Annotated in this window: 65 protein-coding genes, 1 other RNA gene and 2 pseudogenes (1 of these 68 running past the window's edge); 18 read left to right on the forward strand and 50 right to left on the reverse strand. The window is 62.8% G+C overall.

The features are described from left to right. From ACQZAB_RS00900 to ACQZAB_RS01050, 31 genes and pseudogenes are all read right to left on the reverse strand, one after another. Positions 1-177: the 5' portion of a DNA-directed RNA polymerase subunit alpha gene (locus ACQZAB_RS00900; protein WP_428390118.1), read on the reverse strand. The gene continues 849 nt to the left of window position 1, outside the view; only the first 177 of its 1,026 coding nucleotides appear in the window; it begins with the start codon at positions 175-177; its stop codon lies beyond the left edge, outside the window. A gap of 139 nt (positions 178-316) precedes the next feature. Next, the gene (gene rpsK / locus ACQZAB_RS00905; protein ID WP_428386301.1) at positions 317-691 is read right to left on the reverse strand and encodes a 30S ribosomal protein S11; all 375 of its coding nucleotides are present in this window, start codon (positions 689-691) and stop codon (positions 317-319) included. A 125-nt stretch (positions 692-816) separates the two neighbouring features. Beyond that, positions 817-1,200, reverse strand: a complete 384-nt coding sequence (rpsM, locus tag ACQZAB_RS00910; RefSeq protein ID WP_428386302.1) for a 30S ribosomal protein S13 — start codon at positions 1,198-1,200, stop codon at positions 817-819. 25 nt (positions 1,201-1,225) lie between these two features. Then, the gene (gene rpmJ / locus ACQZAB_RS00915) at positions 1,226-1,339 is read right to left on the reverse strand and encodes a 50S ribosomal protein L36 (protein ID WP_428386303.1); all 114 of its coding nucleotides are present in this window, start codon (positions 1,337-1,339) and stop codon (positions 1,226-1,228) included. A 33-nt stretch (positions 1,340-1,372) separates the two neighbouring features. After that, positions 1,373-1,588, reverse strand: coding sequence for a translation initiation factor IF-1 (gene infA / locus ACQZAB_RS00920; RefSeq protein ID WP_428386304.1), 216 nt, complete (start codon positions 1,586-1,588; stop codon positions 1,373-1,375). A 119-nt stretch (positions 1,589-1,707) separates the two neighbouring features. Beyond that, a complete protein-coding gene (gene map / locus ACQZAB_RS00925; RefSeq protein WP_428386305.1) occupies positions 1,708-2,478 on the reverse strand; it encodes a type I methionyl aminopeptidase in 771 nt (256 codons plus the stop codon). A gap of 74 nt (positions 2,479-2,552) precedes the next feature. Then, the gene (secY, locus tag ACQZAB_RS00930) at positions 2,553-4,013 is read right to left on the reverse strand and encodes a preprotein translocase subunit SecY (protein ID WP_428386306.1); all 1,461 of its coding nucleotides are present in this window, start codon (positions 4,011-4,013) and stop codon (positions 2,553-2,555) included. Between the two features lie 167 nt (positions 4,014-4,180). Beyond that, positions 4,181-4,621 (reverse strand): annotated as a pseudogene (gene rplO / locus ACQZAB_RS00935) (50S ribosomal protein L15); the annotation flags it as partial. 294 nt (positions 4,622-4,915) lie between these two features. Further along, positions 4,916-5,407 (reverse strand): annotated as a pseudogene (rpsE, locus tag ACQZAB_RS00940) (30S ribosomal protein S5); the annotation flags it as partial. Between the two features lie 44 nt (positions 5,408-5,451). After that, positions 5,452-5,814: a 50S ribosomal protein L18 gene (rplR, locus tag ACQZAB_RS00945; protein ID WP_428386307.1), complete on the reverse strand. Its 363-nt coding sequence runs from the start codon at positions 5,812-5,814 to the stop codon at positions 5,452-5,454. A 41-nt stretch (positions 5,815-5,855) separates the two neighbouring features. Further along, positions 5,856-6,398 (reverse strand): 50S ribosomal protein L6, encoded by a 543-nt coding sequence (gene rplF / locus ACQZAB_RS00950; protein ID WP_428386308.1) that lies wholly within the window; start codon positions 6,396-6,398, stop codon positions 5,856-5,858. A gap of 43 nt (positions 6,399-6,441) precedes the next feature. Further along, the gene (rpsH, locus tag ACQZAB_RS00955; protein WP_428386309.1) at positions 6,442-6,840 is read right to left on the reverse strand and encodes a 30S ribosomal protein S8; all 399 of its coding nucleotides are present in this window, start codon (positions 6,838-6,840) and stop codon (positions 6,442-6,444) included. Between the two features lie 57 nt (positions 6,841-6,897). Continuing rightward, positions 6,898-7,167 (reverse strand): 30S ribosomal protein S14, encoded by a 270-nt coding sequence (rpsN, locus tag ACQZAB_RS00960; protein WP_428386310.1) that lies wholly within the window; start codon positions 7,165-7,167, stop codon positions 6,898-6,900. 56 nt (positions 7,168-7,223) lie between these two features. Then, positions 7,224-7,814 (reverse strand): 50S ribosomal protein L5, encoded by a 591-nt coding sequence (gene rplE / locus ACQZAB_RS00965; RefSeq protein WP_428390119.1) that lies wholly within the window; start codon positions 7,812-7,814, stop codon positions 7,224-7,226. A gap of 69 nt (positions 7,815-7,883) precedes the next feature. Then, positions 7,884-8,270 (reverse strand): 50S ribosomal protein L24, encoded by a 387-nt coding sequence (rplX, locus tag ACQZAB_RS00970; RefSeq protein WP_428386311.1) that lies wholly within the window; start codon positions 8,268-8,270, stop codon positions 7,884-7,886. A 66-nt stretch (positions 8,271-8,336) separates the two neighbouring features. Then, entirely contained in the window at positions 8,337-8,723 is a 387-nt protein-coding gene (rplN, locus tag ACQZAB_RS00975) for a 50S ribosomal protein L14 (RefSeq protein WP_428386312.1), read from the reverse strand. Positions 8,724-8,771: 48 nt separating this feature from the next. Next, the gene (gene rpsQ, locus ACQZAB_RS00980; protein ID WP_428386313.1) at positions 8,772-9,056 is read right to left on the reverse strand and encodes a 30S ribosomal protein S17; all 285 of its coding nucleotides are present in this window, start codon (positions 9,054-9,056) and stop codon (positions 8,772-8,774) included. A gap of 11 nt (positions 9,057-9,067) precedes the next feature. Next, a complete protein-coding gene (rpmC, locus tag ACQZAB_RS00985; RefSeq protein WP_428386314.1) occupies positions 9,068-9,280 on the reverse strand; it encodes a 50S ribosomal protein L29 in 213 nt (70 codons plus the stop codon). Positions 9,281-9,308: 28 nt separating this feature from the next. After that, positions 9,309-9,728 (reverse strand): 50S ribosomal protein L16, encoded by a 420-nt coding sequence (rplP, locus tag ACQZAB_RS00990; protein WP_428386315.1) that lies wholly within the window; start codon positions 9,726-9,728, stop codon positions 9,309-9,311. Between the two features lie 26 nt (positions 9,729-9,754). Next, positions 9,755-10,465: a 30S ribosomal protein S3 gene (gene rpsC / locus ACQZAB_RS00995; protein ID WP_428386316.1), complete on the reverse strand. Its 711-nt coding sequence runs from the start codon at positions 10,463-10,465 to the stop codon at positions 9,755-9,757. A 25-nt stretch (positions 10,466-10,490) separates the two neighbouring features. Then, positions 10,491-10,829 carry a 50S ribosomal protein L22 gene (rplV, locus tag ACQZAB_RS01000; RefSeq protein WP_428386317.1) on the reverse strand — a complete coding sequence of 113 codons (339 nt, stop codon included), beginning with the start codon at positions 10,827-10,829 and terminating at the stop codon, positions 10,491-10,493. A 36-nt stretch (positions 10,830-10,865) separates the two neighbouring features. Continuing rightward, positions 10,866-11,156, reverse strand: coding sequence for a 30S ribosomal protein S19 (gene rpsS, locus ACQZAB_RS01005; protein WP_428386318.1), 291 nt, complete (start codon positions 11,154-11,156; stop codon positions 10,866-10,868). Positions 11,157-11,184: 28 nt separating this feature from the next. Then, positions 11,185-12,045: a 50S ribosomal protein L2 gene (gene rplB, locus ACQZAB_RS01010; protein ID WP_428386319.1), complete on the reverse strand. Its 861-nt coding sequence runs from the start codon at positions 12,043-12,045 to the stop codon at positions 11,185-11,187. Positions 12,046-12,099: 54 nt separating this feature from the next. Beyond that, positions 12,100-12,381, reverse strand: a complete 282-nt coding sequence (gene rplW, locus ACQZAB_RS01015; protein ID WP_428386320.1) for a 50S ribosomal protein L23 — start codon at positions 12,379-12,381, stop codon at positions 12,100-12,102. After that, entirely contained in the window at positions 12,374-13,039 is a 666-nt protein-coding gene (rplD, locus tag ACQZAB_RS01020; RefSeq protein ID WP_428386321.1) for a 50S ribosomal protein L4, read from the reverse strand. The genes rplW and rplD overlap by 8 nt, the downstream gene beginning before the upstream one ends. A 137-nt stretch (positions 13,040-13,176) precedes the next feature. Next, a complete protein-coding gene (rplC, locus tag ACQZAB_RS01025; RefSeq protein WP_428386322.1) occupies positions 13,177-13,848 on the reverse strand; it encodes a 50S ribosomal protein L3 in 672 nt (223 codons plus the stop codon). A 105-nt stretch (positions 13,849-13,953) separates the two neighbouring features. Beyond that, complete coding sequence (rpsJ, locus tag ACQZAB_RS01030) at positions 13,954-14,262, reverse strand: 30S ribosomal protein S10 (protein ID WP_428386323.1); 309 nt, start codon at positions 14,260-14,262, stop codon at positions 13,954-13,956. A 175-nt stretch (positions 14,263-14,437) separates the two neighbouring features. Continuing rightward, on the reverse strand, positions 14,438-14,839 hold the full coding sequence (locus tag ACQZAB_RS01035; RefSeq protein WP_428386324.1) for a bifunctional nuclease family protein: 402 nt from the start codon (positions 14,837-14,839) through the stop codon (positions 14,438-14,440). Between the two features lie 115 nt (positions 14,840-14,954). Then, the gene (locus tag ACQZAB_RS01040) at positions 14,955-16,328 is read right to left on the reverse strand and encodes a transcription antitermination factor NusB (protein WP_428386326.1); all 1,374 of its coding nucleotides are present in this window, start codon (positions 16,326-16,328) and stop codon (positions 14,955-14,957) included. Further along, positions 16,300-18,018, reverse strand: coding sequence for a response regulator (locus ACQZAB_RS01045; protein ID WP_428386328.1), 1,719 nt, complete (start codon positions 18,016-18,018; stop codon positions 16,300-16,302). The genes ACQZAB_RS01040 and ACQZAB_RS01045 overlap by 29 nt, the downstream gene beginning before the upstream one ends. A 96-nt stretch (positions 18,019-18,114) precedes the next feature. Then, the gene (locus tag ACQZAB_RS01050; protein ID WP_428386330.1) at positions 18,115-19,152 is read right to left on the reverse strand and encodes a polyprenyl synthetase family protein; all 1,038 of its coding nucleotides are present in this window, start codon (positions 19,150-19,152) and stop codon (positions 18,115-18,117) included. Between the two features lie 148 nt (positions 19,153-19,300). Here ACQZAB_RS01050 and ACQZAB_RS01055 point away from each other — a divergent pair, with 148 nt between their 5' ends. The 5 genes from ACQZAB_RS01055 to ACQZAB_RS01075 all read left to right on the forward strand — a co-directional run bounded on the left by ACQZAB_RS01055 (position 19,301) and on the right by ACQZAB_RS01075 (position 24,112). Continuing rightward, positions 19,301-20,542, forward strand: coding sequence for a protein kinase domain-containing protein (locus tag ACQZAB_RS01055; protein WP_428386332.1), 1,242 nt, complete (start codon positions 19,301-19,303; stop codon positions 20,540-20,542). Positions 20,543-20,660: 118 nt separating this feature from the next. Continuing rightward, positions 20,661-21,140 carry a thioredoxin family protein gene (locus ACQZAB_RS01060; RefSeq protein ID WP_428386334.1) on the forward strand — a complete coding sequence of 160 codons (480 nt, stop codon included), beginning with the start codon at positions 20,661-20,663 and terminating at the stop codon, positions 21,138-21,140. A gap of 54 nt (positions 21,141-21,194) precedes the next feature. Then, a complete protein-coding gene (locus tag ACQZAB_RS01065; RefSeq protein ID WP_428386335.1) occupies positions 21,195-22,253 on the forward strand; it encodes a transaldolase family protein in 1,059 nt (352 codons plus the stop codon). Between the two features lie 120 nt (positions 22,254-22,373). Beyond that, complete coding sequence (locus ACQZAB_RS01070; protein ID WP_428386337.1) at positions 22,374-23,483, forward strand: PQQ-binding-like beta-propeller repeat protein; 1,110 nt, start codon at positions 22,374-22,376, stop codon at positions 23,481-23,483. A gap of 32 nt (positions 23,484-23,515) precedes the next feature. Continuing rightward, positions 23,516-24,112 (forward strand): IMP cyclohydrolase, encoded by a 597-nt coding sequence (locus ACQZAB_RS01075; RefSeq protein WP_428386338.1) that lies wholly within the window; start codon positions 23,516-23,518, stop codon positions 24,110-24,112. An 11-nt stretch (positions 24,113-24,123) separates the two neighbouring features. Here ACQZAB_RS01075 and pyrF read toward each other — a convergent pair whose 3' ends face one another. The 8 genes from pyrF to argB all read right to left on the reverse strand — a co-directional run bounded on the left by pyrF (position 24,124) and on the right by argB (position 30,890). Next, positions 24,124-24,981, reverse strand: coding sequence for an orotidine-5'-phosphate decarboxylase (pyrF, locus tag ACQZAB_RS01080; protein WP_428386340.1), 858 nt, complete (start codon positions 24,979-24,981; stop codon positions 24,124-24,126). After that, on the reverse strand, positions 24,978-25,982 hold the full coding sequence (locus ACQZAB_RS01085; protein ID WP_428386342.1) for a FecCD family ABC transporter permease: 1,005 nt from the start codon (positions 25,980-25,982) through the stop codon (positions 24,978-24,980). Before ACQZAB_RS01085 ends, pyrF begins: the two co-directional genes overlap by 4 nt. Further along, positions 25,975-26,922, reverse strand: coding sequence for an ABC transporter substrate-binding protein (locus ACQZAB_RS01090; RefSeq protein WP_428386344.1), 948 nt, complete (start codon positions 26,920-26,922; stop codon positions 25,975-25,977). The genes ACQZAB_RS01085 and ACQZAB_RS01090 overlap by 8 nt, the downstream gene beginning before the upstream one ends. Then, positions 26,888-27,910, reverse strand: coding sequence for a hypothetical protein (locus ACQZAB_RS01095; protein WP_428386346.1), 1,023 nt, complete (start codon positions 27,908-27,910; stop codon positions 26,888-26,890). The genes ACQZAB_RS01090 and ACQZAB_RS01095 overlap by 35 nt, the downstream gene beginning before the upstream one ends. A gap of 96 nt (positions 27,911-28,006) precedes the next feature. Beyond that, positions 28,007-28,492: a low molecular weight protein arginine phosphatase gene (locus ACQZAB_RS01100; RefSeq protein ID WP_428386348.1), complete on the reverse strand. Its 486-nt coding sequence runs from the start codon at positions 28,490-28,492 to the stop codon at positions 28,007-28,009. A gap of 30 nt (positions 28,493-28,522) precedes the next feature. Beyond that, complete coding sequence (locus tag ACQZAB_RS01105) at positions 28,523-29,044, reverse strand: hypothetical protein (RefSeq protein ID WP_428386349.1); 522 nt, start codon at positions 29,042-29,044, stop codon at positions 28,523-28,525. Positions 29,045-29,091: 47 nt separating this feature from the next. Then, positions 29,092-29,997, reverse strand: a complete 906-nt coding sequence (gene argF, locus ACQZAB_RS01110; RefSeq protein WP_428386350.1) for an ornithine carbamoyltransferase — start codon at positions 29,995-29,997, stop codon at positions 29,092-29,094. Continuing rightward, positions 29,994-30,890, reverse strand: coding sequence for an acetylglutamate kinase (gene argB / locus ACQZAB_RS01115; RefSeq protein WP_428386351.1), 897 nt, complete (start codon positions 30,888-30,890; stop codon positions 29,994-29,996). Before argB ends, argF begins: the two co-directional genes overlap by 4 nt. A 154-nt stretch (positions 30,891-31,044) precedes the next feature. On the opposite strand from argB, the gene ACQZAB_RS01120 reads away from it, so the two are divergent. After that, a complete protein-coding gene (locus tag ACQZAB_RS01120) occupies positions 31,045-31,488 on the forward strand; it encodes a hypothetical protein (RefSeq protein ID WP_428386352.1) in 444 nt (147 codons plus the stop codon). Between the two features lie 6 nt (positions 31,489-31,494). Here the strand turns inward: ACQZAB_RS01120 and ACQZAB_RS01125 are convergent, their stop codons facing one another. Both ACQZAB_RS01125 and ACQZAB_RS01130 read right to left on the reverse strand, forming a co-directional pair. Then, positions 31,495-33,030, reverse strand: a complete 1,536-nt coding sequence (locus ACQZAB_RS01125; RefSeq protein WP_428386354.1) for an efflux RND transporter periplasmic adaptor subunit — start codon at positions 33,028-33,030, stop codon at positions 31,495-31,497. Positions 33,031-33,034: 4 nt separating this feature from the next. After that, entirely contained in the window at positions 33,035-34,870 is a 1,836-nt protein-coding gene (locus ACQZAB_RS01130) for a TolC family protein (protein WP_428386356.1), read from the reverse strand. Positions 34,871-34,957: 87 nt separating this feature from the next. Here ACQZAB_RS01130 and ACQZAB_RS01135 point away from each other — a divergent pair, with 87 nt between their 5' ends. From ACQZAB_RS01135 to ACQZAB_RS01150, 4 genes are all read left to right on the forward strand, one after another. Then, the gene (locus ACQZAB_RS01135; protein ID WP_428386358.1) at positions 34,958-35,284 is read left to right on the forward strand and encodes a co-chaperone GroES; all 327 of its coding nucleotides are present in this window, start codon (positions 34,958-34,960) and stop codon (positions 35,282-35,284) included. Positions 35,285-35,359: 75 nt separating this feature from the next. After that, positions 35,360-36,697, forward strand: coding sequence for a 3-phosphoshikimate 1-carboxyvinyltransferase (aroA, locus tag ACQZAB_RS01140; RefSeq protein ID WP_428386359.1), 1,338 nt, complete (start codon positions 35,360-35,362; stop codon positions 36,695-36,697). An 8-nt stretch (positions 36,698-36,705) separates the two neighbouring features. Further along, the gene (locus ACQZAB_RS01145) at positions 36,706-38,577 is read left to right on the forward strand and encodes an ABC transporter ATP-binding protein (protein WP_428386361.1); all 1,872 of its coding nucleotides are present in this window, start codon (positions 36,706-36,708) and stop codon (positions 38,575-38,577) included. 139 nt (positions 38,578-38,716) lie between these two features. Next, the gene (locus ACQZAB_RS01150) at positions 38,717-39,364 is read left to right on the forward strand and encodes a redoxin domain-containing protein (protein ID WP_428386362.1); all 648 of its coding nucleotides are present in this window, start codon (positions 38,717-38,719) and stop codon (positions 39,362-39,364) included. A 70-nt stretch (positions 39,365-39,434) separates the two neighbouring features. Here ACQZAB_RS01150 and hpnE read toward each other — a convergent pair whose 3' ends face one another. From hpnE to ACQZAB_RS01165, 3 genes are read right to left on the reverse strand one after another with little or no spacing between them, the layout of a single operon-like run. Next, positions 39,435-40,880 (reverse strand): hydroxysqualene dehydroxylase HpnE, encoded by a 1,446-nt coding sequence (hpnE, locus tag ACQZAB_RS01155; RefSeq protein WP_428386364.1) that lies wholly within the window; start codon positions 40,878-40,880, stop codon positions 39,435-39,437. A 50-nt stretch (positions 40,881-40,930) separates the two neighbouring features. Beyond that, complete coding sequence (locus ACQZAB_RS01160) at positions 40,931-41,851, reverse strand: phytoene/squalene synthase family protein (RefSeq protein ID WP_428386365.1); 921 nt, start codon at positions 41,849-41,851, stop codon at positions 40,931-40,933. A gap of 33 nt (positions 41,852-41,884) precedes the next feature. Then, a complete protein-coding gene (locus tag ACQZAB_RS01165) occupies positions 41,885-42,958 on the reverse strand; it encodes a squalene/phytoene synthase family protein (RefSeq protein ID WP_428386367.1) in 1,074 nt (357 codons plus the stop codon). A gap of 112 nt (positions 42,959-43,070) precedes the next feature. Here ACQZAB_RS01165 and ACQZAB_RS01170 point away from each other — a divergent pair, with 112 nt between their 5' ends. From ACQZAB_RS01170 to ACQZAB_RS01180, 3 genes are all read left to right on the forward strand, one after another. Continuing rightward, positions 43,071-44,255: a glycosyltransferase family 4 protein gene (locus tag ACQZAB_RS01170; RefSeq protein ID WP_428386369.1), complete on the forward strand. Its 1,185-nt coding sequence runs from the start codon at positions 43,071-43,073 to the stop codon at positions 44,253-44,255. An 11-nt stretch (positions 44,256-44,266) separates the two neighbouring features. Further along, positions 44,267-45,523: a glycosyltransferase family 4 protein gene (locus ACQZAB_RS01175; RefSeq protein WP_428386370.1), complete on the forward strand. Its 1,257-nt coding sequence runs from the start codon at positions 44,267-44,269 to the stop codon at positions 45,521-45,523. 127 nt (positions 45,524-45,650) lie between these two features. Further along, positions 45,651-46,190, forward strand: coding sequence for a hypothetical protein (locus tag ACQZAB_RS01180; RefSeq protein WP_428386372.1), 540 nt, complete (start codon positions 45,651-45,653; stop codon positions 46,188-46,190). Between the two features lies 1 nt (position 46,191). Here the strand turns inward: ACQZAB_RS01180 and ACQZAB_RS01185 are convergent, their stop codons facing one another. The 4 genes from ACQZAB_RS01185 to ffs all read right to left on the reverse strand — a co-directional run bounded on the left by ACQZAB_RS01185 (position 46,192) and on the right by ffs (position 48,429). Further along, positions 46,192-46,548: a YbaB/EbfC family nucleoid-associated protein gene (locus ACQZAB_RS01185; protein WP_428386374.1), complete on the reverse strand. Its 357-nt coding sequence runs from the start codon at positions 46,546-46,548 to the stop codon at positions 46,192-46,194. After that, positions 46,548-47,045: a hypothetical protein gene (locus tag ACQZAB_RS01190; RefSeq protein ID WP_428386375.1), complete on the reverse strand. Its 498-nt coding sequence runs from the start codon at positions 47,043-47,045 to the stop codon at positions 46,548-46,550. The genes ACQZAB_RS01185 and ACQZAB_RS01190 overlap by 1 nt, the downstream gene beginning before the upstream one ends. A gap of 17 nt (positions 47,046-47,062) precedes the next feature. Beyond that, positions 47,063-48,262, reverse strand: a complete 1,200-nt coding sequence (gene dnaX / locus ACQZAB_RS01195) for a DNA polymerase III subunit gamma/tau (protein ID WP_428386377.1) — start codon at positions 48,260-48,262, stop codon at positions 47,063-47,065. 67 nt (positions 48,263-48,329) lie between these two features. Further along, positions 48,330-48,429: signal recognition particle sRNA small type (gene ffs, locus ACQZAB_RS01200), an RNA gene on the reverse strand. Positions 48,430-48,574: 145 nt separating this feature from the next. On the opposite strand from ffs, the gene ACQZAB_RS01205 reads away from it, so the two are divergent. Then, positions 48,575-49,738: a PIN/TRAM domain-containing protein gene (locus ACQZAB_RS01205; RefSeq protein ID WP_428386379.1), complete on the forward strand. Its 1,164-nt coding sequence runs from the start codon at positions 48,575-48,577 to the stop codon at positions 49,736-49,738. A 74-nt stretch (positions 49,739-49,812) separates the two neighbouring features. On the opposite strand, the gene sucD is transcribed toward ACQZAB_RS01205, so the two are convergent. Beyond that, positions 49,813-50,718: a succinate--CoA ligase subunit alpha gene (gene sucD / locus ACQZAB_RS01210; RefSeq protein WP_428386381.1), complete on the reverse strand. Its 906-nt coding sequence runs from the start codon at positions 50,716-50,718 to the stop codon at positions 49,813-49,815. Positions 50,719-50,773: 55 nt separating this feature from the next. On the opposite strand from sucD, the gene ACQZAB_RS01215 reads away from it, so the two are divergent. Beyond that, positions 50,774-51,343: a DNA-3-methyladenine glycosylase I gene (locus tag ACQZAB_RS01215; RefSeq protein ID WP_428386382.1), complete on the forward strand. Its 570-nt coding sequence runs from the start codon at positions 50,774-50,776 to the stop codon at positions 51,341-51,343. A 42-nt stretch (positions 51,344-51,385) separates the two neighbouring features. Here ACQZAB_RS01215 and queF read toward each other — a convergent pair whose 3' ends face one another. Beyond that, positions 51,386-51,814 carry a preQ(1) synthase gene (queF, locus tag ACQZAB_RS01220; protein WP_428386384.1) on the reverse strand — a complete coding sequence of 143 codons (429 nt, stop codon included), beginning with the start codon at positions 51,812-51,814 and terminating at the stop codon, positions 51,386-51,388. Positions 51,815-51,867: 53 nt separating this feature from the next. Between queF and gatC the strand changes: the two genes are divergently transcribed. The 3 genes from gatC (at position 51,868) to ACQZAB_RS01235 (ending at position 54,809) form a co-directional block, all read left to right on the forward strand. Next, complete coding sequence (gene gatC, locus ACQZAB_RS01225; RefSeq protein WP_428386385.1) at positions 51,868-52,254, forward strand: Asp-tRNA(Asn)/Glu-tRNA(Gln) amidotransferase subunit GatC; 387 nt, start codon at positions 51,868-51,870, stop codon at positions 52,252-52,254. Positions 52,255-52,343: 89 nt separating this feature from the next. After that, positions 52,344-53,810: an Asp-tRNA(Asn)/Glu-tRNA(Gln) amidotransferase subunit GatA gene (gene gatA, locus ACQZAB_RS01230; protein ID WP_428386387.1), complete on the forward strand. Its 1,467-nt coding sequence runs from the start codon at positions 52,344-52,346 to the stop codon at positions 53,808-53,810. Positions 53,811-53,852: 42 nt separating this feature from the next. Then, complete coding sequence (locus tag ACQZAB_RS01235; RefSeq protein ID WP_428386388.1) at positions 53,853-54,809, forward strand: ROK family protein; 957 nt, start codon at positions 53,853-53,855, stop codon at positions 54,807-54,809. The last annotated feature ends 2 nt before the right edge of the window (positions 54,810-54,811 follow it).

The raw sequence follows: 54,811 nt of genomic DNA on the forward strand, positions 1-54,811 counted from the left end.
GGTGACCGCAGATCCTTCAAGGGTCGAAAGCAGGATACGCCGGAGGCTGTTGCCAAGGGTCGTACCAAAACCACGTTCAAACGGCTCGATGGTGAACCGGCCGTAGCGATCGGTGTTGACTTCGTGGTCGGCGACCACACGGTGGGGAAGTTCGAGTCCACGCCAGCGAATACGCATCTGAGGCTCCATGCATGCAGCAGACCAGGGTATGGCAGGGTTTCGGGTTCACGCTGCGATCGCGGCTGCTGGGCCCGTCGATCTCGCTTCTTTCCCGATCCCGATGATCAATTCCAGTTCGAAAAAGCGGCGTCGAAAATCAGACGCGACGCTTCTTGCGGGGGCGACAGCCGTTGTGCGGAACCGCCGTGTGGTCCTCGACAGCGGTGATCTTCAGACCACCCGACTGGAGCGCCGTGATGGCCGACTCACGGCCGGAACCTGCCCCACGAACACGGACTTCCACCTCAACCATCCCGAACTTCCGGGCGGTGGCGGCGGCTTCCTCAGCCGCGCGGGTTGCAGCGAAAGGCGTGCTCTTACGAGAACCCTTGAAACCGACCGTCCCGGCTGAACCCCAGCAGAGGGTCTCGCCGTTGACATCGGTGATGGTCACCAGGGTGTTGTTGAAGGTTGCCTTGATATGGGCAATGCCACGGGTGACATTGCGACGGATCTTCTTGCTCTTGGCCATGCTTGTTCCTCGAAGCTGGTAGCGTCGCCACTCTCCGGAATGGGACCGGCGGGCGACTCACTCGCGAGTGTGTTGGAAATCGGCCGAACTCACGCGAGCCGGCCATGAAAGGGCAGCCGTTCGGCTTACTTCATGCCCTTAACGCCCTTCTTGCCGGCAACCGTACGCTTGCGACCCTTGCGGGTACGGGCGTTGGTCTGCGTCCGCTGACCGCGAACCGGCAGGCCGCGTCGGTGACGCTCGCCACGGTAAGCGCGTATGTCACGGAGGCGGCCGATGTTCTGAGCCACCTGTCGCCTCAGGGCACCCTCGACGACGTAGCTATTTTCGATGATGCCGGCGAGCTGTGCCAACTGGTCCTCGGTGAGGGTGTTGGCCTTGACAGTGCCGTCGATGCCAGATTCCTTGAGAATCAGCTCGGCGTAGTGTGGGCCAATGCCGTAAATGTATCGCAGGGCGATACGGATCTGTTTGTTATCAGGGATATCGGTGCCGGCCAGTCGTGGCATCGCGGGCTCCTAGAAATCGTCGGGCTTAGCCCTGACGCTGCTTGTGCTTGGGGTTGATGCAGATCACACGGATGACGCCTTTGCGCCGGATGATCTTGCAGTTTTCACAGATGCGGCGGATGCTGGAACGAACCTTCATCTCAGTGTCCTTGCGAGCGTGTGTAGCCGGCGATTAGTGCCGGTAGGTGATGCGACCCTTGGTCAGGTCGTAGGGGCTGATGTCAACGGTTACCCGGTCGCCGGGAAGAATACGAATGTAAAACTTTCGCATTTTTCCGGAGATATGGGCGATGATCTCGTGGTCATTCTCCAGCTTCACGCGAAACATCGCGTTGGGCATCGCGTCAAGCACTTCGCCTTCGAGCTGGATAGTTTCTTCCTTGGGCACAAACCCGCCTAACAGCAAAACTCAGGTTACCAGCAGCCGAACGCCGGCTCGCTGTCGACATCCCCTGAGAGAAGTCGAGCCTCATACTGTAGCAAAAATAACGTGCAAGTCGAACCGCCCTACCGGCCATCCGTGAGCACGTCCGCCCCCTGCTCCGTCACCGCGATGGTGTGCTCGTAATGGGCCGCCGGCTTGCGATCAGCGGTCACGACGGTCCAGCCATCGGCCAGGGTCGCGACATCGGCCACGCCAAGGTTGCACATCGGCTCGACGGCGAGCACCATGCCGACTTCCAGCTTGAAGTCGTTACGCAGCAACTGGTTATTGACAAAATTAGGCACCTTGGGGTCTTCGTGGAGCTTCCGGCCGATGCCGTGCCCCACGAAATCCCGAACCACGCCGTACCCCTTCGATTCGGCGTAGCCCTGCATCAACCCCGCCACCTTGCTCCAGCTCTGGCCCGGGCCGATGTTCTCGATGGCGATCTGCAGCACGTGCCGGGTCGCCTCACAGAGCGCCTTGACCTCTGGCTTGACGTTTCCCACCAGAATCGTCGTCGCCGAATCCCCGCACCAGCCGTCCAGATTGACGCCACAATCAACGCCGACGATGTCGCCATCTTCGATCACCCGGTCGCCGGCGATGCCGTGGACCACTTCCTCATTCACGCTGATGCAAAGCGTCGCCGGGAAAGGCGTCGGCCCCGGATAACCCCGGAACAACCCCTTGGCACCGGCCTCGTCGATGATCTTCTGGGCTTCATCGTCAATCGTCTGGGTGGTGACGCCAGGCTGGCAGACCTCCTGACAGCGATCGAGCACCCGGCGCACCACGCGTCCCGCCGCACGCATGCGTTCGATCTGATCGGGTGTTTTGAGGCTGATGCCCATGAACCATCACACCTTAGCCGGGTCAATCAGGCTCTGCCGGCGAGAACAATCAATACCTGCTGGATGACTTCGCCTCAGCGAGCCGTATGGCGTGTCCCGCGGATCCTGGGACCACTCTTACGGCTGCCCGGACCGCCGCCCGAACCCGGCTGCGAAAGGAAGCCCTCGTAGTTACGCATGAGGAGCGTCGCCTCGATGCGCTGGACGAAGTCGAGCATCACACTCACTACGATCAGCAGCCCGGTGCCGCCCAGGTACTGCGTCACGATGAAGGGGATATCAAACAAACCCGCAACCACCGTCGGAATCACCGCGATCACCGCGAGGAAACCGGCACCGACATAAGTGATCCGTTCCATCACGGTCTCGAGGTATTCAGCGGTCCGGGGCCCGGGTCGCAAGCCGGGGATGAAGCTCCCACCATCACGCAGCTGCGTGGCCATCTCTTTCGGCTGGAACTGCACCGTCGTCCAGAAGTAGGCGAAGAAGAAGATCAGCCCGATGAAGGACAGCGTGTAGAGGTAACCCGTGTGCGAGATGAAGTCGCTGGACAGATGGAACCAGACCTGGTTGATCACGTTGCCGATCGTCTGCCAGGTAGTGAGTGTCTGCCCGGGGGCTGCCGCCGTCTGTGCCGGGATGAGATAATTCTCGATCGGTGGCAGCAGAATGGTCGGGAAGATCATCAGCGAACTGGCGAAGATGATCGGCATCACGCCACCGTGATTTACACGAAGCGGCAGGTAACTCCGCTGACCGCCGTAGACCTTCCGGCCGCGGGTGTGCTTGGCCTGCTGGACCGGGATCCGCCGCTGAGCCTGCGTGATCACGATCGCCCCGGCCACCACGACGACGAACGAGACGAGCAGGAAGACGATCGTATCGAACCCGTAGCCGTCGCCGGTCGTCGAGAAGTTGCTCGCGATCAGACCGACCGCACCCGGGATACCCGCGATGATGCCCGCCGTGATGATCAACGAAATACCGTTGCCGATGCCGTACTTGTCGATCTGCTCGCCAAGCCACATCAGAAACATCGTCCCCGAAGTCAGACCGACGACACCGCAAGCCCAGAACAAGAAGGTGCCCGAGTACTCGGCGTAAACCAGCCCGCTGCCTTCGAGGAACCGCAGCCAAGCGAAGGACTGGATCAGACACAGGCAGACCGCGGCGTAACGGGTGTATTCCTGGATCTTCTGCCGGCCGGTCACGCCCTGCTTCTGGAGCTCCTTGAACGACTCCACGCTGGCCGTCAGCAGCTGAAAAATAATCGCCGCCGAAATGTACGGCATGATCCCGAGACCAAAGATAGTCGACTGACCCAGCGCCCCGCCGGTAAAGATCCCAACAAAGCTGATCAGGTTGCCAACAGCGTTGCCCTGAGCGTTGTCGGCCCAGGCCTTGAGTGCTTCCTGATTCACACCCGGCAGCGGGATGAAGAAGCCGATCCGGTAGATTGCGAGCATCCCGAGGGTGAAGGCAATCTTCCAGCGGAGTTCAGGAATCTTCCAGATGTTGGCGAGGGTTCGGAGCATCCGTTCCTGGACGACCTTCCTGGAAACTCGAACCCGGATCAGCGGGCCGAGGTTGGTGAAAAAGCCTCGGCGAGCCCCTCAGGGCTCCGAGTGGCTCAGTCCTGTGCGTTGGCCTCGGTCACTTCCGGCACCGAGTCGCTGACCTTGCCCCGGCTGCGGTGTTCCTGCACCGTCGCCGATCCCCCGGCCTTCGAGATCTTCTCCGAAGCCGATGCGGTGAACTTCGCAGCGGTGACCTGGAGCTTCTTGGTGATCTCGCCATCACCGAGCACCTTGACCGGCAGCTTGGTGCTGCGGATCAGGCCGGCCTTGACGAGGGTTTCAGGGGTGACGGTCTCGCCATCCTCAAAACGCTTCTCAATCGCACTGAGATTCACGATGGTGTAACGCGTCTTGAACGGCGCGTTCGTGAAGCCACGCTTGGCCATACGCCGGAAGAAAGGCATCTGACCGCCTTCGCGGTACGCAGGACTCGAAGCCCCGCTCCGGCTGCCAGCGCCGTTGTGACCACGGCCGCAGGTCTTGCCGCTGCCAGAGCCGATGCCACGGCCCACACGCTTACGATTGCGGTAGGCACCGGCTTTCTCAGTTATGTCGTGAATCATCATGGCTGTCTATCCGTCTCTCTGGCCATCAGCCAGCATTGCTTACTCGCCGTCTTTGGGCTTCTCTTCGGTCGGGGTCTCGCTCTGAGCTTCGGCTGAAGACTCGGCTTCGGGAGCAGCCGCTTCGGCCTTGGGCTCTTCAGCCGGCTTGGCCTCTTCTTTAGGCTCCTCAGCCTTGACCGGCTCGGGAGCCTTCGCCGGCATGGTCGCCGCGATCTTCGCAGCTGCCGCCTGAGCCTTGGCTTCGGCCTTGGCCATCGCCTTCTCGCCGGCTTCGAGCATCTCATCGACGGTGCTCTTCTCGATGGTCACCCCGCGCATGTCCGCGATCTCATCACGCAGTCGCAGCTCACGCAGACCCTCAACAACCGCCTTGCTGAGGTTCTTCTTGTTGGTCGAGCCGAAGCTCTTGGTCAGGCAGTCCTGCACGCCGGCCATCTCCAGCACCGCACGAACCGTGCCACCGGCAATAACACCGGTACCGGGTGCGGCCGGGATCAGACGAACCTTCGACGACAGGAACTTGCCCGTCACCGGGTGCGGGATCGTCCCACCCTTGAGATGCACGCTGAAGAGACTCTTGCGGGCATCCTTCTGGGCCTTCTCGATGGCCGCGGGCACGCCGGGAGCCTTGCCGTAGCCGATGCCGACCGAGCCTCGTCGGTCGCCCACCACCACCAGGGCGGCAAAGCTAAAGCGACGCCCGCCCTTCACCACCGTAGCGGTTCGGAAGATGCCGACGGTCGTCGACTCGAGCGTCTGTCCTGCTTGTTCGATCACTTCAGCCATCGCTGATCATTCCCTGCCGCGCCGAGGCGCTTGACTGTGAAGGTTTAGAACTTCAGGCCCGCCTCGCGAGCACTGTCGGCCAGAGCTTTCACCCTGCCATGGTAACGAAAGCCGTTGCGGTCAAACTGGACCGCGGCCACGCCGGCCGCTTTCGCCTTGTCTGCAATCTCTTTGCCGACGGCCTGAGCCGCGGCGGTGTTCCCGCCATTCTCCGATCGCTGAGCCACCGTACTGGCCGCCGCCAGCGTCTTGCCGGCCATGTCGTCGATGAGCTGGGCGTAGATGTGCTTGCTGCTGCGAAACACACTCAACCGCGGAAACTCCGCCGTGCCTTGGACACGCTTGCGGATGCCAGCCTTTCGCCGTGCCTGCCGCTGCCGCTTGATCTTGATCTGTCGCGAGTTCATCGTTCATGCTCCTGCCGTCACCGGCATGGTCAAAAGCTGTCTTAGTTACCGAACGCCTTGCCGGCCTTGCGGATCACGTGCTCGTCGCTGTACCGAACGCCCTTGCCGTTGTAAGGCTCGGGCTTGCGGTGGTCGCGGATCGCCGCAGCGGTCTGCCCCACCAGCATCTTGTCCGGGCCGCTGACCTTGATCTTCTGCCCATCGACGGCCACTTCGACGCCATCGGGAATCTTGACGACCCGGGTATCCGCATAACCCAGCTTCAGATTGACCTGGCGGCCCTGCACCTGCGCGTTCCAACCCACACCGACGATCTCAAGCTGCTTGCTGAAGCCCTTGGTCACACCCTCGATCATGTTGGCGATCAGGGCACGGGTCAGACCGTGCATCGACTTGGCCGTCCGGCTGTCGTTCTCACGCTCGACGACGACCTGCTTGTTTTCTTCGTCAACCCGCACCGACACCTCGGGGCGATGCGTGAAGGCAAGACGCTTGCCGCTGGACTCCACCACGACCTCGCGGCCGTTTACCGAGACCTTGGCTCCGCCTTCGATGGCGACCGGCTTCTTTCCAATGCGTGACATCGTCGTCTCTCCAAACAGCCCGGCGTCGCCGGGGTGTCGTCATTTACTCAACCGTACAAAGCAACTCGCCGCCAACGTTCTCGGTTCTCGCCTCACGATCCGACAGCACACCCTTCGGCGTGGTCAGGATCGCGATGCCCAGACCGGCCAGCGGGCGGGGAAGATCATCAACCTTGCGGTACACACGGCAGCCGGGCTTGCTCTCACGCTTGAGCAGTTGGATCAGCTGCTCGCCGCGGTCGCCATACTTCAGCTCGATGCGAAGGATGCCTTGACGGCCATCCTCGATCACATCAAAACCAGTGATGTAACCCTCATCACGAAGCACACGGGCAATGCCACGACAGACGTTGCTGTTGCGGCAATCCACCTTGGTGTGACGCGCGCGGGTCGCGTTACGCACTCGGGTCAACATGTCAGCGATCGGGTCGCTCAAGGCCATCGTCGTTCTCCAGGGCTCCAAACCGATGCAATCCGGTCGGCCCGTTGGTTCGTTCGTTTACCAGGAAGCCTTACGCATGCCGGGAATCTTCCCCTCAAGCGCCAACTCGCGGAGCTTGATGCGGGAGATGCGGAACTTGCGATACACCGCGCGACTGCGGCCCGTCAGGGCACAGAGGTTGCGGTGACGTGTTGCACTCGAAGCGCGAGGAAGGGTCTGGAGGGTGGCGTAGTCACCCTCGGCCTTGAGCTGCTTACGCCGCTCGGCATACTTGGCGACCAAAGCCGCCACCTTCTTGTTTCGCTCGATCGTCGATTTCGACGCCATGCCTGCTGCCTTCCACCCGGCACTCTGCCGGGAATCGTTTGCTCTACCTGCTCTGCTTAGTCCTTGGCTGGCTTCTTGAACGGCCAGCCCATCTGCTCCATCAGGAACTTGGATTTCTCGTCGTCGCTCTGCTCAAACACCAGCGTGATGTGCATCCCATGCGTGAATTGGGCACTGGTCATGTCCACCTCGGGGAAGATGCCCTGCTCGTTGATGCCGAAGGAGTAATTCCCACGTCCATCAAAGCTCTTGGGGCTCAAACCACGGAAGTCCTTGATCCGGGGAATGGCCAGCGTCACCAGACGGTCGAGAAACTCCCACATCCGGTCGCCACGCATCGTGACCATCGCTCCCACCTCGTAACCGGCACGCAGCTTGAAGTTCGAAACCGACTTCTTCGCCTTACGCATGACCGGCTTCTGACCGGAAATCACCGTCAGGTCAGAGATCACCTGATCCTTGGCCTTCGCGTTGATCTTGGTGCCTTCGAGCTGCTTACCCAGACCGACGTTGAGCACGATCTTCTGCAGCTTCGGGGTCGCCATCACGTTCTTGATCGCAAACTGCTCGCGGGTCTTCGCCGCGATCTCCTTGGCGTAACGCTCCTTGAGCCGGGGCGTCATGCCTTCGGGAGCCGATGCCTTCATCACCGAGGGGTCGGCAGCCTGCTTGTCTTTGTTCTTCGCCATCGCGATCGTCCTTATCCCTGGGTCCTGTTAGGACCGGGCCTTTCGCAATTCGGGGCCGAGCTGCTCGCCCGTCCGGGCCGCCACTCGGATCTTGCTGCCGTCATCCTTCGTCTCAAAACGCACGCGGGTCGGCTTACCATCCGCCACCGGCGAGACATTCGAGATGTGGATCGGCATCTCTTTCGACACCACCCCGCCACGCGGGTTGGCCTGCGTCGGACGCAGGTGCTTCTTCCGCACATTCACGCCCTCAACCACCACCTGGTCGGCGTCGGGAATCACCCGCAGAACCTTCTTCGGGCGAAGATCACGGGTCTTGCTCACCACGCGCCCGCTGGCGTCGCGGTTGCGGATCCAGGCGCTGTCGCCTGCCGTCACGATCACCATGTCTCCTGAGCGGATGTGCCTGGCCATGGATGGTTCCTTACTTACTGTCAGCCGCCACGCTTACGACGCTGGCGGGTTGTTAACTCAAACGTCTCAGACAACCTCGGAGGCGAGGGAGACGATCTTCATGTACTGCTTCTCACGGAGCTCACGAGCAACGGCACCGAAAATACGCGTGCCCCTCGGCTCACCCTTCTCGTCGATCAGCACGATCGCGTTCTTGTCGAAGCGGATGTAACTGCCGTCGCTCCTGCGAACCGGATAGTTGGTGCGGACAACGACGCCACGCACAATCGTGCCGTCCTTCATGTCGCTGCCGGGAAGGCTCTTCTTCACCGAGCAGACTACCTTGTCGCCAAGCGAAGCCGTCTTCAGGGTCTTACGACCCCGGGCCGTCGAGCCGCCGAGCACTCGGATCACATAAGCGATCTTCGCTCCGGTGTTGTCCGCCACGTCGACGCGTGATTCGGCCTGGATCATGATCAGTACTCCCGAGCCCACGCGGGCTCGCTTTCAAAAAAGTCTTGCTTACTCGGCGTCCGGTGCCGATTCCAGAATTCGCAGCAAACGCCAGCTCTTGGTCTTGCTGTAAGGACGACACGGCGCAATCTCCACGCGGTCACCCGTCTTCGAGGCGTTCTCCTCATCGTGGATGTGGAAACGCAGCTGACGGTGGATGTACTTGCCGTACTTCGGATGGCGGAACTGAAAGTCCACCTCCACGGTGCGCGTCTTGTCCCGCTTATCGCTGGTCACGACACCGATCTTGGTGCCGGTCAACTCACGTTTGGTTGTTTTACTGGCGGTGGTCAAGGCAACCATCCTTACGCTTCAGTGGCCGAGGCGGCCTGTTGCTGGCGTGCTGTCTGTTCGGTCAAAAGCCTGGCGATGTCCTTACGGATCACACCAAACCTACGGGGATTTTCGAGCTTCTCGGTCACCGCCTGGGTGCGGAGCGTAAACAGCTCACGCCGCAGACGCTTCACCTCGTGGGTGATCTCCTCGTTGCTCAATTCGCGGATATCGCTGGCTTTCATGGTCATTCTTTCTGCTTCAACCCGATCATCAGACCGAGGGGCGGCGCTCCACAAAGCGGCAGCGGAACGGCATCTTGTGGGCCACGCGGGTAAACGCCGAGCGGGCCAGGTCCTTGGGCACACCGGTGATCTCGTAGAGGATCGTGCCAGGCTTCACGCAGGCCGCCCAATACTCGGGCTCGGCCTTGCCCTTACCCATTCGTGTTTCCAGAGGCTTCTTGCTGATCGGCTTGTCCGGGAAGACCCGCACGAACAGCTTGCCTTCACGGCTCACGTACTGACGAGCCGCGATGCGGCCGGCCTCGATCTGCCGGGCCGTCAGCCAGCCGCCTTCGGTCACCTGCAGGCCGTAGTCGCCGAAGGCCACGTGGTTGCCACGGGAGGCATTGCCACGCAGCTTGCCGCGCTGCTGCTTGCGAAACTTCACTCTTTTGGGCATCAAGGGCATAGCGTGTCCCTAATTCCTGTTCTGGCTTAGTGCCGGCCTCGGGCACGAGGACGAGCCCCGGCCGCCTTCGACTCGATCTGGTCTTCCGACACTTCGCTGTACTGTCCGTTGTAGATCCACACCTTGACGCCAAGAATGCCGTACGTCGTCCGGCTCTCGGCAAAGCCGTAGTCGATGTTCGACTGCAGCGTCGACAGCGGGATCGCTCCCAACCGGATCTCTTCGGTCCGGCTCATCTCGTGGCCACCCAGGCGACCGCCGAGCTTGATCTTCACGCCCTTGGCACCCGCCGCGATCGCCGCCTCACCCTTCATCTTGATCAGACGACGGAAGCCGGCACGCTTGGCCAGCTGCTCGGCGATGCTCAGCGAAACCAGTTGAGCGTCCTTGTCCGGGTTGTTGACCTCGATGCAGTTGATCGAAACATTACGTCCGGTCAGAGCCTGAAGCTCGCCGGTGAGACGCTCGATCTCGCTGCCCTTCGGGCCGATGACCAGACCCGGCCGAGCCGTCTTAATGACGATCTTCAGCTCTTCACGGGTGCGCTCGATGTGAATGTCGCTGACCGCCGCAAAAGGCGGGGTCTGGTTCAGGGCTTTGTCGCAGAACTGACGGATCTTCTGATCCTCGACCAGCAACTCGCCATACAACGCCTTAGGGGCGTACCAGCGGCTGCGGTGAGGCTCGGTGATCCCGACACGAAACCCAAATGGATGAACTTTCTGTCCCATAGTCATGCTGCCCTGCTTCGGCGGGCGCTCCTTAGGCTTCGGCCTTCTCGTCAACAGTCACGGTGATGTGGCTCGTACGCTTCATGATCGGGTGAGCCCGGCCACGGTCCTTCGGTCGGAACCGCTTGATCGTCGGACCACCATCCACCTTGGCCACCTTGACAAACAAGCGGCGGGTATCAGCCTCGGCCGCATCGGCATTCGCAATCGCCGCGTTCAGGGCCGACTTGACCATCACCGAACCCCGCTTAGGCGACATGGAAAGAATGGTCAGGGCCTCGTCGACCGGGCGACCCTTGATCAGATCAGTGACCAGCTTCGCCTTCTTGGGGCTGATCCGAGCACCGCGATGTACGTTCGTGTAGGGCATCTGTCTTCGCCTTGCTTGCCTTGCTCGTTTCCTGGATTACACACGACCCGCAGCGCGCTGCGCCTTGGTGCCCGCCACGTGTGCCCGGAACGTCCGGGTCGGGCTGAACTCGCCGAGCTTGTGCCCGACCATGTCCTCGGTCACGAAGACGCTGTTGAAGACCTTGCCGTTGTGCACCTGGAAGGTGTGGCCCACAAACTCGGGAACGATCGTGCAGGCACGCGCCCAGGTCTTGATCGGCTCGTGCTTGCCCATCTGGTTCTGCTGCTCGACCTTCCGGTAGAGCTTGAAGTCCACGTGAGGACCTTTTTTCAGTGATCGTGCCATCGTTGAGGCTCCGTATCGCTATCGCTTCTCAGCGAAGCTTCAGCTGTCCGTAACGCTTCGACACCCGGCGGCGAAGAATGCGCTTGTTCGAGTTCTTGCCACGCTGACGGGTCCCGCCACCCTTCGCCAGCACACCTGTCTTTGACGCCGGAGGACGGTTGCCCTTCGACTTGCCGTCACCACCACCCATCGGGTGATCGTGGTGGTTCCGAGCCACACCACGCGTCTTGGGACGCTTGCCCATGTGACGGGCACGACCGGCCTTGCCCAGCACCACACGGTTGTGGTCGGTATTGCCGACCTGGCCGATGGTGGCACGAGCCTCAACCGGAACCTGCCGGACTTCGCCCGAAGGCAGCACCAGCGTCGCCCAACTCCCCTCACGGTTTGAAAGCCGAGCGTAAGACCCCGCCGAACGGCAGATCTGAGCACCCTTGCCCCGGACAATTTCAACATTGTGGATCAGCAGACCCGTTGGAATCTTGCTGATGGGCATGTTGTTGCCAACCTTCGGCTCCACACCCTCTTCGGAGGAAATGATCTTGTCGCCATCCTTCAGCCCGATCGGAGCCAGAATGTAACGCTTCTCCCCATCCGCATACTCGAGCAGGGCGATGTTCGACGAGCGGTTCGGGTCATACTCGATCCCGATGACGGTCGCCTCAATGCCATCCATGCCGCTGCGCTTGAAGTCGATCCGGCGGTAACGCTGCTTGTGACCGCCGCCACGACACTGGGTCGTGATCTTGCCGTGATGGTTACGGCCGCCCTTCTTGGGCTTCGGCGAAAGCAGACTCTTCTCGGGGGTCTTCTTGGTGACTTCCGAGAGCAGGTTGACCGACGCGTTGCGTCGGCCGTTGGTCGTCGGTTTGTAAATGCGAATGGCCATGGTCGTGTCTCAGCAAAGCTGACTGGCTCAGATCCCCATTCAGGGATCGTGAACTCAGAACAACTCGATACGCTGCCCTTCCTCGAGTTGAACGGTTGCACGCTTCCAGTCCGGACGCCGGGCGGAACCAAAACGCGTCCGCCGGATCTCGCCCTTGCGGATCTGGGTCGCCACCCGGACCACCTTGACGTCGTAAAGCTCTTCGATCGCCTTCTTGATCTCAGGCTTGCGAGCCTCGCGAGCCACCTCAAAGCTGTACCGGTTCCGCTCGTTGCTTTCCCAGCTCGACTTCTCAGTGATCAGCGGCTTCTTGATGATGTGGATCGCATCACGCATCGTTCTGACCCTCCGCTTTCTGTCCCGCCAGCTGCGTCTTGACCCGCTCGAGATAAGCCTCGAACGCAGCCTTCTCGGCCACCAGGTAACGATTCGTCAGCAGATCAAACACATTCAGCCGATCGATGTGCGTCAGCTGGACATCGTTGAGGTTCTTTGCCGAACGGGCGGCGTTGCCCACGGTCGATTCCATCGCAACCAGACAGGAACGATCAATCTTGAGGGCTTCGAGCATCCCGGCGAACGCCTTGGTGCTGGGCTTCTCGAAATCGATCTTGTCGACGAGCTTGATCTCCCCATCCACCGCCTTGGCAAGAATCGCATTCCGATTGGCCAGGCGACGCATCTTCACCGGCATCCCCTGACGCCAGCTCTTGGGACGCTTAGCCTTGGCATGACCACCGCCGCGAAGGATGTTGGCCCGAATCGAGCCACGCCGCGCGTTGCCCGTGCCCTTCTGCTTGTAAAGCTTGCGGGTCGAACCCTCGACCTCACCGCGGGCCTTGGTCTTGGACGTCCCCTGGCGCTTGTTCGCATGAATCCGGACATAGGCCTGCTTGAGCAGGGCCGGGCGAACCTCACCCCCAAGCAACGCCTCGTCCACCTGCACGGTGCCGAGCGAGTCGCCGGTCTGGGAATGGACTGGAAGTTCAATCATGGCTTTCACCTATGACCCGCATCACGGTCGCGGGTCGTACCTGTTCCGCCGGCTGACCCTCAGGTCACCATCCGGCACGGCTCAATCACTCGGCATGTCGCCAGGACGCAGTATCCATAAAGGACTGACGCCCCCTGCTAGCTTGCCTTCTGCTTGTACAGCCGCTTGGCCTCACGAACCATCACCAGACCCGACTTGGGTCCGGGCACAGGCCCTTTGACCAGCAGCAGACGCCGCTCCTTATCAATGCCAACAACAGCCAGACTCCTGACCGTCACACGTTCGTTGCCCAGTCGCCCCGCCATCCGGATGCCCTTCTTGGGCTTACCGGTACCGAGGTTACTCGATCGGCCGCCCACCGAACCTGGCGACCGGTGCTTACGCTCGACGCCGTGGCTGGCTTCCTGACCACGGAAGTTGTGACGCTTCATCACACCCGCCGTGCCCTTGCCTTTGCTGGTGCCGGTCACATCGACGTACTTAACCGACTCAAACGCCTCGACGCTGATTTCCTGTCCCAGTTCGTAGCCGTCAACGGCCTCATCGAACCGGATCTCCCGACGCGTCCGCTTGGGGCTCAGCCCCGCCTTCGCATCGTGACCGATCTCAGGCATCGTCGAACGCCGAGGACGAAGGTCCTCATAGGCGATCTGTACGGCGTGGTAGCCATCACCCTCTTCAGTCTTGATCTGACTGACAAAGCAGGGACCAGCCTCTATGACCGTCACGGGAATGTTGTTCCCGTCGCCATCAAAATACCGGGTCATGCCGACTTTTTTGCCAAGGATCGCGGTAGGCATCTGCCTCAAACCTCTCAGGGGGCTCGCCGAGCGGGTCGTGGCCGAAGCCAGAGGACCATGCCCTGTTTGATGAACGCCGGCCCTAGCCAGCGGGAAAGTACCAGTCAGATCGGCCTAGGCCTTGATCTTCACGAACACACCAGCCGGAACCACCAAACGGTTCAGAGCCTCCACCGTACGTGCATTCGGCTCGCTGATGTCAATGATCCGCTTATGCGTCCGAATCTCGAACTGCTCGCGGCTCTTCTTATCGATGTGCGGACCACGCAGAACGGTGTAACGCTCGATGCGGGTCGGCAGGGGAACCGGGCCGGCGACGCGTGCGTTCGTCCGCTTGGCATGATCCACGATCTCACGCGCCGAAGCATCGAGAGCCTGGTGGTCATACGCTTCCATGCGGATTCGGATCTTGCCAGCGGTCATACGTCACTCCGGTCTCGGGAACTGCCTCCCAAATGAGGCGAGCCGCACAGTGTAACCCGACCAAAACCCCTGTCAACCAGATACGCTCCACCCACACCCGGACCCAATCGCCCTCATGTACCCACCGGCTAGCTCGATCTAGGCAGTACTAAACCTGGTTCCCCCCAACAACGGCTCAGGCCGGCCGCGTGGCCTCGTCCAGCACGTGTTCTTCGACGTAAATCGGCACATCGCCAGCCACCCCGATCGCCAACGCGTCACTCGGTCGCGAGTCCACCTCCACCAGCTCATCACCCTTGCGAAGCTGCAGTCGAGCGAAATAAGTCCCTTCTTTTAAATCATTAAGAATCACAGCCTCCACCGTGTACCCCACCGAATCGATGACAGAAGCCAGCAACTCGTGGGTCTGAGGCCGAGGCGGAACCACATCCATCAACCGCCGCTCAATCGCCCGGGCCTCGGCCAGACCGATCAGAATCGCGAAAACCCGCTCCCCCTCCACCTCACGGAGTTCGACGATGTGCGTGTCCGCCGTCTCCCGAATCAGAATCTTCGACAATTCCATACGAACAGCCATGATGCCTGTCAGCCTCCAATTGCTTCAAGACCCAACGGCCGTTGAATCCACCGTTTATCCCCCCCACCCTCAGCTCAGTATAGCCGCGCTGGCCGTCCAGCCAGCTAAGGAAAGGTCAGGATACCCGCTCGATTCGCGCTATGAAGCCTCCATCGTGGTACGACACGCCACGGCCGCCGGGAAGGGTCAGCCTCTGGTCGAGCAGCCGAGCCGGTTTTTTCCGGATCAGTCGCTGGACCTGCTGCTCATTCTCTTCCGGCTCAAGACTGCAGGTGCTGTAAAGCACACACCCACCCGGCGTCACAAGCTCAAAAGCACGACCAAGAATCCGCTTCTGCAGCCCCCTCACATCATCGAGCGATCGGTGACCGAACCGATACCTCGCCTCGAGTCGCCGCGCGAGTACACCCGCATTCGTACACGGCACATCCGCCAGAACCAGATCGAAAGACCCTGCGTCTAGTTCTTCGTCCCGAACGACCTTCAGCCTGGGCTCAACGCCCGCCAACTCCTGCAAAGACGCCGCCCGCTCGGCATGAGGCTCGTAGGCAAAGAGTTCCGCCTCAGGGTGCAATGCCAATGCCTGCACGCTCTTGGTGCCACGCCCCGCACAGAGATCAAGAATCCGCCCCGGCCTCAAATCCGCCGTCGAGGCAACCGCCTCCGCCGCTGTTGGATCCTGAACACGCGGCCCCATACCTCTAGCCAGCAAGCCGGCCAGCTCCGACATCGCTCCGCGATACACCCAGAAACCCTCGCGATCATGCGGAACGACCTCTGCCACCGAAGCCGCCTCAGACCCGAGCCCCGACACGATCAGGGCCGGCTGCTCCAGACTCTGCGCCATCAGCGACCAGGCATCCTCCTTGAACCGCCCGAACCAGCGCTTGACCAACGCACGGCTCAGACTGAAAGCCGCCGAACCATAGCCCACCCGATCGACTGCCGGATCAGGCAGAACCGGCCCCGGAAACACCAGCGACCGTCCACCAGCCAATGGGACGATCGCCGGCCCTACCTCCTGGGTCTCAACAAGCCGCGCATCCTCTCGCCACCCCGCGAGCTTGCGTAACGACGCATTGGCAAGCCCACCGGCACCCGGACGCACCAACTTCTTCGCCAGATCGACATACGCCGTGACCACCGCCGGTCCAGGCGTCCCGTCCTGAAAAACCAGCTCAAACGCGCCCGCCAACAACAAGCCGTGCATCACTGGCTCCAGCCGACGCACAGGCTTGCCATAAGCCCGCTCAACCAGCGACTCAAGCGTCAACCATCGCCGAAGCACACCCTGTCGCAGCGCATACGCCGTCGCATCCCCTCCGACACCCCCATCCGTCACATCTCCAGCCGCACCCGGGTCCAGATCCGGAAACCGCTCGCATAACCCCGCCAGAGCCTGGATCACACCCGCCCGCGAACGATCCCTCTGGTCCCGACGAGCCGCCTTCTCCGCGCTATCAGGCACCCTGCGACTCACTCGTGCCATTCGTCGCTGGCTCCGGCGTCACCACACCCCAGGCCTTGCGCACCTCATCCAAAAGCTGCTCAACCTTGAACGGCTTGAACATCACGCTCGACAAGCCTTCCTGACTCGCCCGCACGATCGAATGATGAGGGTCATACCCAAAGCCCGTCATCAACACCACCGGGGTGCCTTCCCGACTCCGCTGAGCCGCTGCAAAAATCTCGTAGCCGTTGCGATACGGCATCCGAATGTCGGAGATCACCAGATCGTAAAAGCCTTGCTCGAGTCGACAACAAGCCTCATACCCATCCTTGCAGATCTCAACCTCACACCCCTGACGCTTAAGAATGTCCCTGATCGTCTCCCGGATGTTGCGCTCGTCATCAGCAATCAACACCTTCCGACCAGCGAAGTTCGGATCGACATCAACCTCTCGACCTCCCGAGCCCCCAAGCACCACACCCGGCCCCGCCGCCGCCTGCTTGATCGAGTCTCGCATCACCTGGACCTGATCGATGATCCTGCCAAGCCGCTGACGCATCGTGTCGTCGCCGATGTACTCCTCCATCAACGACTGAGCCTCGGAGACCACATCATTCAACGGGGCCGCCAGACCCTGCACCACCGAATCCGCCACCTGACCCGACGTCGCACACCGCTCGGTCAACAGCAGGTCAAGCAGGTGCAGCGCCTGCGCCACCGGCCGGGCAAAGATCTCGGCAAACTGACGATCGTCCTCGGTGAAGGCACCGACCGTTTCCGACTCAACGTTGTACACCCCGATCACCCGGTCATCGAGCATCAGCGGGACCGTCAGCGAACTCTTGCAATGCTCGAGCCCGACGACATACCGCGGGTCCTTCTCGGTGTCGTGACAGATATAACTCCGCCCCGTCGCCGCCACGTAACCGCTGATGCCGTTGCCCTCGGGCTGGGCATAGAGATCAATCTCCAGCGCATCGGTGGGCAGCCCCTCGGAGATCACCACTTCCAGCTTGTTCGCACGCCGATCCAACAGACGGATCGCAAAATGATCGAAGTGCATCAAGTCCTTCGAATACTTGATGATCTTGTCCTGCAGCAGCTTCAGCCGCTCAGGCGGCGACAGCTTCGTCACCGCTTCCCGGTCAATTCGCGACAACTCACGCCCCGACGCATCGATCGCATCGATCTTCCCCTGGATCCGCCGGCCGCTGGTCGCGTCCCACACCACCCCGACGATCTGCCGAACATGCCCCTCTTCATCAGGAACCCCGGAACAGATCATCTCGAAGTACTGCTCGCCCACCTGGAAGGTGAACTTCTTGGACCTCGGGCCCGTGTGTTCCGCCACAGGCGACGCCTGCGAAGAAAAAATCGTCAACGCCTGCAACCCAATCCGCTTGGCCTGCTCGAAGACGTCGGGCTTGAACGTCCGCATCTTCTTGTTGCACCACGAACTCCGCCCCTGACGATCGACCAGCAGCACACCCTCGCCAATCGTGTTCAGTACCAGCGAAGCCCGGTCTTCAACCAGCGCCCGCTCAAGCGGAAGAAAATCACCCACGGCCGCAAACACCGCGTCGTACGGCTCGCTCTTGAGCGATTCGATCGCCTGACTCACATCATCAATCCGGGATAACTCAAAAGCCCGATCGAGTTCACGCAGCGCCGTCTCCTCGATCGGAAGACCGCTGCCAAGAACCATGATGCGTGGACGAGGCTCATTCATACACAAAGACTCGCAGGCTTATCTCAACCATAAGTCTAGTCCATCAACGCCCACAGGGAAGCGCCTGATTCCATCACACGCAGACAAGTATCGGTTTTACGCCTGGCGATCGATCACACGTTCGGCCATCGCACGCAGGGTTTGCGTCGCCGGCCCGTCCGATAAACCGCGTAATCCCTCCGAAACACCCTGTTTGAGCAGTGTCTCTGCTTCAACCTTGGCCGCCGACAACGCACCCGACGCAACCACCCCCTCGCGAATCCGCTCGGTAAGCCCGGCCGATTCCTCAGCGTCCACCGACGACAAACGCTCAATCAGCCCCAACGTCTCCGCAAGCTCACCCTCATCCAGCGACGCCAGGTAGATGATCACAGGCAGCGTCAACTTGCCCTTCCTCAAGTCAACACCCAGCGTCTTGCCCACACGTTCCTGATCGCCCGTGAGATCGAGCACGTCATCAGCGACCTGAAACGCCACCCCAAGACTTTCTCCAAACCGCCAGAGTGCCCCAGCTTCACCCTCGTCGTCACGACCCGGCACACCCGGCTCATCACGCCAGAGCGCCGCACCCAGCCAGCAGCACAGCCCGCACAGGCTCCCTGTCTTCCGCCGAATAATCTCCAGATACGTCCGCCGATCCAGCGACCAGTCCTGCCGATGCTCAAGCTGCAGCAACTCCCCCTCGCACACCGTGTTCGTCACACGACCCACCGCCCGACTCACCCAGGTGTGCTCCAGCGACGAGCACAGGTGATAAGCATGGCTGATCAGATAATCACCAAGCATAACAGCCGCTTCATTCCCTCGAAGCCGATTGATCGTCGCCCCCCGACGCCTCAGATCCGCCTCGTCAAGAATGTCGTCATGCACCAGGGTCGCCATGTGCACCATCTCCACCACCGTCGCAGCCACCCGGTGCGCATCCCTTACACCCTCCTCCTCCGGCCCGGTCGCGTGACCGCTCAGCAGCACCAGCGTCGGGCGAAGCATCTTGCCCCGATAGCGCTGGACATACTCAGACAGCCAGTTCACACACGACAGCTCGCTCGCCAACTCGGCCTCAAACCGGCTCACGACACCCGCCAGCTCGTCCTCGAGCCAGACACGCAGTTCAGATTCGTCCGCCGTGATCACAAAGCGCTCACTTGCACAGAACCCTGTCAAAGGTCCAGCCGAAGAACAGAGATAGCAGGAAGCTCGGCTTCCCACGCAAGAATAGGTACCTTATGGGCGACGGGTGGCCCGCGTCTCATCCATCCTTAGATTCCCGAGAACTCAGAAGATGGCCGAAAGCAAGCGAGCAAACATCGACTCCATGGTCGGACGACTCGTGGTCGAACGGGGTCTCGCAACGTCCAGCGAAGTCCAGAGGTGCCTGGAGAAGCAGCGGGCCGCCAACGACGGCTCCGACCCACGCCACGCCAGCCTTGCCCATTTTCTCGTCGCCGAGGGCATCGTCACACGCAAGCAGGTCGAACGCCTCATCCCCGAAATCGAGGCCAGCAAGGGCGATCAGCAGATCCCCGGCTACGAACTCATGGGCCGACTCGGCGCCGGTGCCATGGCCACCGTCCACAAAGCCCGCCAGCTCAGCCTCGACCGCCTCGTCGCCATCAAAGTCCTCCCCCGCAAGCACACCAACAACCCCCAGTTCGTCGAGCGCTTCTACGCCGAAGGACGCGCCGCCGCCAAACTCAACCACCCCAACATCGTCCAGGCCATCGACGTCGGCAAGGCCGGCGAGTACCACTACTTCGTCATGGAGTACGTCGAGGGACACACCGTCTACGACGAGCTCTCCGAAAAAGGCCACCTCTCCGAAGAAGACGCCCTCGAAATCGCCATCCCCGTCGCCAAAGCCCTCGAACACGCCCACGAGGCAGGGTTCATCCACCGCGACGTCAAGCCCAAGAACATCATGCTCACCAACGATGGCAAGGTGAAACTCGCCGACATGGGCCTGGCTCGGGCCATCTCCGACCGCGAAGCCGCCGAAGCCGAGGCCGGCAAAGCCTACGGAACCCCCTACTACATCTCACCCGAACAGATCCGGGGCGAACGTAACGTCGATTTCCGGGCCGATATCTACGGGCTCGGAGCCACCCTCTACCACGCCGTCACCGGACAGGTGCCCTTCGACGGCCCCAACCCCTCCGCCGTCATGCACCAGCACCTCAAGGCCGAACTCGTCCCGCCCGACCACCTCAACCCACGCATCTCCACCGGCCTGGGCGAGATCATCGAAGTCTGCATGGCCAAGGACCGCAACAAACGCTATGAGTCCACTCAGGACCTCCTCGAAGACCTCACCGCCGTCAGCAAGGGAGAAGCCCCCGTCCACGCACGCAAGCTCTTCGACATGTCCTCGCTCTCCGTCCTCGCCGGCGACACCGTCGAAGACTCACCCCTCGTCGAACTCAAAGACGCGTCCGGCAACAACATCAACGCCATCCTCATCCTCGCCGCCGTCGGCTGGGCCGTCGCAGGCGGACTGCTCCTGGCCCTGCTCATCTCCCAGGCCTGATTCCGCCCGACAGACGGGTTAGCCAATTCATCAACAAGCCGGCCTTGGAAGAAACCAGCACCTCTCCAGCGTTGTTTAGGGGATCAAATGACCGATCCAACACCCGGAGCCCGAAGACATGTCTCAAGACACCAAAAACCGATCATGGAGCCCCACCACCTTCGGCCTGCTCGCAGCCGCCCTGCTGGTCTCCGGCCTGCTCCTCGCCCTCCCGCCCAACACCACTACCAAACTCGACCCCACGGTCTGGTCCACCCCGGCCGCAGCAGCGACAACCGACAAACCCCAGGTCCTCTTCTTCACCGCCGACTGGTGCGGGCCCTGCCAGAACTTCAAGCAGAACGTCCTCAGCCGGGATGAAGTCTCACAAACGCTCACAGCCAAGGCCACACCCGTCCTGGTCGATCTCACCGCCTCAGGCAGCGAAGGGCAAACCGCCGAGAAACTCGCCAACCAGTACCGGGTCAACGCCATCCCCACCACCATCCTGGTCAGCGCACAAGGCGAACCCATCTCCCGATTCACCGGCGGACACACGACCACACAATTCATCAACTGGTTCAACAAGTCCATGGAAGCCAGCAGCTCAAACGAGTAGGCTCAAACCAACGAAGTCCCGAACACACAGAGCACACACCAGGAAAGAGCCCAAATGACCTCACCGCTCCGCTCCATCGTCGATCAGGGAACCCGACTCTGGCTCGATTCCATCGACCCCGAAGAAATCAAACGCAACAAAGCCCTTGGAGCATCGGGAGCCACCTCCAACCCCATCATCATCGCCGACCTCATCAAGACCGGCCGCTTCGACGACGACCTCGGCAGCTACTTCGACAAAGACCTCTCCGACGAAGACATCGCCTGGGCCATCACCGACAAGCTCGTCAGCAACGCTCAGGCCAGCTTCCACGACACCTGGAAACAGACCGAATGCAACGACGGCTGGGTCAGCTTCGAACTTGACCCCTTGCTCGAAGACCACGAGCTCGCCCCCGCCCTCCCCGAACGCATCAGCCGCTACATCGAACTCGGCAAAAAGTGGGCCGCCGGCCACGACAACCGCATGATCAAGGTCCCCGCCACCGAAGCCGGTCTCGGCGCCCTCGAGGAAATCGCCGCCGCAGGCATCGCCCTCAACGTCACCCTCATCTTCTCCCAGCGACAGTACGAAGCCGCCCGTGAGGCCGTCTGGCGCGGTGCTCAACGACGCCCCGGCGGGCTCGATACCTTCAAAAGCGTCTACTCCATCTTCATCTCACGCGTCGATGTCTACACCGAAAAGCACCTCCCCGATCTCTCCGCCGAAGCGCAGGGACAGGTCGGCATCGTCAACGCCAAACGCCTCTGGCAGGACAACCAGGCCTTCTGGGCCGACAAAAACCTCAAGCTCGACCAGGAAATCATCTTCGCCTCGACCGGCACCAAAAAACCCGAAGACCCCGCCGACAAATACGTCGGCGCCCTCGTCGGCTCCGACATCCAGACCAATCCCCCCGCCACCAACGCCGCCGTCAAAGACATGGGTAAAACCTACACCCGCACCATCGAGGACATGCCCCCTAAGGCCGTGCTCGACCAGATCGACGCCCTCGTCGATCCCGATCACCTCGAAACCACCCTCCTCAACGAGGGAACCGCCAAGTTCGCGGACCCTCACAAAAACCTGATCGAACTCATCGGCAAGAAACGCGCGGCCATCGCCAACACCTGAGCTCAGCCACGCGCGAGCATCACCACAAGCCACAAACCCGGCTTGACCGGGTTCCGGCACCCCTTGATACTGCTCCGAGCCGTGCTTAGATCCCAAAACGGCTGCGGAGACCCCCGAGTGATGCGTATCTCTACGTTTGGATGCCTGTGCCTCATCGCCCTGATCAGCCTCACCGGCCTCGCCGGCTGCGTCTCTAACGATCAAAGCTTCGAGCCCCCTCGCCGCATCGGCCTCATCATCGACCCCTCCGAAGCCGCCACCGTCGGCTACAGCGTCGGCTGGGCCCAGAATCTGGCCACGCCCGATGGCAACCAGATCATCGACGCCGCCCTCCTCGACGACCTCATCCTCATCCTCGAACACCCCGGCAACGTCGTCTCCGCCCTCGACGCCAGCACCGGTGCTGTCCGCTGGCGTAGCGTCATCGGCCTCGGCGAAGGCCGGCTCTTCAAACCCCTCCGCTACGAAGACCGCATCCTCATCAACACCGTCAAAAGCCTCTACACCATCTCCACCGACAGCGGCTTCGTCGTCGATCGCATCGACCTCCCACACGTCGTCCAGAGCGAACCCACGCTCTACGGCGATCTCGCGCTCTTCGGAGCCGTCAACGGACGCATCTACGCTCACCAGATCCGCGCCGGTTTCCCAGCCTGGGAATACGGCATGAGTGCCTCCATCTCAGCACCCATCGCAGTCACCGACAACCGCGTCGCCGTCGCCGATGACAAGGGAACCTCCGCCCTGCTCAACGCCGACACCGGTGAGGTGCTCTGGCGACGGATCTCCTACGACCGCGTCTCCTCGAGACCCATCATCGCCAACGACTTCGTCGCCTTCGCCTCCCACGATCGCTCGCTCTACGCCCTTGATCGCCATACCGGCGAAGACGTCTGGATCTTCCGGGGAACCCGCCAACTCACGCGACCCGCCGAACTGCTCGACGGCAACCTCTACCTCCCCGTCAATGAGATCGGCCTCTTCAGCATCGACCCGGCGACCGGCGACACCCTCTGGCAGATCGACACACCCGCCACGCCCATCGCCGTCCAGAACAACCGCCTCCTCGCCTACACCGAGACCTCCATCCTGATACTCGATACCGAAGACGGCGACACCGTCGCAAAGGCACCCACCAGACGCCTCGCGCAGGTCCTGATGCTCAACGACCAGGACCTCGTCCTGATCTCCCCCTCAGGACGTGTCCTCCGCATCAACGAACACAACTGACACCAGCCCCCAAAGAACCAGAAAGACCACCGATGAACGACCTCATCAAGGTCCGCAGCGCGCTCCTGTCCGTCTCAGACAAGACCGACCTCGTGCCCTTCGCCAATCAGCTCATCAACCACAACGTCAAGCTGATCTCAACCGGCGGCACCGCCAAAGCCCTCAAAGCAGCCGGCCTCGAAGTCATGCTCGTCGAAGAACTCACAGGCTTCCCCGAGATGATGGACGGCCGCGTCAAAACCCTCCACCCCAAGGTCCATGGCGGCCTGCTCGCCCTCAGAGACAACCCCGACCACGCCGCCGCCCTCGAAACACACCAGATCACGCCCATCGACATGGTCGTCATCAACCTCTACCCCTTCGAACAGACCATCGAACAACCCGGCTGCACCCGACCCGAAGCCGTCGAGCAGATCGACATCGGCGGGCCATCCATGATCCGAAGCGCCGCCAAGAACCACCCCTTCGTCGCCTGCCTCTGCAACCCCTCACAGTACGACGCCGTCAGCAACCAGCTCGACGAGCACGACGGCGGCACCACCCTGGCACTCAGGCAGGAACTCGCCGCAGCCGCCTTCGACCGCACCGCCCGCTACGACCGCACCATCGCCGACTGGCTCAAACGCTGACAAGACAGCGCTCAACCAAGAGCAGCCGCCACTTCGTCACGCATCCGCTCCGCCGCCAACCGAATCGCCCCCCGCCAATCCGATCCCGTCCCACCCGGATAGATCACCGAACGGCTCGCCGTCACCAGCAGCCCTCTACCCTCAGCCGTCGCAAAACGCCTCAGCCCCTTCGCATCCCCGCCCTGCGCCCCAAACCCCGGCAGCAGAAAAATCTGCTCCGGCATCACCGCACGCAGCCGCTCGGCTTCGTCCGCCTTGGTCGCACCCACCACCGCACCCACGCAACTCAGCCCCGTCTGGTCGCCTAACAAGCCCGCCCCGCACGCACGCACAATCTCCGCCAGACACGAGGCCACCGTGCCACCACCGGCCAGCGTTGTCGCCTGCAGCGCATCGCCGCCCGGGTTGCTCGTCCGAACCAGCACGAACAAACCAGCCCCCTCACGCTTCGCGACCTCCACAAACGGCTCAATCGAATCCTGCCCCAGGTATCCGTTAATCGTCAACGCGTCGGCAGAATCCGCTTGCCCCAGCAGCGCCTCCGCATAATGCGAAGCGCTGATCGCAATATCACCGCGCTTCGCATCATTGATCGAAAGCACGCCCCGCTCACGACCCCGCACCAGCAGCGATTCCAGCAAGCGCACACCCCGCCAGCCGTATCGCTCAAAGCAGGCCGACTGAAACTTTACCACCGGCACCACCCCAGCCACGGCTTCCAGAACACCCTCACAAAACGTCTCAATCGCCGCTAACGGCTCCTCTGCCGTCACCGGCAACCGCTCAAGAACCGGGTCCAGACCGACACACACCGGCGCCCCACAAACATCAATCGCCTTCTGAAGACGATCCGCAAAGTGCTCGCTCACACCGAGCCTCCTCTCGCAAGACCATCACGCCGAAGCAACCAGATGAACACCGGCCCGCCAATCAGCGCCGTAAAAATACCAATCGGAAGCGTCCCCATCCCATGGCCAAACGACAAGCCAAGCCAGGCCAAGCCCGCACTCAGCGTATCGGCCAGCAGAACCAGCGACGCCCCAAGGATCGCCGCCGCCGGCACCAAACCGGCATGCCCATAGCCCACCAGCAAACGAGCCACGTGTGGAGCCACCAACCCGACAAACGCAATCGGACCCGCCAGCGTCACCGCCAGACCCGACAACACCGCCGCACTCAAAAACAGCTCTACCCTCAGGCGACGCAAACCGATCCCCAGTGACCGCGCCTCCGCCTCACTCAGGGTCGCGATATCCAGACGAGCGGCCTGCCACCACAAACGAACCCCAATACCAAACACCAGCAACCCCAGCAGCCCCACCGTCGAACGCGCCACCCACGGATCCAGATAACCCATCACCCACCGCGCCAGATCATCCCTGACCGGTCCGGGACCCGCCAGATGATTCAGCAACATCAGCAGCGCCCCGCAAAGCGTCGACACGACCACGCCAACCAGAAGCAGCGTCAACGGGTCCAACATCCCCCGCCGACGACCAGCCAGCATCACCACACCCATCGCAGCCGCCGCACCCAGCGCCGCCGCCAATGCCCGCGGCCCCAGCGGCAAGCCCCACCGCGTCTCAACCAAACCCTGAACCAGCACGCCCAACGCCGCCCCGCTCGCCAGCCCCAACACATAAGGCTCGGCGAGCGGGTTCCTCAGCAGCACCTGCAAGCCCACCCCGCTCAGCGCCAACGCAGCTCCCACCACCAGACCCACAAATAAAAGATCCAGCCGCGCCGACAGAATCTCAGGCAACGCAGGCAGCCCCAGCGAAGCCGACCCCACGAACAGCCGCCCCGCAGCAGCCAGCAACAGCACGCCCAGCAGCCAGACCCAGCCGTACCGACGACCCGCATCACTCATCATCCACCCCGGCCGATCCGCCCTCATCCTCAAACACACCGGGGTGCAGCAACCCCGCCATCTCCTCCACCACATCCACCAGCCCCGTCGATGGCAGCAGCACCTCAGGATCACGAATCAGATACACACGCTCATCCCGCCACGCCGCCGTCTCCGCACGCGCCCACGGAACCAGCCGACGATCATCCTCAGTGAACACCGGCGCTCCCGGCAACAACAGAAACACCACCTCAGGCGACACCGCCCGCAACAACTCATGGTCAAGCGTCTGATACGTCCCCCCCGCTTCGCCCAACGCGTTCCGACCACCCGCCAAAGCCAGCATCTCATCCAGCACCGTCCCCGGCCCCGAAGCCGCCACCGGCTCCACACCGATCACCAGCAACGCAGCAGGCCGCTCGCGATCGGCAACCAACGCACGCACCTCCTCCAGCCGAGCCTCAAGCGACGCCCGCAACGCCCGCGCCTCTGCTTCCAGCGAGAGCAGCGAACCCACCGTGATCCCAGCCTCCGCACCGTCCGTCTCCGTCGGATCCACCGCCAGTAAATCCCAGACCTCACCCACCCGATTCGGATACCGAAAACCATGCAACGCAAAACCCGATCGCCTCGCCAAAGCCGGCAACCGCTGCCCGCTCGCCGCCATCAGCCCCATGTGCAGCACCAGCGTCGGACGCACCGCGATCAAACGCTCCCGGTCGATCGCCGCCATGCTCCCAACCACCGGCAAACCCTCTGTCGCCGTGTCGTACTCCGAAACCCCCACCAGCCGATCCGCCGCCCCCAGATCCACAATCATCCGAGACAACGCCGGAGCTAGACTCACCACCCGCTGCTCCGCAAACCCAGGCGAAGCCCAGCCCGCCATCACGATCGCAGCACCGATCAGCCAGACTCTCAGCACCTTACGACCCCGCCGCCGGCCCCGTGCCGGGCTCATCGACCTCAGCCACCTCACTCGCTGGTGTCCCATCAAACAGCTGACGGAGCGTCAGATAAATCAATGTCAGCCCGGCATACACATACGCCACCACCGCAGCGGGAATCAGAAGCACCATCAGCAGCACCCACCACCACACCGCCTCCGCCGCCGAAGACGCAGCCACGCCCGTCCAGAGCAGATCCATCCTCAACCCGGAAACCAGCGACAGCAGCCACACACCACCAACCACCGCACCACCCACCACGCCAACCAGCAACGCGCCCCCCGCCAGCCCGAAGAACACCAGCAGCACCAGCGCCCCCAAATACGAAAGCGGCCGCCCTACAGCAAACGAATAAATCCGGCTTAACGCGTCGTAACCATCCGTCCCCTCCACCGCCAGCGACGGATAAAACAGCATCCCCGCCACAGCCAGACCCACCAGCACCACCACCGCAAGCAGACCCAGCAGCAGCCCAGGTCCCGCCAGCGCCATGCCCAGCCAGTCAAAAACCGGCAGCCGAAGCAGCAACCCCGCTACCACCAACGGAATCAACAAACACACACCAACAAAAACCGGCAGGGCAGGCGTCAGCGTGTACCAGCCGAACCGACGCAGCACCACACGAAACGCAGGCACCATGCCCTGGCTCGTCAACTGAGCCCACCGCTGCGCCGCAATCCGGCACAGCACCCCACCGAAGACCGCTTTGAGCAGATAAACCTGAAACGCCCACAACACCCAAGCCACCACGCTGCCCTGGAACAACCCGATCGGCAGCAGCATCTGCCCCAATAAATCCAACACGCCCTGAGTCGCCCACAACCGATCCCGATCACCCATGAGCATCGCAATCAACGCCACCCCAAGCAGATGCAGGCCCAACCCGAGGTAAGCCACCGACCAGGCCTCCAGACGAAGAGCCACCCCCCAGGCACGAGCCAGCTTCAACAGCGGCATCGCCTCAACCCAGGACACACCCTCAACTCGCACGCGATAGCTCAAAGCCGAACTCCTGTGACTGCCAAGTCAGCATCATCCCCAGTCCGCCGTCGCTGGCAAGCCGAACCCCCCACAAACTTTCCTAAGCCCAGCCCCAGGCTACAGATCGTAGTTCTCGATCACCGCAGTCAGCAGCACCCGCATCCGCTTAGCCACCCGCTCATAAACCTCGGCGGGCTGACCGATCGGATCGTCAATATCACCCTCAGGGTCCAACAACGCCGCCCGATCCCGAACATCCGGGGCCGCCGCCAGCAACGTCTCCAGATGCCCTCGCGTCATCGCCAGAATCAGCGATGACTCGCTCAACAACTCCCGGGTGACCGGCTGAGAAACATGACCCGACAAGTCGAGTCCCATCGAAGCCATCACATCCACCGCCTCCCCGCTCGCCGGACTCCCACCCGACGTCATCACCCCCGCCGAAGCCACCCTCAGACCGACCGATGCCAGACCCCGCTCCCGCACCCCATGCTTCTTCTCCAGCAGATCACGGGCAATCGCCTCAGCCATAGGCGACCGACACGTATTTCCCGTGCAAACCAGCAACAGCGTTCGTGTGCATGAACTCAAAGACGTCCCCATGACGCAGACTCTAGGCAGGCAACCGACCGATCAGCCATCCCGCGGCTCCACCTGTGTCGCCACCGCACGCAGAAAACCATCCAGGTAGTCCCTGATGAACAGCCCCACCCCCTGATCCGTCGTCTCGTGATTCACACCCCAGATCGCCACCCGTAAATCCGCAAAATCCGGGTCCATCTGAATAATCACCTGATCCGGCCGCAGATCCGAATCCCCTTCCATCTGCTGCGCAAAATACGCCGACAACGCATTCACACCCGGCCCACCCACGCTGATCGTCGCCCGGTGATGAAGCGACTCGTCATTCAGATACAACGCATCCGTGCAGACCATCGCCCGCAGGTCCTCCTCCAGATACTCCTGATGCTCCTCCACCCAGGTCTCAACCGCACTCATCAACTGATAAGCCAGCGTCCGATCCGCCTCCTCCGCACGCAGATGAGCCCCCACCACAATCAACACCACACGAGACAGATCAAAGCCCACCGGCTCCTGCTCAGGCGTCGGATCTTCCTGCGGCTCGTCTTGCGGTTCGTCGATCGGCTCGTCCATGGCGTCCTCAACCCGACGAGCACGAAACGCCCGTCAGTGACTACACCCTAGCAGACCAATTCCGCCAGCAAGCCCTTCTGCGCATGAAGACGGTTGTGCGCCTGCGCAATCACACGACTCTGCGGGCCGTCAAACACCTCCGCCGAGATCTCCTCACCCCGATAAGCCGGCATGCAATGAAGCACAATCGCCCGCTCAGCCGCCTTCCCCATCAACGCCCCATCCACCTGATACCCGGCGAAGATCTTCTGTCGAGCCTCCTTCTCATCCTCCTGCCCCATCGACGTAAACGTATCTGTATAAACGACATCCGCACCGGCCACCGCCTCCACAGGATCCGCCGTCAGCACCGCCGTCAGCCCCTCTGACCTCAGCCGCTCCACAAACGCCCCGTCCAGCCCATACCCCGAAGGACTCGCCAGCCGAAAGCCAAGCCCCAGCTTCGCACACGCCGCCGCCAGACTCCGAGCCACGTTGTTGCCGTCCCCCACATAAGCAACCTCAAGCCCCCGCAGGTCGTCGCCGAACTCATCCATCATCGTCAACACATCCGCCAGCGCCTGCGCCGGATGCGATAGATCACTGAGCATGTTGACCACCGGCACCCCGCTGTGCTCGGCCAGACCCTCAAGATCCGCGTGCGCAAACACCCGCGCACCGATCACATCCACCATCCCGCCAAGCACCCGCGCCACATCCTGAACCGGCTCCCGCTTGCCCAGCCCCACCTCGTGCTGACCCAGCACCATCGGATGCCCCCCCAGATCCAGCACCGCCTGCTCAAAACTCACACGTGTCCGCAGGCTCGGCTTCTGAAACAGCAGTGCCATCGTCAACTCCGCCATCGGCACACCGGTGTCCACCCCCCGACGCCCCCGCAACGCCTTCGCCCGATCCAGCATGGATGTCAACCGCTCAGAAGGCGTCTCCGAAATCGTCAGAAAATGCTTCATACCGATACCTGCTGGCCTTCCTCGAGAACAATCTCGGTCCCAATCCCCTTCTCCGTATAAACCTCTAACAGCAACGCATGCGGGATCCGCCCATCAATGATGTGAGCCTTCCGCACACCCGCCTCCAGCGCAATCAGACTCGCCTCCACCTTCGGAAGCATCCCCGCCGTGATCACCCCGCTATCCACCAGCTCCTCAATCTGCTTCCGAGACAAGTGACGCGCCAGGTCCTCCGGCTTCTCGGATAGCCGGATCCCATGCGTATCACTCACCAGCACCAGCTTCTCCGCCTTCATCGCCGCCGCCACGTGACCCGCCACCGAATCCGCGTTGATGTTCAGCTTCCCACCCGCACGATCCCGGGCAATCGGCGCAATCACCGGTACCGTCCCCGCCTCAACCAGCGCCTGCAACACATCACTGCTCACCCCCGTCACCTGCCCCACCAACCCGATATCCACCTTCCGACCCCCTTCCCCCGCCAGCATCAGCCGCTCCGCAAACACCACACAACTCGACAGACTGTGCAACCCAAGCGACCGCGTCCCCATCGACTTCAACCGCTCGATCATCGGCGCGTTGATCGTCGAGATCAGCACGTGCTCAGCGATCGCCAGCGTCCGCTCATCCGTATACCGCCGACCCTGAACAAACTGCGCCTCCAGGCCCGCCTCCTTCATCGCCGCCGTGATACCCTTGCCCCCGCCATGCACCAGCACCGGCCGCATCCCGACCGTACACATGAAGCTCACATCATCCAATAGACGCCCAAGCGTCTCCGGCTCGTCCATGATCGAGCCCCCCACCTTCACCACCACCGTCTTACCCGCAAAAGCCCGGATATACGGGTGCGCCTCAACCAGAACCTCTGCTTTTCGTATCGCATCGTCCACAGCAGCAACTCACTAAACACAAACCAACTCGGCCCCACAAAACCGCCAACGGCCCGCTTAGGGGAATCGATCAACGTAGCAATCCACAAGCCACCTCACAACCCCAAGCCCCCAACACCCGCGTCGCCACCAATCACCCTGCTAAACTATCAACATGACCTTCAGAACAACCCTCACCGCCGCGGCGCTCACGGCCCTCCTCCTCGGATGCAACAGCCAACCCGAGCCCACCCACGCACCCCGCTCACTACCCACCGCCCGCCCTGCCCTGCCCCTGGGCGTCGACGATGGTGGCCTCCGCGACGACTGGACCACGACACGTCTCATCTACCCCGCCGGCAATATCAACCACCCGCCCCACTACCTCAATCACATAGGCGACATCGAAACCGACCCCACCGCCAGCCGCTCACACCAGGAAAACCTCCGCCAGGCCGTGGCCAGCGCTAAGCCCAAAGGCTGGACCCTCGATCAATCTTGGGACGTCATCGAGAGACCCGCCGTCTTCGCCTACAACATCGCGACCCTGCCGATCGAAATGATCATCGATCGCCCTTGGTCTTTCACCGTCAGCCCACCCGTCGATCAGGACGACTGACGCTGCCTAAGCCGCGCTCTCAACCTCACCATCTTCCGCCTCTTCCGTAGCGACCTGCAGCTCTTCACCCGGCCGTGGCCGCCGCAGCAGCACCCGCGTCCCCTCCTCAACCCCGCTGACCAGCTCAACCATCGTGTCGTTCGAACGCCCGGTCTCAACCGCCTGACGCTGCACCCGACCCCCGCCAGCCGAGACAAACACAAAACTCCTGTCCCCCTCCACCAGCACCGACTGAATCGGCACCACCACCTCATCCTCCACACGATCCGTGAAGATCTCCGCCGACAGACGCATCGCCGGCTTCAGCGTCGTATCAAAGCCATCAGGCAGCTGCACGCGAACCTTGTACTGCCGCAAGTCCCGATTCAACCAACCCCCATCATCCGCCGTCACCCCAATCACACTCACACGGCCCTCAACCGGCTGACCCGGCCGAGCCTGGATACGAACCACCGCACGCTGGCCAACCTCAACCCGCGTCAGCAAGGCCTCATGCACATCCAGCACCGCGTCCATCACCGAAACATCCGGCAGGAAAATCAACGACTCGTTGTTACGCACCTCACGCCCCACCGCCATCGGATCGCCCCGACGCCAGTCCGGACCCACCGAACTCGCATAAACCACCAGCCCCGGCGACGGAGCCACAATCACCGTCTTCTCGAGCTGAGCCTTCGCCTCCGCCAACGCCTCCTGACGAAGCTCAAGCTGACGACGCTTGCTCCGCACATCACTCTCGTACCGCGCCAGACGCGCCTCGTTCTTCGCGATCTCACGCTCAAGCTCAGCCTCTGCCTGCTCAACCGCCGTCTCCTTCTCCTGCCGCTGCTTCACCAGCTCGTAGTTCTCGTAAATCTCAATATCGAGCTTCGCCGAGTCCAGGGCCTCCCTCGCCTCGATCTCATCGATCTCACTATCCTCAAGCTCATTGAGACTGATGAAGTTCTGGTCATACAAATCCCGGCTCAACTCGTAATCCCGCGCCGTCCGCACCACGTTCCGCTGCGCTTTGTCGAGCTCCAGCTGAAGCGTCCGCCGACGCTGCGGCACGTCGCCCCGCTGCCACTTCTCAAAATCCAGCCGAGCCGAAGCCAGCTTCACCTCCGCGTTCTTCTGCGCACTCTCCGCCTCGTTACGCTGGATCTCTAGCTCCCGCTCGGCCGTCGTCAGATTCAGCGTCGCCGTCTCAACCTCCAGCTCCTGACTCTCGATCCGCTCGCGGATCTCCTGATCGTCCAAACGCACCAGCACCTCCCCCGCCTCAACCCGTGTCCCCTCGTCAATGATGTAGGAAATCGTCGCCCGCCCGTTCACCTCACACTTGATCTCGATCCGATCCCGTGACTCCAGCTCACCCGTCGCCACAAAAGTCAGATCCAGATCCTGCCGCTCCACCGTGAACCAATCTCCGGCAGAAACCCCTTCGCCTTCTTGCGCATCTCCAAAATCAAAACCAAAAAAAGTAGCCCCAAAGATCAACAATAGAACGACGAGGATCCGCAAAAACCACGATCCGCTTTGCTCACTATCAGTCGCTGCCATACCTCTAACCTCTCTCAGTAACGTCCTGTGACCCCGAACCTGCCGAGCCCACCGGCTCACCCGCCCCTTCCATCGTCTCGTCCTCAAACGTACCAATCGGGCGCAACTGCCCAGGCGGCAACCAGGTCCCATCCGATGCCACCCGCATCTGGCCCGTGCTCAGCAGATACTGAAGCACACTCGTCCTCAGATTCGAGGCCGCCTCGTCCCGTGCATTACGAGCATCTAGCAGGTCCTCCTCCGCCTCGATCACCTGCCTCGGCCCAAGCGTCCGCTCACGAAGCCGCACGCCCTCCAGCCGACGCTCGTTCAACTCCACCCCGCGAGTCTGCAGCTCCAGCGTGAACCGCGCCTGATCAATCCCCCGAATCGTGTCCCTCACCTCCAACACCACCCGATCCCGCTCCACCCGAAAATCACGCTCCGACTGCTCAAGCGCCACCAGCGACCGACGATACCGGGCCTGCTCGATCCGCCGATCAATCGGTGCCCCAAACCGAATACCCACCGAATACGCCCCCTCATCCAGCTCCAGGTCACCACCCCCGAAATCAACACTGCTGTCCGTCCCCGCACTCACCGACCCATCCAGATTCAGGTCAGGCAGCACCTGGTTCTTCGCCACCCGAACTCCCCGCCGGGCATCATCCACACGATCACGCTCCGTCTGCAGATCCAGCCGGTTCGTCATCGCCGTATCGATCGACGCACCCACCACCAGCACCGGCTCCGGCACCAGCACCTCCGCCGGAACCAGCACCAACGGCTCATCCAGCGGATACCCGATCCGCAGCTTCAACCGATCGATCTCCGTCGCGTAACGCTCCTCCGCATTCAGAACGCTGCTCCGGTTGCTCAGCACCGTCTGCTGCGCGTCCTCCGCCTCGAACACCGCCTCACGACCCGCCTCCGCCAAGGCCGCAAAACGCGACGCCAGCCGCTCGTTCGATCGCAGCTGACGACGCACGTTCTCGATCTGCTGCTGCTGGAAGATCAACCCGAAGTACGTGTTCGATAGATCCACCAGAAACTCACGCCGAAAACGCTCAAACTCCCGCACCGCGTAAATCAGATCACGCTCCGCCTGAATCCGACTCTCCTGCGCCACCACACCCGCCCCACGCAGCAAAGGAAGGTCGATGTTCAAGCCCACCTCAGCGGTCTGCGTCTGCTGACCTTCGGTGTTCGACGACGCCTGACGCAGAAAGTTCGTGTAGTTCACCAAGGCCGTCGCGGAAATCTCACCGCCGTATGGCAGGCGCTGACGAGCCGTAAAGTCATTCACGATGCTCAGTGCCTGATCAAAGTCCCCGCTCTCAGGCGTACCGGAAATCGTCGCCGTCGTCGTGTTGAAGAACCGAGGACCCCAAAGATGACGCTCGATGATCAGGTCCAGCGTCTCGAGAAACAAAGATTCCTTCTGACGCCGATACTCCGGCGCGTGCTCGATCGCGTAAGCCAGCAGCTGCTCCAGATCGAGCCGCAACGCACCCTCCTCAGGATCCAAAGGCGACGCCACCTCCGCATAAATCAACGCATCCCCACGACGCATCGTCCGACCCGAAGGCTCCGTCGCTAGAACCTCCGCCTCCGTATTAGTCGTGACCGGCTGATAATCGTCCTGCGTCGAACTCCAGATCGTCCGACCCTGCCCGATGTCATCCACGTCGCCACCCACCGCCGCCGATTCGCCAAGCGTCAGATCACGCTCCCGATCAATCAGCCCCGCCAACTCACGATCCAGCGCATCCAGCGACCCATACCCCGTACACCCACCAACAACGACCACGGCCGCCAGAACAAAACCCCTCGCCACGCCGAGACGCCGGAGATACATCATCACCACATACTAGCCGCGCGACCGCCCTTAAACAGCAACCACACCAGCTGATAACCCTCAGGCCGTCTCACCCGCTACAGTCTTGGCATGAGCGAGACTTCCTCCAAAAAATCAACACCCAAACTCGAAGTAGTCGAACCCCTGGGCAAACGCGTCCTCATCCGCAAGGACGAGGACCGAAAAACCACCAAGGCCGGCATCCACCTCCCGGACAAGATCGAAATCCCCACCCTCACCGGCCGCGTCGTCACCGTCTCCGCCGAACTCGAGGACGATCCCAACTACCCCATCGCCCAGTACGACCGCGTCCTCTTCCACCCCAAAGAGGCCATCCCCGTCGATTTCGAGGGCGACAACCGCCTCTTCGTCGTCCCCATCGAGAACATCGTCGCCGTCTTCCGAAAAGCCGACTGACCCCGACAAACACCCACTCAGCCGACGCAAACGCCCCTCAGACCGCCTCTGAGGCCGATTCCTTATGATGTGTCCGTGACCCAGACCTACCCCAAAACCCGCGCAATCACCCCCATTCAGCCCTTCGAGCGCACGCTCAGCCTCCCCGGCTCCAAAAGCCTCACAAACCGCGCCCTCCTCCTCGCCGCCCTCTCCGACGGCCCCTGCTACCTCACCAACGTCCTCTTCGCCGACGACACCCGCCGCATGCTCGAAGGCCTCCAGGCCCTCGGCTTCAAGGTCGACATTGACGAACCCCGCGCCGCCGTCCTCGTCGAAGGACGTGCCGGCCGCATCCCCGCCCAAACCGCCGAACTCCACCTCGGCAACGCCGGCACCGCCGTCCGATTCCTCACCGCCGCCCTGTGCCTGGGCGACGGTACCTACACCGTCGACGGCATCCAACGCATGCGCGAACGCCCCATCGGCCAACTCGTCGAACCCCTCCGCCAACTCGGCGCCAACATCGAACACACCCACAACGACGGCTATCCTCCCCTCAAAATCCACGCCTCCGGCCTCCAGGGCGGCGAACTCACCCTCCAGCCCACCCTCTCCTCCCAATACATCACCGCCCTCCTCCAGATCGGCGTTTACGCCAAAAAAGGCCTCCACCTCCGCCTCGCAGGCGACATCACCTCCAGGCCCTACATCCAGATGACCCTCGGACTCCTCGAACACTTCGAAGTCCCCATCGAAGCCTCACCCGACCTCACCAGCTTCCACATCGAAGCCGAATGGGTCCGCGGCAACGACCTGCTCATCGAACCCGACGCCTCCTCCGCCAGCTACTTCTGGGCCGCCGCCGCCATCATCCCGGGCAGTTCCTGCACCATCGAAGGACTCGGAACCAACAGCCTCCAAGGCGACACCCACTTCGCCACCGTCCTCGAAAAAATCGGTGCCCGCGTCACCATGAACAAAACCAGCACCACCGTCGCCGCACCCACCGACGGCAAGCTCCACGGCATCGACATCGACCTCAACCACATGCCCGATGCCGCCATGACACTCGCCGCCATCGCCCCCATCCTCGAAGGCCCCACCACCATCCGAAACATCGGCAACTGGCGCGTCAAGGAAACCGACCGCCTCCACGCCATGCAGACCGAACTTACCAAAGTCGGAGCCAAAGCCGACATCCAGGCCGACGACCTCCACATCACCCCACCCCCAGACGGCCAAATCCAGCCCGCCACCATCGACACCTATGACGACCACCGCATGGCCATGACCTTCACCGTCCTCGGCCTTGCCCGCCCGGGTATCACCATCAACGACCCCGCCTGCGTCGCCAAAACCCTCCCCGACTTCTTCGAACGCATCGATCAACTCACCCAGGCGACCGCCACCCACGGCACCAGAGACACGTGAGAACCAGCTTGCTCAAAAGCCCCTTCTGGAAGACAGCCCACGACCTCCTGCGCTTCCGACGCGCGATCGTCACCTCGCTCGTCGCCACCGTCATCGCCGGTGTCTGCTTCGGCGCAGGTCTCTCCATGATCGTCCCCGTCTTCGGGCTCTTCTTCAGCGGCGAACGCTCCGCCCAAACCGGCGCTAACCCCCTCGCCGAACGCATCGAAGCCGTGAGCCAGACGACCTGGCTGCCCACCCCCATCCAGGACGCCCTGCTCCAACTCTCACAATCTGTCCCCGACGACCCCCTCTACGCCTTCGCCGCCGTCATGGCCGTGATCTTCTTCCTCACGATCATCGCCAACGTCATGCGCTACATCCAGCAACTCCTCATCGCCACCGTCGCCGAACGCCAGGCCGCCACCTACCGCGACCAGCTCTACGCCCGCCTCATCCAGGCACAGACCGAGCAGTTCCTCAGCAAAGGCGCCGCCGATCACGTCAGCAAAATCTGGTTCGACGTCCGCGTCGTTGTCAGCGCCCACGTCGCCGTCTTCGGCAAGGGCATCGCCGAACTCGTCCGAGGCCTCAGCACCTTCACCTTCGCCCTCATCCTCGACCCGGTCCTGACCGGAGCCGCCCTCATCGCCTCACCCGCCGCCGCCGTCGTCATCCAGAAAATGGGCAAACGCATCCGCAGACGCTCCAAAGACGCGCTCCACCACTACGGAGCCGCCGTCGGCAAACTCAACGAAAGCATGAGCGGCCTCCAGACCATCAAGATCTACAACGCCGAAGGCTTCGAACGCCGCCGCTTCCGTGTCGTCAACCGCAATCTCTTCCGCGAACTCCTGGGCATCCGCAAAGTCCGAGCCCTCGCTTCACCCCTCGTCGAGCTCGTCTCCATGATCGGCGTCATCGCAGCCGCCATGCTCGCCGCCTGGTACATCATCCAACGCGGAGCCAACCCCGAAGTCAGCGTCGGCGTCCTCACCCTCCTCGCCGCCTCCGCCATCAGCCTCAAACCCGTGACCCAACTCAACAACGTTATCCGCCAGGCCGACCCCGCCGCCCAACGCATCCTCGACGCCCTCGTACTCCAGCCCGAACCCAGCAGCTACCAGCACAGCCGACACCTCCCCGCCCTGCCCCGACACCACCAGTCCATCGTTTTCCAGAACGTCAACTACCGCTACCCCAACACCGACACCGATGTCCTCAAAAACATCAACCTCACCGTCCCCGCGCGAAGCACCACTGCCATCGTCGGCGGTAACGGCGCCGGTAAATCCACCCTTGTCAGCCTCATCCCCAGACTCATCAGCCCCGCGCAGGGCCACGTCCTGATCGACGGCATCGACATCGCCTCTGTTTCACTCCGTTCCCTACGCAAACAGATCGCTTACGTCCCACAGAAAACCCTACTCTTCCAGGGAACCATCGCCGACAACATCGCCTACGCCAGAGGCGACATCCCCCGCGACGCCATCGTCGCCGCCGCCAAAGCCGCCCTCGCCGACGAGTTCATCCAGTCACTCCCACAAGGCTACGACACCTCGCTGGGTGAAACCGGATCCGGACTCTCGGGCGGTCAAGCACAGCGAATCGCCATCGCCCGCGCGATCCTACGCAACCCCACCATCCTTATCCTCGACGAGGCCACCAGCCAGATCGACACCGAATCCGAAGCCCGCATCACCCAGGCCATCGAAAACTTCGCCAGCGATCGCACCACCTTCGTCATCGCCCACCGCATGTCCACCGTCGTCAACGCAGACCAGATCGCCGTCATGGACCAGGGCCAGCTCATCGACCTCGGCACCCACTACGAACTCCTCCAACGGTGCCACATCTACCAGAACCTCACCCAAACCCAACTCAAACCAACAGATAGCTGAAATCAAACACGCGCGTTTTCTCAACATCCCGGGAATAAACCGACTCAGTGAGCCATTGTGCCCGCACGTAGCACACCGCTATCATCACACGTACCTCATTCAACGGCCCGCAAATCCGCACGGAACAAGGAGACCCTCCATGAAGCTCGTCCATAAACTCGCCGCCGCTGCCTGTGCCCTCACACTCAGCCTGGCATCCCTCGCCTCCGCCGCCCCGACCATCGGCAAAGCCGCCCCCCAGTTCGATCTCAAGGACGTCGTCACCGGCGAAACCGTCAGCCTCTACGACCACCAGGATAAAATCGTCGTCGTCATCTTCCAGAGCATCCATTGCCCCTGGGACCGCATGCGTGAAAACGGCGGCTACCAGCGTTACCTCTCCCCGCTCGCCGAGAAATACGCCGACCACAACGTCCAGTTCGTCGCCATCAACTCAAACAGCAACGAGACCGTCGAGCAGGTCGCGTCCTACGCCACCGAGCACAACATCCCCTACCCCATCCTCAAAGACCCGGGCAACAAAATCGCCGACCGCTACGGCGCCCGCACCACCCCCCACACCTATGTGATCGATGAGAACGGCATCCTCCGCTACATGGGCGGCCTCGAAAAAGCCCCACTCACCCCCGAAGACTGCGGCAAGATGGACGACAACTACATCGTCCCCGTCCTCGACGCCATCATCGCCGGCGAAGAGCCCCCCTTCACCCAGACCCGCAGCAAGGGCTGCTCCATCAAGCGCGCCTCCGCCGACAAGCTCGAAAACGCCCAGCGACGCGCCGCCTGATCTGATCCAAAATCAACAATGAAACCCAGCCAGCCACGGCCTTCCGTGGCTGGCTTTTTCTTGCGCCCACTCAGCCAAGCAACCAACGACTCAAACCCTCCGCCCGCAGTTCCCCGGGTTTCTCAAGCCCAGGCCCACCACGACGCTGCATAATCACCTCCGCAGCCTCGTACCCGCTCCGCACCGCGCCCTCCATCGTCGCCGGCCAACCCGTGTCCGCCCAGTCACCCGCCAGATAAAGCCCCGCCACCCCACCACCGACACCCGGCCGCCGACCCGCCATCGCCGGACTCGCACAGAACGTCGCCACCTTCTCCTTGATCACCCGACCGTGCAGCAGCCGGCGACCCGCCACCTCAGGCAGAACCGCCCGAACCTCCCCTTCAACCAGATCCAGAATCTCCGCCGCTGAGCGCTTCACCAGATCATGCGCCCCGCTCTTGAGCGCATGCACATGCTGAACCCGAACCCCCGCCTCCCTCACCGCCACATCCTCAGGCAGCCCCGTCTCGCCCTTGTTGAAAATCCAGTCGATCGGCCGGTCCGCCGTCACCAGATGCGGGGTCTTCATCACCCCCGAAGCTCCCATCTCAAAAAACAGATGCACCGCCACTATCGGCGAAAACCGCCAGTCACCCAGATCACGCAGCCGCTCATCCGCACCCGCCAACGCCCCGCCCGTCATCTTCGCCAAACGGTCAGGCGGGACCGTCACCACCACCTCCGCCGCCGAGATGATCTCTCCGTCACTCAGCCGAACGCCCCTGACCCGACCTTCCCCGTAACACACCTCCGCCACCGACGCCCCCAGCCGCACGCAACCACCCGCCGCCTCCAGCGCCCGCTCCAAAGGCTCGTACAACGCCACCAACGGCACCCGCGGAACCCCCACACCCACCGACGCCCCGCTCGACAAAAAACCCTCCTGAAACACCTTGATCGCCAGCTCAGCATCCACCCGCTCCGGCTCATCGTTGCAGGCACTCACGATCACCACATCCCAGAACCGCCGCCGCGCCGACGCCGGCTGCCCCCACCCGTCCAACACCTCGCCGATGCTCCGCCCGCGATACGTCCGCCGCCCCGCCTTGCCCATCCACAACATCCGCTGCATCCCCCAGGCCACCGCCAGCTTGTCCCGCCAGCCCAACCCCTTCATCCTCAGAAACGACCCCGCCAGATGAAACGGCGCCGGCAGCACCCCCGCCTGCATCCGATCCACACCCCCGCGCCCATCCGAAAAATGAATCGTCCGATCCCACTGAATCACATCCCGCAAACCCAGCCGCTCATAAAAATCGAGGATGTACGTACACGCCGGCATCACCGCGTGCTGACACTGATCCAGCACCCGATCCGTCTCCGGATCCACAAAACTCGACGCCCGACCACCCAGCCGCTTCCGCGTCTCCAACAACGTCACCGCCACCCCACGCTCCGCCAGCCGCAGCGCCGCCGACATCCCTGCCAAACCCGCGCCAACAACCACCACCGGCCGCCGATCCGTCGGGTGCACAGTAGAGCGATCAGATCTATGCGGGGGGGAAGAGGTCACAGCCAAGAAGTCTAGCCGCGCAACGACGACCAAAACCGCGCCCGCGCCGCGATCCCGATCTTCTCAAGCCCACTCAAACGAACCCGACCCGTTAGCACCCGCTTCGGGTCCGCCGCGATCCGGTCCAGCAACCCACGATAAATCCGCGCCATCGCCCAACTCGTCGCCCGGCAGTCCGCCGACAGATGACCCTCCAGAGGTGACGAGATCTCGTAGTAATTCCGCGCTCGCTCCAGCTGGAACACCATCATCCGCTCGAACGCCGTGCTGCTCAGCCCGTGCCCCAGGTCTTCGGGATCACACCCGAACCGCCGGAAATCCTCCATCGGCAGATACACCCGACCCCGACCCGCATCCTCCGCCAGATCACGAAGAATGTTCGTCAGCTGAAAAGCAATCCCCCGATACTCCGCCAGCCGCCGCACCTGCGCATCCCCGTCATGCCCCCAGATCGCCACGCAGATCAGCCCCACCACCGATGCCACCTGATAGCAGTAGCCATAAAGCTCATCGAACGTCTCGTAACGCTTAGTCGTCAGGTCCGCCAACTGCCCATCCAGCATCGCATCCAGATGAGCCGCCTCAATCGGGTACGTCCGCACCACGTGCCGAAACCCACGCCACACCGTCGCCTCATCCGATCGATCCGATGGATCTTCAAAGATCGCGTGCACCCGCTCCCGAAAACGCTCGATCCGCGTCCGCCGCGAATCAGCCTCGCTAGGCATAGCATCGTCCGCCAGGTCATCGCAGGCCCGCATCGTCGCGTACACCGCATACACCGCCGACCGCCTCGGCTCAGGCGTCAACCGCAACCCGTAAAAAAAATTCTTCGCATGCTCCTTCGTGATCACCGCACAATCACGAAGCGCCGCACGCACACCCGGATCCAACGAACCCAAACCAGCCGAAGCCAAACCAGCCGTCGACATCATCCACCCCCGTCAAAAACAGGACGCCCACACTCAACGAATGGCAAACCAGCGCTCCATCCCGGCCCGCGTCACCAGCCACGCCTTCTTCGACTTCGACAGCGCCGGCCGCTGACTCAGCGTGTCATAGCCGTTCAACTCAATCAGCTTCATCACCGACTCACCCCCATACGTGAACAGCTTGATCACCGGCCGCACATCACGCCCCACCATCGGCCACAGCCGGCGACCCTCCTTGAATAGCGGCCACGTCCGCTCCATCAGATCACGCATCAATTTCCGGTAGTTCCCCACACACGCCCGAACCCCCGCGTTCGGCCCTCCCCCACTGCACGCACACCGCTGACCATGACCATCCACCGGATCATGGTCATCCCCATGATGATGATGGTGGTGATGCCCGTGATCCTCACCATGCTCGTGATCGTGATGATGCTCCTGACCGTCGAGCTTCACCGACTTGATCAGAAACGGCATCCCCACCCCATGCTTCGCCGCCAGATCCGCCGGCAGATAAACCCGGTCCCGCTGAATAATGTCCCGCCGCACATCCTGCCAGAAGTTCACCAGCTGCAACGCCGTACACGTCGCATCCGACAAACGATCCATCTCCGGATCGTCATGCCCCGCCACCCTCAGCACCAGCCGCCCCACCGGGTTCGCACTCCGCGTGCAGTAATCCAACAGCTGGTCCCAGCTCTCGTATCGCGTGACCTCCTGATCCTGCAAAAACGCATCGATCAGATCATCAAATGGCTGCCTCGGCAGCCTCTTGGACTCGATCGTCCCCGCCAGCGCCACAAACACCGGATGCCTCGGCCGCCCCGCATAGCACGCATCCAGCTCCTCCCGCCACCACGCCAGCAACTCCCGCGACCGCTCCGGACTCCCCGTCTCGTCCCCCAGATCATCCGCCCAACGGCAGAACGCATAGATCCGCCCGAAATCATCGCGCAACCGCTCCGGCACCAGCCGACTGAGCACCGAGAAATTCTCGTAATGCGTCTCCGCCAGCTCCCGCGCGTAGGCATTCGCCTCCGCCACGGAGACGGACGGGCTGCCCTGCGGCCCAAATCGCTTCAGATCCTCGATGACCACACTGCTCATACCTACATACTACCCCCGATCCACGTCCGTTAATCCCAAAATCCCTCAGGCCGATAGCTCACCCCTGCCCCAACCCCCGCGCCGCTCCCGATAAAACAAACAGGAGCCGCCTGTGCCGTCCACCACGAGCCCATCTCGCCATAAACCCAAGCCAGTCATCGGCTTCGACGCCCGAAACCTCACCCGGGCCTCCCTCCGGGGCATAGGCGTCAGCACCGCCCGCCTCTACGCCCGACTCGCCCACCTCCGACCCGACTGGCGCTTCATCGCCTACCACCAGCTCCCACGAGCCGAAGGCCCCGAACGCCTCGAAGCCCCCAACATCGAGTGGAAACGCATCGACGTCCCAGGCGACCGGGTCGACGCATGGACCCAGATCCGACTCCCCTGGCAGGCCCTCCGCGACAAGATCGACCTCCTCCACATGCCCGCCAACTGGTGCCCCATCTGGCAACCCGTCCCCACCGCCGTCACCCTCCACGACGCCATCCCCCTCGAAAACCGCGACCGCAACGACCGCCAGCAACGCACCCGCTTCCAGCTCGCCCTCAAGGCCGCTGCCAAAGCCGCCGCCATCCTCACCCCCTCTGTCTACGTCGCCAGCGTCCTCCAGCAGAAACTTCCCACCGCCGCCAAACGCATCCACGTCATCCACTGGGGAGCCGACCCCGTCCCAGGCATCGACCCCGAGCACACCACCCTCCGCATCGAGCCCACGGGCATCAATCAGCCCTTCGTCCTCCACTTCGCCGCCCAGGACCCCCGCAAGAACACCCGCCGACTCCTCGACGCTTGGTCCCTCCTCCCGCCCGATATCCGCAGCACCTGGAAGCTCGTCCTCGTCGGCGCTAATGGCAGCCTTCACAACGACCTGACCCGAGCCGTCAACCGCCTGGGCGTCACCGCCAGCGTCACACTCCTCGAACCCCAGGACCGACCCCGACTCGAAGCCCTCATCCGCGAAGCCGGACTCCTCGCCTACCCCTCCCTCAGCGAAGGCTTCGGCCTCCCCATCACCGAAGCCTTCACCCGCGGGACCCCCGTCCTCACCTCCAACCGCACGTCCATGCCCGAAATCGCCGGCAACGCCGCCGAACTCGTCGATCCCCGCAACACCATGGCCATCCGAAACGGCCTCGAAACCCTCCTCACCAACCCCGACCGCAGACACCAACTCGCAGAAGCCGGCAAACAACGCGCCCAGCACTTCCGCTGGGACGACGCAGCCCTCCGCCTCGCCGCCGTCTTCGAAAACCGACTCGCCCTCCCAACCATCCACCTGAAAGCCGCCGCCTGACAGCCCCGCACATGCCCGAAACCGACGTCCTCCTGCTCTCCGAACTCGCCCCCTGGCCGCTCGACCACGGCGGGCGCCTCCGCGTCTACCACCTCGCCCTCAACCTCCACCAGCAAGGCCTCCGCATCCGCGTCGCCAGCCCCGGCCCCCTCCCCAACGACGCGCCCGACGCCATCCACCAACTCACCCTCCCCTGGCCCTCAAAGCCCGACCCACCAACCACCCAGACCTTCCTCAAAAACTGGCAGGGCCCCCTCGCTCCCCTCCGCCACCGCCTCGCCCGCCACCAGGGCATCAACTCCGACACCTACGCCCACGCTCTCACGCTGTCTCGGCAACACAACCCCGCCGCCGTCATCGCCGTCGGCCAGCACGCCCCAATGATGCTCCGCGGACTCCCCACCGACCTCACCCGCATCTGGTACGCCGCCGACGACGTCGTCGCCTTCCTCCTCTCCTGCATGCGCCGCGAACCCCTCTCCCGCTGGCCCTCCCGCCTCTACAGCACCGCCCTTCACACCGCCCTCGAAACCGCCTTCGGCCAACTCGACGGCATCGTCGGCGTCTCCAACACCGACCAACGCTTCCTCAACACCCTCGGACGACCACGCATCGGTCGTGTCATCCCCAACGGCGTCGACCTCACCGAATTCAACCCACCCACACCCCCCACCAACCCCGAGCCCCAAACCCTCGTCTTCTGGGGCCGACTCGACTTCGAACCCAACATCGACGGCCTCCGCTGGTTCGCCCGCGAAGCCTGGCCAACCCTCCACCGCCGCAACCCCAACGCTCGCTGGCGCATCATTGGCCGAGGCAACCACCCCAGCCTCGCACCCCTCAAAACCACACCAGGCATCGACTGGCTCGGCGCTGTCGATGACATCAAGCCCCACGCCCACAACGCCGCCGTCACCATCCTCCCCATGCGCTGCGGCGGGGGCATCAAGAACAAACTCCTCGAAGCCCTCGCCCTCGGCCGCCCCGTCGTCTGCACCCCACGCGCCCTAACCGGACTGCCCACCGACCACCGCATGCCCCCCGTCCGACTCGGCTCCACCGCAAAGCAACTCACCCAGGCCATCGAGCAACTCTGGCAGCACCCCGCCACCGCTAACCGACTCGGCAACAGCGCCCGCACCTGGGCCACCCGACACGCAGGCTGGGACCGCACCGCACACTCCTTCATCCAACTCATCAACGACTGCACGCCCACCAACCACCAGCTCACGCAAACGTCGCTTCATACTCGCACGCAAGCCGCCTAGCTTGCCACACCTGCACAGACCCACCTCTTTCAGAAGACCCAGACGACTTCCACCGTATAGGACGCACCCACGTCCAGAAATCTCCCGATGCTCATAACGAGGCAGCACAGCCTCGGAGACGCACGCCATGGCCTGGACAACCATGCATTTCGCTGTCGGCATGATCGCCGGCGGAGCCATCGGGATGGCAGCATCCGCGCTGCTCGGCCGCGGCACGCGCTGGGTCCCCCTCACCATGACCGCAGGCGGGATCTGGGCCCTCACCCCCGACCTGCCCCGACTCTTCCGCGAAGACTTCCCCTCCCTGCCCTTCGCCAGCATCCTCGGATCCAAAGACCTCGAACGCTATCTCCATAGCGTCGGCGACCTCTTCTTCCTCCATGCCAGCCTCGACGCCCAACCCAAAGAGTACGCCCTCCACGGCCTCATCCTTATCCTGATCCTCTACAACGCAGCCCTGCTTGTGCAGATCATCAGCCCACCCAAACCCCTCATCGCCGTCAAAACAAGAAGCCGCGGCCGACACCACCGCCGCCGACAGACCAGCAACCACCTGCTCACCGAACACGTCGAAAGCACCGAGACCCAGCCACCCGCCGGCCCCGCCGTCATCGGCCGCATAGACCCTACCAAATCCACGCCAAACCCCAGCTCCGCCGACGCCTGACCTACCCAGGCAGCAGATTCTCAAGCCCCGGCAGATCCAAACCACCCATCGCTTCCTTCACCGCCTCGCGAATCATCGCCTGCGCCTTCGCCATCCCCGCATTCACCGCCTCCGCCGTCAGGTCTTCCAGCATCCGCTGATCCGCCTCACCCGACGCGGCCAGCACCGCCGGATCAAACCGGATCTCCACCACCTTCAGATGCCCGCTCACCACCACCCGCACCACACCACCCCCAGCCTCCGCCTCGACCGTCCGCCGACCCAGTTCCTCCTTGAGCGCCTCAGCCTTCGCCTTCAACTCGTCCTTGTTCGCCATCAGCTTGCCGAGCTGCTGCATCATCTTCATCTGCTCAAACATCAAACCGTCTCCTCATCGTCACCACCCCCAGCGTCGAGCTTCCGAATGTTCATGATCGAGGCATCCGGGAACACCTCCATCACCATCTTCACCCCCGGCCCATCCAGAGCCTCCCGCACATCATCCTGACCCGGCCCCGAACGACCCGCCGCCGGCCTCTCACCAGGGTCCGTCCGACCCGCCTCGACACGCACCTCCACCCGCGATCCCACCGCCGCCGAAATCAAATCCGTCAGCCGCTGCCGGTGATTCGACATCGACAGAAACCGCACCGCGTCACGCTTGCTGGGCCGCGCCCCCACCACCGCCACCCCATCCCCGATCGATACCAGCCGGAGCAGGTCCACCCACGCCAGCGAACTGCTCGCCGCCGCCGCTTCCTCCACCCGAGCCCAAACCGCTTTCGCATCACCCGCATCCGCCACCGGCTCGACGACCGGAGCCTTCGAAACAGCACCCCCCAACGATGCACCAGCCGCCGGCTTCGGCCGAGACACCTCAGCACCCGGCGTCCCTACCTCACGACCGACTTTTTTTTTTCCGCGCCGGCCGCCACCCCGCCCGACAACAACCCCGCCACATCCGCCATCTTCTCTGCCAGCGCCATCCGCACCAGCGTCGCGTCCAGCAGCGCCCGCGGGCTCGCACTGCTCTTGGCATGACGCTGGAGGTTCTCACCCAGCATCATCAGATACACCAACCCCTGCGTATCAAACCGACTAGCCAACGCAGCCGACGCCTCACGCCCCTCCGCCGGCAACTCCACCAGCTCACTCTCCACCCCGCACGCCGCGATCAGCATCAGCTGCCGCAAGCGCTCAACCAAAGCCTCCACCACCTGATCCTGACTCACCCCCCGATGCAAAAGCGTCGACGCCGCCTCCAACGTCTTCGCCACATCTCCATCCGCCATCGCCGACACCAACCCATCGATCAGCTCCGACTCCGGCAGCCCCAGCAACTCCTCCAGCGTCCCCACCGACAACGCCCCGTCACCCGCCGCCGCGATCACACGATCCAGAAGCGATAGCGCATCCCGCATCGACCCATTCCCCAGCCGCGCCACCCGCCAGATCAACTCGTCGTCCGCCTTTAGCGACTCCGAATCCACCACCGCCTTCAGGTGCTCCGCGATCTTCATCGCCGGAATCGACGGAAAATCAAACCGCTGGCAACGCGACTGGATCGTCGCCGGCACCTTGTGAGGCTCCGTCGTGCACAGAATGAACTTCACATGCTCAGGCGGCTCCTCCATCGTCTTGAGCAACGCATTGAACGCAGCCTGCGTCAGCATGTGCACTTCGTCGATGATGTAGATCTTGAAACGAGCCGCCCCCGTCGGAGCCAGCCCCGCCCCCGCGATCAGCTCCCGCGCCTCCTCCACCCGGTTGTTCGACGCCCCGTCGATCTCGATCACGTTCAGGTCATCGCCCCGCATGATCGCCTCAGCCATCCGCCCCTGAACGTCCTCCTCCGGGTACTCGACACCTTGCAGCTTCGGCGCATCTGTCATCGACGCCGGCGCATTCAGCGCCCGCGCCAGCAACCGCGCCATCGAGGTCTTGCCCACCCCCCGCGTCCCGCAGAACAGATACGCATGCGCGACCCGATCCCGCTCGATGGCGTTGCTCAGCGTCCGCGCCACCGCCTCCTGACCCACGACATCGCCGAAAGCCTGAGAGCGATACCGCCGAGCCAGAACCGTATACGCCATCCAAAACGCCTCCAGCGACCACACGAAACCAGGGCCATCCCAAAAACCCGACACCATCGCCCGGACAGGCGGTCAGGACACCAACGGCACCGGGCAGACGACGCTTAGAGCTGCTCCGGTCAAGGCCTGACCCGGTTCACGAGCCCACCCGTGCATCGGGCCCGACCGCCTGTCCGATCGATGGATCGAGCGAACTAGCCACCTTACGAAAGCACCCGCCTCCCGGCAAACCTGTTGCCCCCAACCCCACATAACCTATCCTGAATTCATCTATTCTCCGACCGGGCATCCATCCCCTTTCGCGGACATCCCATGATTATCTACATCCTCCGCGGCCTCTTCATCCTCCTCGCCGCCACCGTCACCGCCCTCTACGTCCTGCCCTTCCAGGCCGAACAGCAGGTCCGGCTCGACTACGTCATCCTCCTCATAGGCGGCACTGTCCTCCTCTGCGCCGGCATCATCGCCGCCGACGCCTACTACAAAGAGAAAAACCTCTCCGCCATCTCAGGCGTCTTCCTCGGCATCATCACCGGACTCCTCGCCACCTACGCAGCCACCTTCCTCGTCGACCTCATCCCCGTCCTCGTCGAATTCAAAGAGCCCGAAGCCATCAACCGGCTCCTCCAGGGCGTCAAGGTCCTCCTGGGCGTCATCTTCTGCTACCTCGGCATCACCCTCGTCCTCCAGACCAAGGACGACTTCCGCTTCATCATCCCCTACGTCGAGTTCGCCAAGGAACAAAGAGGCTCACGCCCCACCCTCCTCGACACCTCCGTCATCGTCGACGGCCGCATCGTCGACATCCTCCAGACCCACGTCCTCCAGGGCTCCCTCGTCGTCCCCAAGTTCGTCCTCAACGAACTCCAGACCATCGCCGACGCCACCGACAAGCTCAAACGCGCCCGCGGACGCCGGGGCCTCGAAACCCTCCAGAAACTCCGCGAAGAACACACCGTCGACGTCATCATCGAAGACCGCGACGCCGAAGGCGCTGGCGTCGACCAGAAACTCATCAGCCTCGCCCAGACCCTCCGCGCCCGCGTCATGACCAACGACTACAACCTCAACCAGATCGCCCAGCTCCGGGGTGTCGAAGTCATCAACCTCAACGACCTCGCCAAAGCCCTCCGCCCCGTCGCCCTCCCCGGCGAACCCCTCCACGTCAAACTCGTCAAGCCCGGCGAAAACCCCACACAGGGCGTCGGCTACCTCGACGACGGCACCATGGTCGTCGTCGAAAACGGCCGCACCCACCTCGGCCAGCACGTCGACCTCGTCGTCACCTCCACCCTCCAAACCTCCGCCGGCCGCATGATCTTCGGCCGCTTCGCCCACGCCGAAGAAGACGACCCCACCCCCGAGCAACCCGAAGCCCCAACCAACCCCGAGTCCCACCAACCCTCAGAAGCCACCACCCACCACCAGGAACCCGAGCGCCCCCGCCCCTCCCGTCGAAACCCAAGACGCAGTTAGTTAGATAGCCGCACTCAGACCTGACTTAGGCGGTCTGTTCAGCAAATGTCCTCACGCAACTAACTTCTATTGGCTCAGATCCCCAGTGCCTTCGCCATCGTCGTCCCCAAGTCTGCGGGCGACTCCGCGACGTGACACCCGGCTTCACGCAGCGCGTCGAGCTTGCTCTCTGCACCGCCCTCACCACCGGAGATGATCGCCCCGGCGTGCCCCATCCGGCGGCCGGGAGGGGCCGTACGACCCGCGATAAACGCCGTGACCGGCTTCGAGAAATGGTTGCCGATGTATTCGGCGGCCGCTTCCTCGTCGGTGCCACCGATCTCGCCGATCATCACCACGCCGTCGGTTTCGCTGTCGGCGTTGAACTGCACCAGGCAGTCGATGAAGTTCATCCCACGCACCGGGTCGCCGCCGATGCCGACGCAGGTCGTCTGCCCGATACCCAGGCTCGACGTCTGCCAAACGGCCTCGTAAGTCAAGGTACCGGAACGGGATATGATGCCCACGCTCCGCTTCGCCTCGGCGTCTTCGGGCTTCTTGTGGATGTAGCCGGGCATGATCCCGATCTTGCACTCGCCGGGCGTGATCACCCCCGGGCAGTTCGGGCCGATCAGCCGGATCTGCCGGTACTGCGGCTGAGCCAGGATCCGCTTCACCCGCATCATGTCCACCACCGGCACCCCCTCGGTGATGCAGACAATGAGCCCGATCCCCGCGTCCGCGGCCTCCAGAATCGCATCCGCCGCGAAGGGTGGCGGCACGAAGATCATCGTCGCGTTGGCTTCAGTGGCCTCCACGGCCTCAAAAACCGTGTTGAAAATCGGCAGGCCGTTCGGGTCCTTCTGCCCGCCTTTGTTCGGCGTGACGCCGCCCACCATCTTGGTGCCGTAGTCGAGGCACCCCTTGGTGTGGAAGGAACCGGCGGAACCCGTGATCCCCTGGCAGATCACACGCGTATTGCTGTCAACAAGAATGCTCATGGGGCAGGGAGGATACCCTTAGGACCGGCGCAGGACAAAAGAGGTCCCTAAATCCATGTCTCAAAAGAAGCCAGAGCGTGTTCGGTGCGGCTGGGCGGCGGTCGAGCCGGAGGTCAGCTACCACGATGAGGAGTGGGGGCGGCCGGTGCGGGACGACCGGCATCTGTTCGAGATGCTGATCCTCGAAGGGGCCCAGGCGGGGCTGAGTTGGCGCACAATCCTGACCAAACGCGCGCGATACCGGCAGGTATTCGGCGGGTTTGAGCCCGAAATCGTCGCAAATTTTTCGGATTCGACGCTAAATGATCTGAAATACGACGCTGGGATCGTCCGAAATCGGCTGAAAATCGCGAGCGCGCGCACGAACTCGCGCGTTTTCCTCGACATCCAGGCCGAGCGCGGCAGCTTCGCCAAGTACCTCTGGGACTGGGTCGATGGCAAGCCGGTCGTGACCCGCTGGGCCAGCTACCGGGACTGCCCGGCGAAGACCGAGTTGTCCGACCGGATCAGCAAGGACCTCAAGAAGCGGGGGATGAGCTTCGTCGGCTCGACCATCATCTACGCCTACCTCCAGGCGGTCGGCGTCGTGGACGACCACGAGGCCGGCTGCTGGTGTGCCGAGTGATCTGCAAATCGTTGGGTTGTTTGTGGTGCGGCGGAGTGAGGGTCAGCGCCAGTTGTCGTCGCCGGGGCGTTCGAGGGGTCGGCCTTCGTCTTCGTCGTACCAGTCGTCGTCGGGCATGCCGGGTCGGTTGCCGGACTCGACGGTGATGCTGGAGCGGATGCCGCCTCGGCCGTGCCAGTCGGTTCGGAGTTCGATCCAGCGTGGGCTCATGAAGTTCTTGAGGTCGTCGGCGATCTTGTTGGTGACGGCTTCGTAGAAGATGCCCTCGTTGCGGAAGGCCTGGAGGTACATCTTGAGGCTCTTGAGTTCGACGCAGGTTTTGTCGGGGACGTAGCGGAGGCTGACGACGCCGAAGTCCGGGTGGCCGGTCTTGGGGCAGAGGCTGGTGAACTCCTCGGCGACGTGCTCGATGAGGTAGTCGCGGTTGGAGGAGGGGTTGGGGAAGGACTCGAGGAGTTTGATGTCTGCCATGGCCCAAGCATACCCAGCCTATGGCGTGCTGGCCGGGCTCAGGGGGAGTGCGGATGGTCGTGAATCTGGGCGAGGGGGGGCGTGGGGCGTGGCAAGGCGGGTCGGAGCGGGCTATCCTCCGGCCCATGAGCGAGACGCAGCCGATTTCGGAAGCCGATGTCCGTCACGTGGCGAAGCTGAGCCGGCTGAGCCTGTCGGATGAGGAAGTGCATCGGATGACGGATCAGCTGGGTGCGATCCTTTCGTACATCCAGAAGCTGAGCGAGCTGGACGTGCAGGGCGTGGAGCCGATGGCGCACCCGCTGGACCTGACGAATTCGCTGCGTGACGACGTGGCGGCCGAGGGTCTGACGACGGAGCAGGCGCTGGCGAATGCTCCTGCGGCTGACCCGCCTTATTTTCAGGTGCCCAAGGTGCTGGGCGACGGGTCGAGCGCCTGACCTGCATACCCCCCTCCCCCCGTCCCCCCTGTCCCGCTCCTGGATTGACTGCCTGCTTTTCCTGGTCCTGAGAACCGTGAACGACGCCTATGAGTTTTGATCCGACGCAGACGACGCTTGATGAATTGCGGCAGATGATCGCTGAGAAGCGGGTGTCGGCGCAGGAGGCGGTGGGTGCTTACCTCGGGCGGATTGAAGCGCATGAGGGGGCGATCGGGGCTTACGAGGAGGTCTGGTCGGACAGCGCGCTGAAGCGGGCGGCGGCGGTGGATGCGGGTGAGGTGACGGGGTCGCTGGCCGGGGTGCCGATCGCGGTGAAGGCGCTGTTTTGTACGGAGGAGGGGACGAGCACGGCGTCATCGAACATGCTGGCGGGGTATCGGTCGCCTTTTACGGCGACGGCGATTGCGCGGCTGGAGGCGGCGGGTGCGATTGTCATTGGCAAGACGCGGATGGATGAGTTTGCGATGGGATCGTCGGGGGAGACGTCGCGGTTGGGGGTGACGAAGAACCCATGGGATGTGGAGCGGGTGCCGGGCGGGTCGTCGAGCGGGAGTGCGGCGGCGATCGCGGGCGACCTGTGTGCCGGGGCGATTGGGACGGATACGGGCGGGTCGATCCGTCAGCCGGCGGCCTTGTGCAACGTGGTGGGTCTGAAGCCGACGTATGGGCGGATTTCTCGGTGGGGGATGATCGCGTTTGCTTCGAGTCTGGACCAGGCGGGGCCGCTGACGCATACGGTGAAGGATGCGGCGCTGCTGTTGGCGGCGATGTCGGGTGGCGATCCGATGGACGGCACCTGTGCGAACGAGCCGGTGCCGGGTGATCTGACGGATGTGGATGGGGATCCCGGGAAGCTGCGGATCGGGCTGCCGAGTCAGTACTTCGGTTCAGGCAACACCGAGGATGTGCAGAAGGCGGTGGAGGCGGCGAAGGCGATCTACAGGGAGGCGGGCGCGGAGCTGGTGGAGATCGACTTGCCGCACACGGATTACGGCATCCCGGTGTACTACATCGTGGCGACGGCGGAGGCTTCGTCGAATCTGGCTCGGTACGACGGGATCCACTACGGGCACCGGAGCCAGACGACGGATGACCTGGTGGAGCTGTATGCGGCGAGCCGTTCGGAGGGGTTCGGGGATGAGGTGAAGCGGCGCATCATGCTGGGGACGTATGCGTTATCGAGCGGGTATTACGACGCTTACTACAATCGGGCGCTGAAGGTGCGGCGGCTGATCCGGCGGGATTTTGATGTGGCGTTCGAATCGTGTGATGCGATTCTGTGCCCGACGACGCCTGGGCCGGCGTTCAAGATCGGTGCGAAGACGGATGACCCGCTGGCGATGTACCTGAATGACATTTATACGGTGAACGCGCCGCTGGCCGGGTTGCCAGCCTTGAGCGTGCCGGCGGGGATGGATACTTCCGAGGGACGTGAGCTGCCGATCGGGTTGCAGCTGATCGGTCGGCCTTTTGATGAGGCGCGGCTGCTTCGTTACGCGCGGGTGTATGAGCGGGGGACGGATTACCATCGGCAGCGGCCTGCGATGGTCTGATGACTCTGGATCCACCTCTTACTGCAGAAACAGGAACGAGCTATGCCTAAGGGACCGATGACGCTGGGTGTGGATCTTGGGGGCACGAATATTCAGGCGGGGCTGCTTGGGCCTGACAACAAGCTGATCACTCGGGACAGCACCAAGACCAAGGCGGACGAGGGTGCTGAGAAGGTGCTGTCTCGGATCGTGAAGCTGTGTGACGGCATCCTTGATGAGGCGAAGGTGTCGAAGGGGGACGTGGCGGGTCTGGGCATCGGGGCGCCGGGAGCGCTGGATATCGAGAACGGGGTGGTGCGTGAGGCGGTGAATCTGCGTTGGCGTGATTTTCCTCTGGCGAAGAAGCTGGGCGAGCTGGTGGGGATGCCGGTGCTGATCGACAACGATGTGAACGTGGGGGCGTGGGGCGAGTATCACGCGGGCGCTGGCAAGACCGGGCAGGACATGCTGGCGGTGTTTGTGGGGACGGGGATTGGCGGGGGACTGATTCTCAACGGCAAGCTGATGCATGGTCATTTCGGGACGGCGGGCGAGATCGGGCACACGACGATCTCGGCGCACTCGAGCATTGGGCGTCGGACGGTTGAGAACCTGGCGAGCCGGAACTCGATGGTGCTGCTGCTGGCGAAGCTGATCGGTGCGAATCATTCGTCGTCGCTGGTGGAGGCGACGGGTGGCGATCTGTCGAAGATCCGATCGAAGATTCTGGCTCAGGCGGTGAAGCAGGAGGACCCGTTGACGCTTGAGGTGGTGTCTCATGCGGCGGAGATCGTGGGGATTTCGATCGCGAACACGGTGACGCTTTTGAGTCTGCCGCAGGTGGTGGTGGGTGGCGGGGTGACCGAGGCGTTGGGGAATGCGTGGATGAAGCGGATCACGGATGCGTTTGAGCGGCATGTGTTCCCGCACGAGCTTCGTGACTGCAAGATCATGGCGAGCAAGCTGGGGGACGACGCGGGGGTGATCGGTGCGGCTTTGCTGGCCCGGGACATCCCCTAAAC

This window comes from Mucisphaera sp. (genome assembly GCF_965279675.1).
GTDB lineage: Bacteria > Planctomycetota > Phycisphaerae > Phycisphaerales > Phycisphaeraceae > Mucisphaera.

Coding starts and splice junctions, on each gene's coding strand:
- ACQZAB_RS01130 (WP_428386356.1), bottom strand. CDS start 34,870: ATGATGTATCTCCGGCGTCTCGGCGTGGCGAGGGGTTTTGTTCTGGCG.
- rpmC (WP_428386314.1), bottom strand. CDS start 9,280: ATGAAAGCCAGCGATATCCGCGAATTGAGCAACGAGGAGATCACCCAC.
- ACQZAB_RS01135 (WP_428386358.1), top strand. CDS start 34,958: ATGAGCGAGACTTCCTCCAAAAAATCAACACCCAAACTCGAAGTAGTC.
- ACQZAB_RS01035 (WP_428386324.1), bottom strand. CDS start 14,839: ATGGCTGTTCGTATGGAATTGTCGAAGATTCTGATTCGGGAGACGGCG.
- ACQZAB_RS01060 (WP_428386334.1), top strand. CDS start 20,661: ATGTCTCAAGACACCAAAAACCGATCATGGAGCCCCACCACCTTCGGC.
- ACQZAB_RS01205 (WP_428386379.1), top strand. CDS start 48,575: ATGATTATCTACATCCTCCGCGGCCTCTTCATCCTCCTCGCCGCCACC.
- rpsM (WP_428386302.1), bottom strand. CDS start 1,200: ATGCCACGACTGGCCGGCACCGATATCCCTGATAACAAACAGATCCGT.
- ACQZAB_RS01125 (WP_428386354.1), bottom strand. CDS start 33,030: ATGGCAGCGACTGATAGTGAGCAAAGCGGATCGTGGTTTTTGCGGATC.
- rpsN (WP_428386310.1), bottom strand. CDS start 7,167: ATGGCGTCGAAATCGACGATCGAGCGAAACAAGAAGGTGGCGGCTTTG.
- ACQZAB_RS01185 (WP_428386374.1), bottom strand. CDS start 46,548: ATGTTTGAGCAGATGAAGATGATGCAGCAGCTCGGCAAGCTGATGGCG.
- gatA (WP_428386387.1), top strand. CDS start 52,344: ATGAGTTTTGATCCGACGCAGACGACGCTTGATGAATTGCGGCAGATG.
- ACQZAB_RS01085 (WP_428386342.1), bottom strand. CDS start 25,982: ATGAGTGATGCGGGTCGTCGGTACGGCTGGGTCTGGCTGCTGGGCGTG.
- rplW (WP_428386320.1), bottom strand. CDS start 12,381: ATGCGTGATGCGATCCACATCATCAAGAAGCCGCTGATCACTGAGAAG.
- ACQZAB_RS01055 (WP_428386332.1), top strand. CDS start 19,301: ATGGCCGAAAGCAAGCGAGCAAACATCGACTCCATGGTCGGACGACTC.
- rpsK (WP_428386301.1), bottom strand. CDS start 691: ATGGCCAAGAGCAAGAAGATCCGTCGCAATGTCACCCGTGGCATTGCC.
- rpsS (WP_428386318.1), bottom strand. CDS start 11,156: ATGGCACGATCACTGAAAAAAGGTCCTCACGTGGACTTCAAGCTCTAC.
- gatC (WP_428386385.1), top strand. CDS start 51,868: ATGGTCGTGAATCTGGGCGAGGGGGGGCGTGGGGCGTGGCAAGGCGGG.
- rpmJ (WP_428386303.1), bottom strand. CDS start 1,339: ATGAAGGTTCGTTCCAGCATCCGCCGCATCTGTGAAAACTGCAAGATC.
- ACQZAB_RS01065 (WP_428386335.1), top strand. CDS start 21,195: ATGACCTCACCGCTCCGCTCCATCGTCGATCAGGGAACCCGACTCTGG.
- sucD (WP_428386381.1), bottom strand. CDS start 50,718: ATGAGCATTCTTGTTGACAGCAATACGCGTGTGATCTGCCAGGGGATC.
- ACQZAB_RS01045 (WP_428386328.1), bottom strand. CDS start 18,018: ATGAATGAGCCTCGTCCACGCATCATGGTTCTTGGCAGCGGTCTTCCG.
- map (WP_428386305.1), bottom strand. CDS start 2,478: ATGGGCATCAGCCTCAAAACACCCGATCAGATCGAACGCATGCGTGCG.
- ACQZAB_RS01215 (WP_428386382.1), top strand. CDS start 50,774: ATGTCTCAAAAGAAGCCAGAGCGTGTTCGGTGCGGCTGGGCGGCGGTC.
- ACQZAB_RS01175 (WP_428386370.1), top strand. CDS start 44,267: ATGCCCGAAACCGACGTCCTCCTGCTCTCCGAACTCGCCCCCTGGCCG.
- rplN (WP_428386312.1), bottom strand. CDS start 8,723: ATGATCCAGGCCGAATCACGCGTCGACGTGGCGGACAACACCGGAGCG.
- queF (WP_428386384.1), bottom strand. CDS start 51,814: ATGGCAGACATCAAACTCCTCGAGTCCTTCCCCAACCCCTCCTCCAAC.
- rplP (WP_428386315.1), bottom strand. CDS start 9,728: ATGCCCTTGATGCCCAAAAGAGTGAAGTTTCGCAAGCAGCAGCGCGGC.
- ACQZAB_RS01235 (WP_428386388.1), top strand. CDS start 53,853: ATGCCTAAGGGACCGATGACGCTGGGTGTGGATCTTGGGGGCACGAAT.
- rplB (WP_428386319.1), bottom strand. CDS start 12,045: ATGGCCATTCGCATTTACAAACCGACGACCAACGGCCGACGCAACGCG.
- rpsC (WP_428386316.1), bottom strand. CDS start 10,465: ATGACTATGGGACAGAAAGTTCATCCATTTGGGTTTCGTGTCGGGATC.
- rplX (WP_428386311.1), bottom strand. CDS start 8,270: ATGGCCAGGCACATCCGCTCAGGAGACATGGTGATCGTGACGGCAGGC.
- argF (WP_428386350.1), bottom strand. CDS start 29,997: ATGAAGCATTTTCTGACGATTTCGGAGACGCCTTCTGAGCGGTTGACA.
- rplE (WP_428390119.1), bottom strand. CDS start 7,814: ATGAAGGCATCGGCTCCCGAAGGCATGACGCCCCGGCTCAAGGAGCGT.
- rplV (WP_428386317.1), bottom strand. CDS start 10,829: ATGCCCTACACGAACGTACATCGCGGTGCTCGGATCAGCCCCAAGAAG.
- ACQZAB_RS01100 (WP_428386348.1), bottom strand. CDS start 28,492: ATGGGGACGTCTTTGAGTTCATGCACACGAACGCTGTTGCTGGTTTGC.
- rpsJ (WP_428386323.1), bottom strand. CDS start 14,262: ATGACCGCTGGCAAGATCCGAATCCGCATGGAAGCGTATGACCACCAG.
- rpsH (WP_428386309.1), bottom strand. CDS start 6,840: ATGGCCTTGAGCGACCCGATCGCTGACATGTTGACCCGAGTGCGTAAC.
- ACQZAB_RS01090 (WP_428386344.1), bottom strand. CDS start 26,922: ATGAGCCCGGCACGGGGCCGGCGGCGGGGTCGTAAGGTGCTGAGAGTC.
- ACQZAB_RS01040 (WP_428386326.1), bottom strand. CDS start 16,328: ATGGCACGAGTGAGTCGCAGGGTGCCTGATAGCGCGGAGAAGGCGGCT.
- rplD (WP_428386321.1), bottom strand. CDS start 13,039: ATGATTGAACTTCCAGTCCATTCCCAGACCGGCGACTCGCTCGGCACC.
- dnaX (WP_428386377.1), bottom strand. CDS start 48,262: ATGGCGTATACGGTTCTGGCTCGGCGGTATCGCTCTCAGGCTTTCGGC.
- ACQZAB_RS01120 (WP_428386352.1), top strand. CDS start 31,045: ATGACCTTCAGAACAACCCTCACCGCCGCGGCGCTCACGGCCCTCCTC.
- rplF (WP_428386308.1), bottom strand. CDS start 6,398: ATGTCACGCATTGGAAAGAAGCCGGTCGCCATCGAAGGCGGAGCCAAG.
- ACQZAB_RS01070 (WP_428386337.1), top strand. CDS start 22,374: ATGCGTATCTCTACGTTTGGATGCCTGTGCCTCATCGCCCTGATCAGC.
- rplR (WP_428386307.1), bottom strand. CDS start 5,814: ATGAACTCGCGACAGATCAAGATCAAGCGGCAGCGGCAGGCACGGCGA.
- ACQZAB_RS01105 (WP_428386349.1), bottom strand. CDS start 29,044: ATGGACGAGCCGATCGACGAACCGCAAGACGAGCCGCAGGAAGATCCG.
- ACQZAB_RS01180 (WP_428386372.1), top strand. CDS start 45,651: ATGGCCTGGACAACCATGCATTTCGCTGTCGGCATGATCGCCGGCGGA.
- ACQZAB_RS01165 (WP_428386367.1), bottom strand. CDS start 42,958: ATGAGCAGTGTGGTCATCGAGGATCTGAAGCGATTTGGGCCGCAGGGC.
- ACQZAB_RS01160 (WP_428386365.1), bottom strand. CDS start 41,851: ATGTCGACGGCTGGTTTGGCTTCGGCTGGTTTGGGTTCGTTGGATCCG.
- secY (WP_428386306.1), bottom strand. CDS start 4,013: ATGCTCCGAACCCTCGCCAACATCTGGAAGATTCCTGAACTCCGCTGG.
- ACQZAB_RS01075 (WP_428386338.1), top strand. CDS start 23,516: ATGAACGACCTCATCAAGGTCCGCAGCGCGCTCCTGTCCGTCTCAGAC.
- ACQZAB_RS01150 (WP_428386362.1), top strand. CDS start 38,717: ATGAAGCTCGTCCATAAACTCGCCGCCGCTGCCTGTGCCCTCACACTC.